At 55.1% G+C, this 42,600-nt stretch carries 30 protein-coding genes (1 of these 30 cut by a window edge); 3 read left to right on the top strand and 27 right to left on the bottom strand.

All coding sequences use genetic code 11. From position 1 onward, the window contains the following. Positions 1-129 precede the first annotated feature (129 nt). From HMPREF1249_RS06935 to HMPREF1249_RS06890, 11 genes are all read right to left on the bottom strand, one after another. Positions 130-1,932, bottom strand: a complete 1,803-nt coding sequence (locus tag HMPREF1249_RS06935; RefSeq protein WP_008521240.1) for a DEAD/DEAH box helicase — start codon at positions 1,930-1,932, stop codon at positions 130-132. A 71-nt stretch (positions 1,933-2,003) separates the two neighbouring features. After that, positions 2,004-3,440 carry a proline--tRNA ligase gene (gene proS, locus HMPREF1249_RS06930; protein ID WP_008521241.1) on the bottom strand — a complete coding sequence of 479 codons (1,437 nt, stop codon included), beginning with the start codon at positions 3,438-3,440 and terminating at the stop codon, positions 2,004-2,006. Positions 3,441-3,533: 93 nt separating this feature from the next. After that, positions 3,534-5,729: a patatin-like phospholipase family protein gene (locus tag HMPREF1249_RS06925; protein ID WP_008521242.1), complete on the bottom strand. Its 2,196-nt coding sequence runs from the start codon at positions 5,727-5,729 to the stop codon at positions 3,534-3,536. Positions 5,730-5,847: 118 nt separating this feature from the next. Beyond that, the gene (locus tag HMPREF1249_RS06920) at positions 5,848-7,221 is read right to left on the bottom strand and encodes a chloride channel protein (protein WP_008521243.1); all 1,374 of its coding nucleotides are present in this window, start codon (positions 7,219-7,221) and stop codon (positions 5,848-5,850) included. A gap of 5 nt (positions 7,222-7,226) precedes the next feature. Continuing rightward, complete coding sequence (locus HMPREF1249_RS07905) at positions 7,227-7,697, bottom strand: endonuclease (protein WP_008521245.1); 471 nt, start codon at positions 7,695-7,697, stop codon at positions 7,227-7,229. Next, positions 7,681-8,622: a lysophospholipid acyltransferase family protein gene (locus HMPREF1249_RS06915; protein ID WP_021776053.1), complete on the bottom strand. Its 942-nt coding sequence runs from the start codon at positions 8,620-8,622 to the stop codon at positions 7,681-7,683. The genes HMPREF1249_RS07905 and HMPREF1249_RS06915 overlap by 17 nt, the downstream gene beginning before the upstream one ends. Beyond that, entirely contained in the window at positions 8,619-9,368 is a 750-nt protein-coding gene (gpmA, locus tag HMPREF1249_RS06910) for a 2,3-diphosphoglycerate-dependent phosphoglycerate mutase (RefSeq protein WP_008521248.1), read from the bottom strand. The genes HMPREF1249_RS06915 and gpmA overlap by 4 nt, the downstream gene beginning before the upstream one ends. Before the next feature lie 24 nt (positions 9,369-9,392). Continuing rightward, entirely contained in the window at positions 9,393-10,208 is an 816-nt protein-coding gene (locus tag HMPREF1249_RS06905; RefSeq protein WP_021776041.1) for a hypothetical protein, read from the bottom strand. Further along, on the bottom strand, positions 10,205-10,954 hold the full coding sequence (gene larB / locus HMPREF1249_RS06900; protein WP_008521251.1) for a nickel pincer cofactor biosynthesis protein LarB: 750 nt from the start codon (positions 10,952-10,954) through the stop codon (positions 10,205-10,207). Before larB ends, HMPREF1249_RS06905 begins: the two co-directional genes overlap by 4 nt. Before the next feature lie 156 nt (positions 10,955-11,110). Continuing rightward, complete coding sequence (gene rpsD, locus HMPREF1249_RS06895) at positions 11,111-11,731, bottom strand: 30S ribosomal protein S4 (protein ID WP_008521253.1); 621 nt, start codon at positions 11,729-11,731, stop codon at positions 11,111-11,113. A 186-nt stretch (positions 11,732-11,917) separates the two neighbouring features. Further along, positions 11,918-12,478, bottom strand: coding sequence for a GNAT family N-acetyltransferase (locus HMPREF1249_RS06890; RefSeq protein WP_021776029.1), 561 nt, complete (start codon positions 12,476-12,478; stop codon positions 11,918-11,920). 135 nt (positions 12,479-12,613) lie between these two features. On the opposite strand from HMPREF1249_RS06890, the gene HMPREF1249_RS08245 reads away from it, so the two are divergent. Next, positions 12,614-12,871, top strand: coding sequence for a relaxase/mobilization nuclease domain-containing protein (locus HMPREF1249_RS08245; RefSeq protein ID WP_155887019.1), 258 nt, complete (start codon positions 12,614-12,616; stop codon positions 12,869-12,871). A 776-nt stretch (positions 12,872-13,647) separates the two neighbouring features. On the opposite strand, the gene HMPREF1249_RS06880 is transcribed toward HMPREF1249_RS08245, so the two are convergent. The 10 genes from HMPREF1249_RS06880 to HMPREF1249_RS06835 all read right to left on the bottom strand — a co-directional run bounded on the left by HMPREF1249_RS06880 (position 13,648) and on the right by HMPREF1249_RS06835 (position 30,243). Beyond that, positions 13,648-14,307: a phospholipase D-like domain-containing protein gene (locus HMPREF1249_RS06880; protein ID WP_021776046.1), complete on the bottom strand. Its 660-nt coding sequence runs from the start codon at positions 14,305-14,307 to the stop codon at positions 13,648-13,650. After that, entirely contained in the window at positions 14,271-16,064 is a 1,794-nt protein-coding gene (gene drmB, locus HMPREF1249_RS06875) for a DUF1998 domain-containing protein (protein ID WP_021776035.1), read from the bottom strand. The genes HMPREF1249_RS06880 and drmB overlap by 37 nt, the downstream gene beginning before the upstream one ends. Before the next feature lies 1 nt (position 16,065). Continuing rightward, positions 16,066-19,398: a DISARM system helicase DrmA gene (drmA, locus tag HMPREF1249_RS06870; protein ID WP_021776025.1), complete on the bottom strand. Its 3,333-nt coding sequence runs from the start codon at positions 19,396-19,398 to the stop codon at positions 16,066-16,068. Next, positions 19,398-22,055, bottom strand: coding sequence for a DEAD/DEAH box helicase (locus tag HMPREF1249_RS06865; RefSeq protein ID WP_021776045.1), 2,658 nt, complete (start codon positions 22,053-22,055; stop codon positions 19,398-19,400). Before HMPREF1249_RS06865 ends, drmA begins: the two co-directional genes overlap by 1 nt. Next, positions 22,056-23,681: a site-specific DNA-methyltransferase gene (locus tag HMPREF1249_RS06860; RefSeq protein WP_021776047.1), complete on the bottom strand. Its 1,626-nt coding sequence runs from the start codon at positions 23,679-23,681 to the stop codon at positions 22,056-22,058. An 11-nt stretch (positions 23,682-23,692) separates the two neighbouring features. Next, complete coding sequence (drmD, locus tag HMPREF1249_RS06855) at positions 23,693-26,329, bottom strand: DISARM system SNF2-like helicase DrmD (RefSeq protein WP_021776032.1); 2,637 nt, start codon at positions 26,327-26,329, stop codon at positions 23,693-23,695. Then, complete coding sequence (locus HMPREF1249_RS06850; RefSeq protein ID WP_021776052.1) at positions 26,316-27,608, bottom strand: DNA cytosine methyltransferase; 1,293 nt, start codon at positions 27,606-27,608, stop codon at positions 26,316-26,318. Before HMPREF1249_RS06850 ends, drmD begins: the two co-directional genes overlap by 14 nt. Positions 27,609-27,981: 373 nt before the next feature. After that, on the bottom strand, positions 27,982-28,545 hold the full coding sequence (locus HMPREF1249_RS06845) for an ATP-binding cassette domain-containing protein (protein ID WP_021776034.1): 564 nt from the start codon (positions 28,543-28,545) through the stop codon (positions 27,982-27,984). After that, complete coding sequence (locus tag HMPREF1249_RS06840) at positions 28,542-29,288, bottom strand: ABC transporter permease (protein ID WP_021776031.1); 747 nt, start codon at positions 29,286-29,288, stop codon at positions 28,542-28,544. The genes HMPREF1249_RS06845 and HMPREF1249_RS06840 overlap by 4 nt, the downstream gene beginning before the upstream one ends. Beyond that, positions 29,278-30,243, bottom strand: a complete 966-nt coding sequence (locus HMPREF1249_RS06835) for an ABC transporter substrate-binding protein (RefSeq protein WP_008522931.1) — start codon at positions 30,241-30,243, stop codon at positions 29,278-29,280. Before HMPREF1249_RS06835 ends, HMPREF1249_RS06840 begins: the two co-directional genes overlap by 11 nt. Before the next feature lie 586 nt (positions 30,244-30,829). On the opposite strand from HMPREF1249_RS06835, the gene HMPREF1249_RS06830 reads away from it, so the two are divergent. Together HMPREF1249_RS06830 and HMPREF1249_RS06825 are read left to right on the top strand one after the other, a co-directional pair. Further along, positions 30,830-32,662 (top strand): NAD(P)-binding protein, encoded by a 1,833-nt coding sequence (locus HMPREF1249_RS06830; RefSeq protein WP_021776043.1) that lies wholly within the window; start codon positions 30,830-30,832, stop codon positions 32,660-32,662. Then, positions 32,656-34,389, top strand: a complete 1,734-nt coding sequence (locus HMPREF1249_RS06825; RefSeq protein ID WP_008521264.1) for a [FeFe] hydrogenase, group A — start codon at positions 32,656-32,658, stop codon at positions 34,387-34,389. The genes HMPREF1249_RS06830 and HMPREF1249_RS06825 overlap by 7 nt, the downstream gene beginning before the upstream one ends. Positions 34,390-34,616: 227 nt before the next feature. On the opposite strand, the gene HMPREF1249_RS06820 is transcribed toward HMPREF1249_RS06825, so the two are convergent. The 6 genes from HMPREF1249_RS06820 to HMPREF1249_RS06795 form a co-directional block, all read right to left on the bottom strand. Beyond that, the gene (locus HMPREF1249_RS06820; RefSeq protein ID WP_008521266.1) at positions 34,617-35,006 is read right to left on the bottom strand and encodes a DUF6672 family protein; all 390 of its coding nucleotides are present in this window, start codon (positions 35,004-35,006) and stop codon (positions 34,617-34,619) included. After that, a complete protein-coding gene (locus HMPREF1249_RS06815) occupies positions 35,003-36,121 on the bottom strand; it encodes an ABC transporter permease (RefSeq protein ID WP_008521267.1) in 1,119 nt (372 codons plus the stop codon). Before HMPREF1249_RS06815 ends, HMPREF1249_RS06820 begins: the two co-directional genes overlap by 4 nt. Continuing rightward, positions 36,118-37,161, bottom strand: a complete 1,044-nt coding sequence (locus HMPREF1249_RS06810; RefSeq protein ID WP_008521268.1) for an ABC transporter permease subunit — start codon at positions 37,159-37,161, stop codon at positions 36,118-36,120. The genes HMPREF1249_RS06815 and HMPREF1249_RS06810 overlap by 4 nt, the downstream gene beginning before the upstream one ends. Positions 37,162-37,165: 4 nt before the next feature. Continuing rightward, entirely contained in the window at positions 37,166-38,761 is a 1,596-nt protein-coding gene (locus HMPREF1249_RS06805; RefSeq protein WP_008521269.1) for a sugar ABC transporter ATP-binding protein, read from the bottom strand. 200 nt (positions 38,762-38,961) lie between these two features. Continuing rightward, positions 38,962-40,173 (bottom strand): DUF3798 domain-containing protein, encoded by a 1,212-nt coding sequence (locus HMPREF1249_RS06800; RefSeq protein WP_021776042.1) that lies wholly within the window; start codon positions 40,171-40,173, stop codon positions 38,962-38,964. 1,325 nt (positions 40,174-41,498) lie between these two features. Beyond that, a protein-coding gene (locus HMPREF1249_RS06795) for a DUF3798 domain-containing protein (RefSeq protein ID WP_021776058.1) crosses the window boundary here: on the bottom strand, positions 41,499-42,600 show its 3' portion. The gene runs 98 nt beyond the window's last position; 1,102 of the gene's 1,200 nt are visible here — the last part of the coding sequence; its start codon lies off the right edge, out of view; it ends in the stop codon at positions 41,499-41,501.

Here is a 42,600-nt window from a genome sequence, read left to right as displayed (position 1 = left end):
TTCCCGAAAGACCTATTGTCTCTCGAGTGCCTGAACAGAATATCATCAGCCGTCTTTTCTGTCAAGCACTTTCTTTTCAGATCTTTTTCTTTTCTTCCAGACTGCTTTCAAACCCTTGCGGCTGCTCGGTTAGCGTCCCCCGGTTGGCTTCTTTTTCCTGTTCTGTCGGCGTTTTGGTCTTCTCTTTTTCGATTTCTTTTCGACTTTTTCTTCTCCCGGAGCGCGGTTGGCCTCCGGCGCTGCTTTTCGCCGGCGGCGGGACGTTTTTTTAGGCCGAACGGTCTTCGTGAGCCTGACGGCGACTTGCGGCAGCTCAGTTTCCGTTTCGTTCATTTCGGCAATTTTGTCTTCAAAGCCGAAGACTGTGGGGTCTATGGAGACGATGGCGTCTTCTACCGCGTCCATGCCGTTGAGCTTGTACTGGTCAGGCAGGGAGTTGTTGAACCGTTTGACCCGTAGAAGGGCCTGCAGCATGTTCCGCTCCTGCGGCAGAAGGACTTCCGCGGCGGCAAGTCCGTTTGGGTGCCGGTAGCCGGAGCTCTGATCGCCGGTTCCTTTGAGGAAGAGTTCCGCCATGGCGAGGTTCTGGACGGCGTCCATTTCGCTGTACCAGATGTCGGCGAGCAGTCCTTTGAAGGCTGCCGGGTTTTCGGGCGATCGTATGAGGGCTTCTTCGTCTATTGTTTGGAGCGTGGCCCGTATGGTCTGCAGGACCGCCTCATACCTCATCTGAGGCAGTGAGCCTTGGGCTACGATTTCGGCTTCGTTGCTCGGGGTGCTCCGCCGTTTGAGTATCGCGCCGTAGTTGGGCTGAAGGATGACCTGCGGGGTTTCGACCGGCAGGTTGCAGAGCGCGCGGAAGATTTCTCCTGTCCGAACGCCGCGCGATTCGGCCGGCGAGTCGTCGAGCCACGTGACGTAGCCCTGTTCAAACAGGCCTTTGCGGCCGGCGCGGCCGGACATTTGAAGGAACGCCGTTTTGGTGAGTGGCCGGCGGTCGTGGTACTTGACGAGTTGGCCGAAGACGACAGTTTCTGCCGGGAGGTTGACGCCGAGCGCGAGGGCGTCGGTGCCAACGACGACGTCGAGGATCCGTTCCCGATACGCTCGTTCGACGAGAAGTTTTTCTTTTGGGAGCAGCGAGCCGTGATACACGCCGACGCCTTTGTACATGCACCGTCTGATGGTGGGAACGTCGAGGATCCACGCGAGGTCGCGCAGCCGGGCTTTTCGGCGCGGGTCGAAGTCAAGCCGAGAGTCGGCGATGAGGTCGGCTATTTGTCCTGTGCCACGCATGGAGAAGACGAAGACAAGGGCGTCGTGTATTTCTCTCGGGCTGACGCCGTAGTCAAGCCACGTGAGCTCGGTGGCCCGCCAGCTGTTGACGTAGAGGGCGAAGGGACGGTCAGCGGTACGCTCTAAGTACGAGACGATCGTCTCCGGCTTGCCGAAGGTGGCCGACATGACGAGGATAGGGACGTCCGGGTGGGTGTGCCGTATGCCGTCGATGTAGGCGCGGCTGCGCTCGCTTTCGTCAAAGATGTAGTGAAACTCGTCGATGATCAGCTTTTGGTCGGGAAGGCCGGCGTACTTGAGGGCGTATATCTCTTGGGTGCAGCATATGACTGTGGCTCCGGCGTTCTTTTTGAAGTCTCCCGTTTCAATGCCGACGTCAAAGCCGAGGTCGGTCAGTTCAAGATACCGTTCGTTGCTGAGGGCTTTGATCGGCGCGGTGAAGACGACGCGCGAGCCGGCCGGCGGCTGGTGGACGCCGCCTGTTCCGTCCATGAGGCCGGCCCACAGGTAGGCGACGCGAGTTTTCCCGGACCCGGTGGGCGACGAGAGGACACCGCTTTTGCCGTCCAAGGCTCGCCACGCGTCAAGCTGCCACGGGTAGAACTCTTTGTTGTTTTCTTTTTCAGTGATTTCCATGTGTCACCTCAAACAAATACGCCGTCCCGCGTTCAATCTGTGTTGAATGCGGGACGGCGTACCTTTTTGTTTTAGTACGACCGGGAGAATATGGCCATCCGCCCGTTTTCCTGTCCGGTGTAGACGCACTTTCCCCGCAGGCCGGCATCGGCCAGCGGATAGCAGCGGATCGTGGCGCCGGTGTCCTCTTTGATGGCCTTTTCGTCGGCGACGGTCCCGGCAAAGAAGGCTTTTGCCCAGCCGCCCGTCGTGACCTGCTGTTTAAGTTCGTCGTAGGTTGAGACGGTTTTCGTATGGGCGTCCCGGAAGGCTGCCGCCCGGTTGTACAGGTTGTGCTGAATTTCTTCGAGCAGCTGAGGGACGACTGTCGTCAGTTCGCCCTGCGCGGCGTCGAGCTTTTCGCCGGTGTCGCGGCGGACGAGCCGGACCGTGCCGGCGGCGTCGTCTTTTTCGCCCAGCTCAATCCGAAGTGGGACGCCTTTTTGGAGGTGGTAGAAGAACCGGTCGCTTGGCCGCATGTAGAACTGTTCGTCCACTTTGACGAACCGGCCGCCGAGGACTTTGTTCAGGCTCTGGGCCAGTTCGGCGGCTTTTCCCGCCAGCTCTTTCGATTTTGCCTCGTCTTTCGAGATGGGGATGACCACGGCTTTGACCGGCGCGACGTGAGGCGGAATGATGAGTCCGTCGGCGTCCGAGTGGGTCATGATGACTGCGCCGATGAGCCGGGTGGATACGCCCCAGCTGGTCGTCCAGGCGTACTGCATGGTTTCGTCTTGCGCTTGGAACTGGATGTTGAAGGCTTTGGAGAAGTTCTGTCCAAGGAAGTGGCTCGTTCCGGCCTGCACGGCTTTTGTGTCGCTGACCATGGTCTCACAAGTGTAGGTTTCGAGAGCGCCGGGGAACCGCTCGCCGGCGGACTTGACTCCTTCGACAACCGGCAGGGCGAGGTCGTCGGTCATGATTCGCCGGTATACTTCGAGCATTCTCTCGGTTTCTTGAACGGCTTCTTCCGATGTGGCGTGAGCGGTGTGGCCTTCCTGCCAGAGAAATTCTGACGTCCTCAAAAACAGGCGCGGGCGCTTTTCCCAGCGCATGACGTTGGCCCACTGGTTGATGAGCAGCGGCAGGTCGCGCCATGACTGTATCCACTTGCTGTACATGTAGCCGATGACCGTTTCAGAGGTGGGACGAACGATGAGCGGCTCTTCGAGCTTTTCGCCGCCGGCCTCGGTGACGACTGCACATTCAGGGGCGAAACCTTCGACGTGTTCGGCCTCTTTGGTGAGGAACGAGGCGGGAATAAGAACCGGGAAGTAGGCGTTCGTGTGGCCGGTTTCCTTGAACGCCGCGTCGAACTTCTGCTGTATCTCTTCCCACAGGGCGTATCCGGTGGGACGAATGACCATGCAGCCGCGAACCGGCGCGTAGTCGGCCAGTTCGGCTACTTTGATGATGTCCAGATACCACTGGGAGTAGTCCTGTTCCCGAGGTGTGATGTTGCGAGCCATAATCAACCTTCCTTTACGTGTAATTTAATACGTGTAATTTAACGGGGCGGGGCTTTGCCGCCGAAACGGCCGGCCCGCCGGCTTGTGTTGACGCTAGAACGGCATGAACGGCTCGGAGTTAAACAGTCCGAAGCTGATGCCGAATTTCCACTGATCTTCGCTGCTGTACAGGGCGTACAGTCTGGCGTTCAGGATTTGACGGGGCGCGGACAGGGCAACGCCAAGTTCCCACGGGCGGGCGATGAGTTTTCCGCCGGTGTCCCTCGCGTCGGCCCACGTGCCGAACAGCTCCAAGTCTAGGTCGCCGAAGAACGTCTCGTGCATCGAGTGCACAAGAGCAGCCCGGCCCCAGAGGAATGACTGCGCGGCGATAGGATGACTGCTGAGGCTGAGCAGCTCGTCCCCCGCGCCCAGGTAGGCCGCGTAGAGCGGTGACTCGTTCATGGCACCGTGGACGTACCCGCCGGTCAGTTCCAGTTTGCTCGACTTTGTCAATTGGACCGTGCCGTGCAGGGCCGCCCGAACGAGCAGGGCGTCGATGCTCAGCGGGGCGTCCAACCCAAGGTCAAACGACAGGCCGAACGTTGGGTCGTCCTTTCGATTCTGCCAGTTCCAGCGAAAATCGAGGAACGGGACGAAATAGGCGTCGTGCACTCCGTTATCTCTGCTGGCATGCCCAAGCTGAAGCCCTTCCCGCTTGAACGAGTCGACTTTGACGCCGGCCTCAAAGCGCACGTTTTCGTCGTCGATGTCAAACCGTCTGAGCACTGCGCCGCCGTAGCGCCACCAGCGCTGGAAGTCGCCCAGATTTTCGGCGTCGGGAATGATCCGGGGCTTAATCGTGTACCGCGAGGCCCAAAGCCTGTATTCCCAAGGGCTTTCGCTCGGATCGGCCACAGAGTAGTCGGCGTACAGGCCGAAGTTGTCGGCTAAGTAGGCCCTCAGTTCCAGTTGGTCGCCAGCCAAGAAAACGTCGGAGTTTTCGGATGTGACCGTGAGCCAGCCGCGCCCGGCAAGAGTGCTGGCGTTGCCGCTCAGCGCGACCCGGTGGGCCGGATAGCGGTTGACGGCCAGATCGACGACAGCATGCCCCCCTTCTTCGTCGACAGAGAAATTATAGTCAACGGACCGAATGTCCCGGCGCTTGAGCAGGGTGTCAACCGTCTCGACCACGGCTTCCTTGTTGAGCGGCTTGCCCTTCCACCGACGGGTGTAGCTGTCCTGAAAGACCTTGGCGACCTGCGGCTCAAGGCCGGTGAGCCGGACTTCGGTCACGATCGGGTTTTGAGCGTACTGCTGAATCTCTCTTTCCGGCGGGGTCCGACGCGGCAGGCGAAGCAGTTCCGGGATAGCCGCTCGGGCGGCTTCCTCGCCGCGGGCGAATATCTCCCTCACGTCGGTCTTGCCAAGGACGGGATATTCTTTGACGTCCGGGTGAATCAGGACATCGGCAAGTTTTGCTTCTGCCTCGACGTTCTGGTGGGTCAGTATGGTAATCGTCTGGGAAATGACGTCAAACACGCTGCCGAGGCTTGAATCAGGTTCCAGTCTGCTCGTCAGGTCAACCGCGACCACAGGATAGCCGGGGAACAGTTCCCGCGCCGTCTCAACCGGCATGTTGGACACGAGTCCGCCGTCGACGAGCCACCGGCCTTCCAGCCGCCACGGGTCGAAGACGCCGGGCAGGGAGCTGGACGCGCGCATGGCCGATGACAGGCTGCCGTGACGCAGGACGACCTTTTCACCGGTTGACAGGTCGGTTGCCACAGCGGCGAACGGGATTGGCAGCTTGTTAAAGTCCGTCTTGGCGACGTGGTCGGTCTTGCGGGCGAGGAACTCGACCAGCTGGCCGCCGGAAAAGATTCCCATCGGGCCGACGACTTTCCAGTTCTTGTCGTAGTGAATTTCCGGCCGGATGACCCCTTGGCCGGAGGCGAGCATGCCGCTGCGGCCGTACGCTTTATCTTTGGTGTTGACGAGAAGCTGGGTCAGGTTGGAAGTTTCGATCAAGTGAGCAAGAAGATCGGCCGAGTAGCCTGACGCGTACAGCCCGCCGATGATGGAGCCCATGCTCGTTCCCACAATGCCGGCAACATGGATGTTGTTCTGCTCAAGTACCTTGAGCACGCCCACATGAGCGTACCCTTTTATCCCCCCGCCGGACAGAGCCAACACAACCGTCACGGGCGGGTCAGTCTGTTCGGCTCCGATTGCCGGAACCGTTCCCGTCAAAGTCAGAGTCAGAAGCGCGCACAGCGTACTGACGAAGTGCCGTAAGCTTTTGCCCATTGCGGGACCTCCATACCTGAGATAGCCTAGTGCAGACAACTTTAGATTCTAACACAAACCGCCGCTCTTTCGGCGAAAAAAGGCGCCCTTTGGCTCAGCCAAAAGGGCGCCTTCTGCGCTAGTTTTTCCCGCCGTTGGAACGGGACTTGAAAAACGAGGCGATTTTCATGATGACGGGCGACCGATCCGCCGCGAAGATACCAATAGGCGAATCGACCCGTTCAGCGTCACCGGACAGCTCAATCAGCGGCGATTTGGACCTGGCAAGGCGCTGACTTGGGTAAATTCCCCGGTGTCCGACGGTCAGGAACGCGGCAACCGACGCGAGAGCAGCCAAGGGGCCCATGGCGGCGCCAAACAGTTCAATGCCGAGGAAGGTCGCAGCTATCGGCGTGTTGGCACAGCCGGCCAGCGTAGCTACAAGCCCCAGCCCGGCAAAAAGCGGCACATCAAGCCCCAGCGTCGAGGCGAACGCCGCGCCGGCGGAGGCGCCGATGAAAAAGATCGGCGTGACGACACCGCCGGAGCCCCCGCAGCCCAACGTGATGGCCGTGAAGACCATTTTCCAGAAGAATGCCGACTTGGGCAGCGCTGCCGTTCCGGCCACAAACGAGTCGAGGGTGACCGTGCCAAGCCCCAAGTACTCGTTCCCAACGATCAGAGCCAGTAGGGCGACCAACAGCGCACCGACAAGGGCTTTCACAATCGGCTCCGCCTGAACCTTCGAGAAAGCCCGCTCGATAGCCCCCATAATCTCGACGTTAAGCAGGGCGACAAGGCCGAAGAACCAGCCAGCCAAAATGACGCAGCCGATGAGTCCGGGCGTGACCGCCTCAACGCTGGTGATGACGTATGAGGGGTGGACAATTCCCAGCCAGCCCGAGACGAGCCAGGACACCATGCCGCTGATGAACGACGGGAACAGAACGTCGTAGAACATCTGCCCGACGAAGAGGACCTCGATACCGAAGACGGCCCCGGCGACAGGCGTGCCGAAGATGGCCGCAAAGCCGGCAGAAACGCCGCAGACGACGAGCCGCTTTCGGTCGTACTCCGAAAACTTGAACTTTTGGGCAAAGACCGACATGATACCGGCGCCAATTTGGGCGGCCGGACCTTCCTTGCCAGCACTTCCGCCGCACGACAGGGTGACAACTGTGGCCGCCAGCTTGACCGGAATGACTTTGACGTCAATGACGGCGTTTTTCTCGTGAATCGCCTCAATGACTTTTTCGGTGCCGTGGCCCTTCGCGTCAGGCGCGTACTTCTGAATCAAGTACGTGCTGACCGAAAAGCCGACGAACAGAAGCAGCAGCCGCGGCGTCTGAGGGATAAGCTCGCTTATCCACTCGCCGCCCCGAAGCATCCAGACAAAACCGCTCGAACCAGCTCCGACAAAAACGCCGGCCAACACAGCCAAGACAACCCACTTGACGAACGCATACGTCATGACGGCCAGCTCGCCGCCCAGCCGCACTCTCCGCTCTGCCATCCTTTTTAGTCTCCTTCGCAAGATGATTGGACGCTCTGTTCAGATCCCGATTGTAGGTACCGGCGCAGTATGCACAGCGCCGCCAAGTCGTCCAGCGGCCTCGGCGGCGTTTGGAGCGATAGCGGGATAAGACGCCGCCAAGACCGCGGCGGGTGAATACCCCAGTACAGGCTTCGAGCCTGCAGGGTGGTGTTTTTCTCGTCCACCAAAACAGGAGAGGCGCCAAGGCCCAGCAGCAGCTCCCGGAACTTGTCCGACCAGGTGCCGTTCCCAAGGAGGACGGCCCGCGGCCGCTCTGCCGGCCAGCTCCCTTCGTTAACAGTGCAATCAGCTGGCCGGGGCCCGCCGGCCAAGAGCGCTTTAAGCCCAGCCGGCGCGGATTTTCCCAACAAAATCCCTGAGCCGATCAGCTCGCCCCGGTCCGTTCCAGCCGCCCAACCGACTTTATCCCGCCCGGGGTCAACGGCTAAGAGCATGACGCCACTGCTCCGGCTCCGGCCGTCCCCACCTCGGATACGGCCACAGCAGCCATTGATCCGGGTGAGCGAGGATCCAGCCTGAAATAATGTCGTTGCACCGCCGGGTCACGGCGGCAATGTCAGCCGTTCCCGGCTCGCCGCCGCTGCCCTTCACCGGCGGGTATATGATCACCCGATGTTTTGTCGATGAGACGCGCACGACCTGAACCGGCAAAATCGGAGAACCAAACCGGTCAGCTAGCCGCACCGCACCGGTGGGCGTGCTGGCTTCAATGCCCAAAAACGGCAGTCTTATTCCCTTCTCCTTGGCGTCCTGATCCAGCAAAGCTCCTAAAAGAACCCCTCTTTTTAAGGCGCTCACGGCACCGCGAAGCCCTCGGCCTTTTGAGATATTCGTCATGCCGGTGCTTTCTCGAAGCTCGGCTATCAGCTCATTGACCCGCGGATCCCGCTGATCTGCCCCAATAGCCCAGAGGGGGAAATGCGGCGCGAGGCCCGCGTTGACGATCTCCCAATTGTCCAAATGGCCCAAAAGAAGAATCGCGCCCTTGCCGTCGGACAGCGTGCGCCGAACGTTGTCGATGCCCCAAAAGTCGGCATAACGGGTTATCCGTTTTACCAACCACGGCAGGCGCAGCATTTCGACGGCCGCCCGTCCCATGTTGGCATAAGAGCGTTTCACGATTCGGCGGGCGATCGTCGGCCCGACGCCCAAAACGGAGACGCACCGCACCTCTGCGTCGTCGACCCGCCTTTTGCAGACAAGCCTAGCCAGCCGCCCGCAAAACGCGCCCAACGCGACGGCGACGCCCTGCGGGAGCCGCGTCACAATCCAACGGACCGTTTGAAGCGCCGCCCACTGAACGTTCAGCTGCCTCTGTCGGCGGCGTTTTTCAGCACTCTCTTTTAGGGTATCGCTCATCGGGCTTTGCCCTGGTTCGCCACAGCGGCCGCGGCGGCTGCTACCTGCTCCGGGTCGCCTAAGTATCTGTGGGAAATCGGGCGCATCGAGCTGTCAAGCTCGTAAACGAGCGGAACGCCCGTCGGAATGTTGAGCGAAATAATGTCCTGATCACTGATCCCGTCAAGGTGTTTAACGAGCGCCCGAAGGCTGTTGCCGTGAGCGACGACCAACAGGCTTTTGCCCGCCCGAACCGCCGGGACGAGAACGTCGTTCCAGTACGGCAGGACGCGGGCCACTGTGTCCTTTAGGCACTCGGTTCTCGGCAGCTCCTCGGGGGACAGCGAGGCGTACCGGCGGTCGCTTCCCGGCAGACGGCTGTCGCCGTCCTCCAGCGCCGGAGGCGGGACGTCGTAACTTCTCCGCCACAACTTGACCTGCGCCTCGCCCACCTGAGCGGCCATTTCAGCCTTGTTGTACCCCTGCAGAGCGCCGTAGTGCCGCTCGTTCAGCCGCCATGTTTTAAAGACCGGCAGCCACATCAGGGTCATGTTTTCCAGCGCCAGCCAGAGGGTTTTGATCGCCCGGCTGAGAAGCGACGTGTGCGCCTCGTCAAAGTTCAGCCCCTCGGCCTTCATCAGGTCGCCGGCCTGGCGAGCTTCCGCCTCGCCCTGCTCCGTCAGTCCCACGTCCGTCCAGCCGGTAAAGCGGTTCTCAAGATTCCAAGCGCTCTGCCCGTGCCGCAGAAAGACGATTTTGTACGTCATCCAACTTCCCGCCCTTCCCAAATATTAGTCAAGCCAGCCGCGGCCGGTCTGGTACCCCTCCAGATCGACGGTTACCCGAGTGTACCCCGCCGCCCGGAGCGTTTTTAGAATGACATCAGGCCGAAAATGTCCCCAGTCGATCGGCGGATACAGCTCCACACAGACGGTGGAACGGTACGCCCTCAGCCGGGCACGTATTCCCTGAGCGGCCAAAGCCCGCTCAGCCTTGCCTGCCCGGCGGCACTCCGCCGAATCAAGCGCCGTTTCCCGGGGAAAACGAGTGGCCAAACAGGCGGTTGCCGGCTCATCGGCCCACGGAATTTCAAGCCGACGGGACAGCTCGCGCACTCGGGCTTTCGTCAGCCCGCCTTCCGCCAGAGGGCTGAACAGGTTCGTGCAGCGAGCTAGGGCTTCGTTGCCCAGCCGCGTTTTATCCTTCAGGTCGTCGGCGTTTGTCCCGTCGACGATCACCGCGCCGAGCTCCTGAGCCTCAGCCTGAAGCCGCTCCAGCCGCAGGGACTTGCAGAGAGCACACCGCCGTGGCACGTTTTGCCTCACTTCGTCGCTCGTCAGCTCCGGCCCGGGCAGTGACAACAGCGGCACGCCGAAATCGGAACACATCTTGACGCACCGCTCCTGCTCGTCGGGGAAGTGAAAAAACGACCTGAAATTAACCGCCCAGAGCGAGCCTTCCGGCATCAGCCCGGCCAGCAAAGCCAGAACGCAGGAGCTGTCTACCCCGCCGGAAAGCGACACGACCGCCCGCTTGAGCGAAGAAAACCGCTCCTTGAACCCAGCGGGGAAAAACTCGTCCACTAGGTCCCAGCTGCCGCGCCTCAACGGGACGCCTGCCTGACCGACAGCGCCGCGCAGACGCCCGCGCCCAGCCCGTTGTCGATATTGACGACCGAAAGGCCGGTGGCGCACGAATTAACCATCGAAAGCAGAGCCGTCAGCCCGCCAAGGTTGGCCCCGTATCCGACGCTCGTCGGCACGCCCCAGACGGGACAGCCCGACAGCCCGGCGACCACGCTGGGCAGCGCGCCTTCCATGCCGGCCACGACAACAATAGCCCGAGACTCGGCAAGCACTGACGCGTGGGACAGAAGCCGGTGAATCCCCGCCACGCCCACGTCGTACAGCCGGGTCACCTGACACTCCAAGTATTCGGCCGTCATCGCCGCTTCCTCGGCAACAGGCACATCGCTTGAGCCGGCGGAAATCACCGTCACGCCGCCGTATCTGGCTTTGGGCCGACGCAGGCCGCCCAACCGGGCCTCCTGACAGTACTCCAGATCGGGACAAACGGCCCGGACGAGAGACGCTTGGCGCTCGCAGAGACGCGAAAAAAGACACGGTTCAGCCCCGTCCTTCACGGCCTGCGCGATCTTCTGCAGCTGCTCGTCGCTCTTGGACTGGCTGTAAATAATCTCGCCGAACCCACGCCGCAGCGACCTGTGAACGTCAAGCCTGACGTCGCCAAGCTCACGCACCGGGGCGGTTTTCATCTGTTCTATAAAGTCGTTCCGGCTCACGGCGCCCGAAAGCAGACCGTCCACCAGCTCGCTTAAAATCCGCTCGTTCACCGACGTCCCCCTTTCGTCAATCCCACGATGCTGCCATTATATGGCAGGACCGCTCGTTCTTTCAATGACCTGTCGCCATGCCGAGCAGGCCGGCTAAAAACGCCCGTCGGTTACAAAAAAGCACCGGCCTCGGAAGGCCGGTGCAAAAAGGACAGGTTACTTGGCGTAGTACTCGACGACGACCTGCTCGTCGGCAAGGCACACGATCTCGCTGCGCTCCGGAAGGCGAAGAACCGTTCCTTCCGTACCGGAGAGGGAAAGCCACGCCGGCTGGGACACCGCCGAAGCGACCTCGAGGTTCTCCTTCAGAACCTTCATGTCCTTGCTGTTCTCCCGAATGGAAATCACGTCGCCGGCAGAAACCCGCGCGCTCGGGATATCGACCTTGCGGCCGTTCACAGCAAAGTGACCGTGGCAGACCAGCTGACGGGCCTGCGGACGGGTGGTGCAGAAGCCAAGCCGATAGACGACGTTGTCAAGCCGGGACTCAAGCAGAATCAGCATGTTGGAGCCGGTAACGCCTTCCATCTTCTTGGCCAGCGTGTAGACCTTGTGAAGCTGACGCTCGCTCACGCCGTAGGAGAAACGAATCTTCTGCTTCTCCTGCAGCTGAAGTCCGTAAATGGACTGTTTGCCGTGACGGCGGGGCTGTCCTCCGGGAGGGGTCGCCTTGCGGCTCAGAAGCTTGTCGTACTTCTGGTTGCCAAAGATATTGGCGCCTAGGCGACGGACGATTTTGCCCTTTGGAGCGGTCTTACGGGTGTTGTTCTTCGACATTCGTGTGAAACTCCTTCAAAAGATATTTGACGGTTGTTTTCCAGCAGCTAAATAAGATTAAGCCACGCCGGGGGCGGTGTCAAGATCTGAACGGAAAAAACTGCTCAACAGATCGTCTCTTGTTCCTTTCCATCGGCAGAACCTGCTCCGACGGACGGCTAGCGTCTCCCCCGTTTTGCCTGCCTCTCAAACTTTCCGGGCCCCTCGGGTGGACAGATAGTTTTCTTTCGTCATCACGCAGGCCGTCTCGTGTTTTATTCCCATCGGCCACGTTTTGACGAACGTGTGATCGACGGTAAAACCGCACTTTTCGGCGACCCGGCGGGACCGGTCGTTCTCGTCAAAATACGAAAGCCAAACGCGCTCCAGCTTCAAGGTGATAAACGCGTACTCGAGTAGCGCGCGGACAACTTCGGGCATGATGCCACGGCCCCAATAGGGTTCGCCCAGCCAGTAGCCCAAAGACGCCTCGTCCGTCGAGCCGGTATCATTCCCCGCGACCGTTACGCTCGCCGCACCGATGACTTGTTCATTCTCCTTTAAGACGACGGCGAACGTCCCGGACCCCAGCAGAACCGTTCTTATGACCTGCAGGCTTTCGGCTTCGCTTTTGTGAGGGAGCCAGCCCGCCGCTGGGCCGACGTTGGGACTTTTTGCCAACTCGTACAGCCGCGGCGCGTCGCTTTCGCGCCACGGACGAAGAAGCGTCCGAGGGGTGGAGAGAGTTAAAACTTTTTCGCCGTTCATTCGCGTTTCCTTCCTTTAGTCGTCTTTCCTTTTCGGTCTTTTGCGTCGCTCAACTTTTGGTACAGGCTCATCAGGCGCGCCACGACGGCGCTCTCGTCCAAATCGGCGCGGAATAACACCGGAGCAGGCGCGTAAATCAGCCTAGAACTTTGCCGAAGAGTCCTTAAAGGCGCGTATGAATTTGTCCTTGTCACGCCCATCGACCGAAATCTTATCCCAATCTTCAACAACGTCAGCATGAAGACGGGAAAGTGCTACGAGCCTAACCGAAGACACCACCATCAGATTCGCTATCAGTCGGATAAGCTCTGCAAAGAAAATGGGCTGATTGTCATTGATAAAGCATATGAGGCCTACAAGAAAAACGTTCATAGAGAAGAGGCCAAGGCCTAGTGAGCAATCCAAGCGTGGCAAGCGCATTGCCTCACGGAAGCAAGAAAGATAATCCCCAGCCAAGTTCACCGGAGGAAAAACGATTGGAAAAGATTATACCGGAGAACGTTTGAAAGAACGCATCGCGGAAGCTTACCAAAGCCAACCTTCGTTTAAGCAAAAGAAGATAGATCGAGCTATCAGTACTGAGACAAATCCGAAGGTCAAGGCCGTCTAGGGTTACGAAATTCGGGCAAGAAAACACAACCTGAACCTCATGGCCGAATGGAACCTTCGCTTACGCGATCAAGGTGGCAGAACAACGCAATGGATCACCTTTCGGAAATGTTGGAGCATTTGCGCGTACCGCGAACCAGTATCGGAAGTATTGCAAGGCTTACAGAGAGAACCCGAAAGACGCTCGCTTCGAGCAAGAATATCGTCGGAAAATCGCCCTCTACAAAGTTGCTTCAACAGCGATTTTGAAGCACTATCCGAAAGCATCGAACAGTGCCGATCTCTTGGGTGAGTTTGAAGAGTTGCAAGAAAAAAGAATACCCACATACGAGAGTATTCTCAATCAAAAGCTGGTATGGACGAGCTGTATCAGATCAGGAAAAACTTTGAGAAGCATATGGGAAGGAACTTGGTGCGATAGAATTTTTAGGACTCATGCTTGTCGTTGTAAAGTGCTTATTGCGCGGTCAGGCGAGTTGGCACTTCTCCAATCGCCGTAGGATGTTCGAACCATCCGATCTATGATTAGGTCTATTCTTCATACATCAGAATAGACCTAATTATATCTCCTTGACAATTTTCTTGAAGATTAAATGAGTAAAGATATCATCAACTTGCTTAGCAATCCGAATCGAGTCAACAAGCGTTCCAAGCTCAATATTGCCTTCTTGACCGTGATATGACAGGTTTGCCGATGTTATCAGCGTCTGTTTCATATCCACAGAGATAGTCTTGGCATGCAACGCAGCCATCTTGTCGTCCTCGTTGCTATAGTCGTACAGTTTGAGAAAACGTCCCTTGTACCTGAGCAGTTTGTCTGCATCCGGCTGCTGCTCTATGTTGTTGATGAAGAACTTGACGAACACACCTCTCTGGCTTTTGTCGATGATAGTGTCCGTCAGTTCCGAAAAATATGAGGAAAGCGAGTAGCCGGTTATGAGGATGTTCCTTTTCGCACTCTCGATCATAGACTGAACAACGGTCATCGTGGGTTTTGCATCGATTCTGAATGACGGAGGTGCTGTCACGACAAGTGATACCTTGTCTGTGGGCTCCATGGTCATGGCGACCTTGATCGTCCCTGCAATTTCCTCACATTCCGACTCAGACAAGCCGGGATACTTTCTCCGCAAAGCATCTGTTGCATTGCCGGTACCGTTGGCAGAATCTGCCTTTATGGTATTCAGCAGTATTTCTCCTTTAAAATCTCCATCTGACACAGATCATTCACCAGCTCTCTGAAATACGAGGTCTCCTCGCGCTTCGCAAGCGGAACCACGAGCCCACGGTCAAGCATACGGTTTCCATTTTCACATGCGGTTTCCGAAATCATACAGCAGGAATGGCATGCTGCTCCGTTTGAATTCTTTCCTGCAGGAAGCTTGTTCATGCATTCAGGATCGTTTGTGCATACAAGTGCCTCTTGGAATGCGTCTCGCATGAGGTTCGTCATCTGGTCTGCGGTGCCGAGTTCCACAAGGCCACCGAGCGATCCTTCCTTGTCCGAGCTTCCCGTGTAAAGCAGAATACCCGCCATCTTGTCTCCGAAGTAAATTTTCTCCCTGATTGCCGAAGAGGAATAGCCCGACGACATGGCCATCTGCTTGATAAGGAGGTGGGAGAAGGTATGCATGAGAACGTAAACGGCGTTGCGCTCCGTCTTGATCGTCCACCCCTTTGACTCGCAGTATTCTCTGTAGGAGGCAGCATACTTTTCAGAAATGTTCTTCACCTGTGGGTTGCTGAGCCATTCCTCAAGTGTCTGATTGTTAAATTCGATGAAGATCCCTTCGCCGTTGACTTCCACGGCAGGAAGCCAGCGTTCCTCACCACCTTTCGTCAGGTAGACGACATTCGGCTGCTCACCCTCATCCGCATCCGGATCAGGCGCTTCAACCCGCGTGAATCCCAGAAGCACACGCACATCACGCAGTCTTGTTATGCGTATAAGCCGATTGAAGTAGCGCTTGAAATACTCCGGCAGAGCGTCCTCCTCGGCCTTGAAGTGCTTTTTGTTGGACTGATAAGTCGGGTCATTGTGATGGGTTATTGCTTGATACTCCATCATCTTTATTTCTGTGAATTCCTTGATGTTGCTCATGCGCCGCTCATAGGCTTCATCGAATTCCTCACGGGCATAAGCAGAAAAGTATTCCTCATAGATCTGCTGGAGACCGTCATCTTCAGTCTTTCCGAATCTGACTGCCATCTTTTTGGCCTGCTCAATGTCGCGAAGATGTTCATCTACCAAGTTATACAGGGGATTGATCCACGGCGGAATAGATATGGCGCTTCTGGTCACGGCAAAATAAACGTTTGATGCGCCGCGCTGTGACGGGATGACCGGCTTCTTGCAAGTTTCGCATCCGCTGTGCGGTCTGAACGGGTGCAAGCCGCTGCAGGAGAGTCCTTCAAAGTTCTGCGCCTGCGTGGCTCCGCTCATGCTCCTTTTGGCACCACAGGAGCACTTCACCCATATATCCGACAGAGTCGACGTGTTTCCTGTCGAATACATCTTCAGGCTGCCATTGCAGTCGTCCTCTCCATGGTGAATCCACCACCGCCACGGAAAATCCGACATGTGTCCATTCTCACAGATTGTAATGAAACGTGCTGGATATGCCTTTCTCCCACATTCAGGGCAGGTCACACCGTGTTTCAGATACTCTTCTAGGTTGAATGATTCCGTTGCATCAAAAAGCAATCCGCACTTGAGGTTTGAGCAGACATGCCAGCGCGGGAATAAAACAACCGGTATATCATGTGCAAAGGTGGTTCTCGGTATATAGAAGGCATCAACATTCAGGTAGGACGCAAGTCTGCCATCTATAATCTTCATCCCTTTATCTTTCCAGTAAGGGATATCGAGAATGGTCACAGAATCCTTGACCGCATCTACAACCGAGCCTGGACCGAAGGTAGTAATAATCTGGTTTGGCCGCAGTTCTCCAAGTTTGTTATTGTTGTATCCGGCCATATTAATCCTCCGTGTAATAGTACATATTTGCAGTGCTCTCCACATCACGCATTGATCGCAAAGTAGGCTTTTCACTCTCAATATGAGGCTGCTCATATCCGTTCATAAGCCTGCTATATTTTTCCGTTCCCACAACGTAATAACGAAGAGACTTGGCCTGCGATGCCTGCAACTTCCACCATCCGATGAACTGGTCAATCTCTTCGCTCGCGTCAGCTTTTGCAGAAGGCTTGACGATTTTTATCCGGTCGAGAATCATTTCTTTCACTTCGTCAATCCGTCCCTGCGGCAGAGAAGCTATTGCCCTAGCGTTTTCATTGTTAGCCATTTTAGGATACAGAAGTCTTATCGCTGAAATCACAAGTGCATGCAGAACTCGATCGCGCGCCCTTGCGGAGAACGGAGTAGCCGTTGTTCCCTCCACGAATCTGTAGAGCTGTGCGTGATAGCCTGTAAAGTTCTCGTAATGAGATAAGTCACGTGGCCGGTACGCGTTGTACAGCGTCACGACGAGGCCGGGATGAGCACGTCCGATACGGCTTGTCGCTTGGATATACTCGGAGTTCTGCTTCGGCTGACCTGTCACGACCATGAGTCCGAGGCGGTCGATATCCATGCCGACCGCAATCATGTTCGTGGCAATAGCTGTATCCAAGCACTTCCCCGATGTATATGGCAGTTCAAGCTGATTGAGCTTTTCAGGTATCTGCCAAGAGGACATTCTTGATGTGATCTCAACATTATTCCCGGAGTTGAGATATCTCATATTTGGATAATTGTACTTTTTCTCAATCACATACATCCGCTTTGGAATATCGTCCTGCAGAAGTCGAACAGTACCGCCGAGTTCTCGGATACTGTTGAAGTATCCGATCAGGCTGTAGTACGGATCAATGACGTCCTTCCATTCATCCTGCCGGGACAGATTGCCGACCGCCTGCAGGATGATGGCATAGGTTCTCAGAAGTGCAGTCTTCACGGACTGGCCTGGAGCACAGATTCCGACATACTTTCTGAACGGATCTTCATCAACCGGAATCTCGCGTATGAAGAAGCTGTCGCCGATTTCAAAGCCGCTCGGCGGGAACTGCTTCGTTGTCTTTCTGGCGTACAGGCACTTCGCCTGATTGTCTGCGTTCTTGATTGTTGCCGTGGAGACCACATACTTCGGCTTGATTCCGTCATGTGTGCACATGTCCTCAATAATGGTCTCATACGCGCCATAGACAGTTCCAAGAGGCCCGGTGATGAGATGGAGCTCATCTTGGATAATCAGCTCCGGCGGCAGGAACGGCCTCACTGGCGTGATATGTGCAGCAGGCAGACTATCTGTCTTCCTGTGCTGCTGATGTTCGGCACCAAAGGCAATGTATCCGTCGCGGCTGCACCGGCGGTCAACTCTACCGAAAAGAGCATTCGTATTCACGTCCCAAGGAAGTCTTGCAAACTTGTCGACCGTCGACAGGATGATGGTCGGACACTTTGCGTAGATTTCCTCGTCCACTAGGTAGACAGGTATCGGGATACGTTTTCCGGACTTCGGACATTTATAAAACCAGCAGTGTTCGTCGGAGCAGTAAATCTCCACGGACTTCTTGTCCGGATCAATACAGAACTCGTCCTTTGTAAGCGGCTTGCCACAGAGCGGACAGGTGAGAAGCTGCTTGTATATAAGATTTCTCTGGTTCCGTGCCTCATTCGGGTTGTCCAGCTTTTCCTTCAGGTCATCAAACCTGTTCGGGGTAACGCCTCCTCCGACCCAGAAACCTATGCTTATGGGCTCTGTGCCGAACTTGGGATATGTCTTCCTCCTGATATATTCGGCAGCGACAACCATCTTCGTGATACGGTCGCGCTGCTGTGTCGTCAGAAGACGAAGCGTGTACCGAAGAATGATGGTCACACCGCCGTCACGGTTGTACTTGTCAGATTCAGAAGCACGAAGTCGTCTGTTGGCGATGGTGAAGGCCATAAGTCCGAGATAAGCTTCCGTTTTGCCACCCCCGGTTGGGAAGTAGAGCAAGTCGACGATTTCACGCTCTTGGTCTTCCGGATGGACGATTCCTTTCAGATTCATCAGGATAAAGGCAATCTGGAACGGTCTCCAAGCGAATTCATTCTCCGGGGTTCCCGGATTGATAAAATCCTTGAAATTGCATTCAATGCCCTTGCCGTGCTTCTTCGCGTAGTTCTTGATGCTGTTCTGCATGAAAATCACGCTGTTCATGAAACTGAACGCCTCGAATGAGATGTCGTCCGTCTCAATGATGTGAATACCTTCCCTGATTCTGCGCAGGGCATCTTGGCAGTGGTCGATTACGGTATTCCCGATCTTCTCAACAAACTCCGGGGCATTCATTCTGGAACTGCCAACCAGCGTGTCGTCAATCCATTTCTCATATGAATCAGCGAGCGTGTTCAGCTTCTGTATAGTTTCTGATTTCTTACCCTTTGCCGCCATCTGCCACGTGGAGAAATATGTGGGAGAGAACCCCTTGAGCGCGGCGCTTACACCGGGATACTCATATTCCGGGATGAACGCAGACGCCACATAATTAGTCCTGCCGTTTTCAGCCTTTCCCCATACAGCAGCGCAGCCTCTGCCGCGTCCCATGATCGGCCGCTGCTCGAAGTAGAACTCGTCAGTTGCAAGAACGTCCCTGCAAATATGCTCCGCAATAAATATGGCAGAACCATCCTCAGCGTGTGCCTTGAGGCCGACTTGGAACATCAGTCCTTCTACGTCACCAGACTGATTGCTTCGCTTGTTCACAACATAGGCAGTGACAAGAGAATATCCATCTTTCAGTGGAATGCGGGACACATGAATATGTATGTTCGAATCCTGCGCAAGCGGATAATCCTCATTGCGTCCAAAGTCGCTGAACTTCACATGTACGGTTTCCTTTTTGGGAGTTCTCTCATAGACCGTGCAGTTGGGTTCCTTTTCGTCCTTGCCGATCACCTTTTCGGTTGATTTCGCATAGTCGCCCCATGTTACATCCAAACAGATGCCGTCAAGACTACTCTCAACATAAAAGCTGATGCCGATGGATGACGGAATCTGGAATTTCGTTGTAGATATCGGTTCGTTGTCGTCATCCTCACCGGCGGTGAAGTCTTCTACCTTCTCATAGTCGATATCTGCTTCAATTACCCGTTCGTTCTCGTCCGGCGCATTTTCGTCGCGCTGCGGCTCGAGCATGCCGACAAGGTAGGCGTAGCGCGGGTTCTCGTCCAGCTCTTCCTCCGAAGAAAGCGGACCGATCAGGTCAGTTCTGATTGCCTCTATAATTTTCTGCCGTACTTCGGCATATTTGAGTCTGTCAGCCATTAGTCCTCCTCCTTGATCAGATGTGCTGTTCCGAGTGTGTATTTACAAGTGTTTCCAAGATGAATGTTGTCATCGGATATCAGCCGGAACTCCCAAGTCTTGTGATCCGAATCAGCTGTCGAGGCAAAGTTACACCAACGGATGCCCTCGCGGGCTTTGGAGACAACCTCCTCATTGTTCACTTCGTTTAGGGCTTTCACCTCAACCATGTATTTTCCAGTTGTCGTCTCAACAAGAAAGTCCGGATTATACTGCTGGCCGGCCTTCCAGAACAGGCCGAGCTGGTTGAGCGGTGGCTTGATCCAGTGGATAACATCCGGATCTTCTTCCAGAATGATGGAGAACAGCCTCTCTGTATCACTGTCAAAGGCGTTCGCCGGATAGTACGACTTTCTGTATCCCGTGAACAGATACTTCTTTATGTTGCTCTTGTCTGTGAACGGCTTGTCGTACCGCACCTGACCGTCTCTCTTCACGTTCTTCACGAACTTGCGGAAGACGATGAGATCTTTCTGGACAATATGAACGTCCTGCGTCTTTCTGTCCATGTGTCCGTAAATCTGTTTTTTAATATCATTCACGATCAGTCCTGCATAGCGACGGACGATTTTCTTCTTTTCCTCCTCATCGCCGGGAATCTGGCAGAGATACTGTTCCACAACATCGATGATAAAGTCAGCATCATCGTAGGAAAGCTCACTGATAGAGTCAAGTAGCATGCATGCCAGAGTATTCTTAGCGTCATCAACTTCGAGCGCTTGGGCGTCCACGACTGTCAGCAGGTGCTGATTGATTGCGTCGAAACGCTCAATTTTTGCTGTAGCAATTTCAAAGTCCTGTATGGTTCGCTTCACTTCGAAGCGATTAAACTTCACTTTCGAAGTTGTCTGTACGAGAATTTTGGGGACGGATATGGCTCTCGCCGAGTATTCCGCGACCGTTTTCGTAAACTCCTCCGGCGTCATCGGGCGTTTCCCGCTCTGTGTCTCAGGTGTCGTCGGAACACTATCAGTTCCGGGATTCTGCGGCGCATAAGTTTCGACTGTCTGCATGGCCTCCGGTGCTATGTCAAAAAGTCTCCGCTGACTCAGATCATCAGACTTCCTGTTCTTCTGCTGTGAAGCCATGAAATTCTTCACGTATGCCTGGTAGATTTCGTGCTGTGTCTGCGGGTTACGCATCTGTTCGAATGACTTGACTCCAGCTGATGTGATTGCCTCGTCAATGTACGAGAGTTGTCCCTCCTCAAAGGTGCTCGAGACGTCCACGGACTCCGAGTCCTCGACCCCGGTCTTGTCCAAATCACGGTAACGGAAGATGTCACTGTTTCTTATCTCGTCTACGAGTTCCCGGTAGTTGTCGTGCGCCACGATATCGAGCGTGTCCAGATCCTCGTTACCGGTCTGTTCGCCGAACGGCAGACGCACCCCGCGCCCGATGGTCTGCATGGCGAGGATGTCACTTTTTGCTGCGTTCAGCGGAATAATGGTGAAGAGGTTGTTCACGTCCCAGCCTTCCTTCAGCTTGTAAACGTGCAGGACTATCTCTATCGGATTTACCGCGCTCTCGATGGAGAGAAGAAGGCTGATGTTCTCCTCGGATTCCTCGCCGGTCTGCTTGGAATGAATCTCGATGACCTTGCCCTTGTATTTCCCCTGCATGAAGGCGTCGCTGTCAATCAGACCGCGTATCTTCTTCGCATGGTCTGTGTCCTTGCAGGCTATCAGTACGATTGGTTTCACATAATCCAGTTCGTCGCTGGCACAGTATTCCCGCAGGACGCTCTTGCGATGCTCGTGCAGGGTGAGTCCATCGCGTATCTTCATCTCCTCAATATCATCTTGGCTGTACCCTGCGATGTTGGATCTGCCCATGACAACCGGTATTTTCAAATATCCTTCTGCAGCTCCTCGCGCCACGTCGTAGGAATAGATGACGTTAGACAAAAACTTCGGAGTAGCCGTGAATTCCAGTCCCAGAATTGGTTTCAGGTAATTGATTGCCTTCATGGAAGCCGGAGCATAATAGCGATGCGCCTCATCCATGCATATGACAAGGTCGTCAAACTGTGCTAGGACATCTGCAAAGGAAGCCCCGAGCGTTTCCTTGAATTTATGGAAGTTGAACTGCGTATCGGTCTTGCTGTTGAAGATCTTTCCTATGTTGAAGATAAACAGCTGAATTTCAGATGTATGGTCCACAAAGAAAGAACCTTGTTCATACTTCACCGGATACTGATCATAATTCTCGCCATCCCAGACCCTCGGCCGTCCCATTTCTGACTCGAGCCCTTTGAAGATGTACTTCGGATGAGAAGGATTAGATTCCTTCCGAAGCTTATCATAGATGGTGTTTCCAGGAGCAAGGATGAAGAAATGCTTGTATCCCTTTGTCTTGTAAAGATAATAGATGGAGGCTCCCATCAGCCGTGTCTTGCCGATACCAGTAGCCATAGCAAAACAGAAGGACGGGAAGTCGAACTTCGTCCGGACCTTTCTGTTGTTCTCGCTGTATTCGGATGCCTCTGCCTCGATAGCTTCCTTGTCGTCGTGCTTATAGTCACAATGGGTGCTGACGGCGTCGAGATAAGAGAGAGCTTCCTCCTGCGGTGTCCTCAGGCTCATTGCGTATTTTATTTTGTTTACAACCCCTGACATCTACCGCACCTCGCTTTCAAAGTCGCACTTGTCAAGGAGATCCTTTGGGATCTTCTTCACCTCGATGTTGTCAGGCAGCATCATGTCCGACTGAATTTTCGTCGCGTACAAAAGGAGAGACTGTCCCTCATCAAGATGCTGTGACAGAGAACGTATATAACCCGCATTCACAAACTCCAAAGTCACGTGAATAAACCGTTTTTCGGAAGAATGTCCGCAGAAGACATCCTGCTGCTTATATTTGAAACCTTCGATTTTGCAGATTGCTTCGCACAGCATCTCGAAGGCGTAGGTCGGATTGATCTGGTAAACAGGCAGCTTGTCATTTTTTACAAGAAGGCTCGGAGCAAGCTCATAGAAGTGGTAACCGCCGCCGCCATGCCAATCAACCGATTTAGAAATACCACCCTGATCTGAGCCGTCAATAACTCTGTCCAGTCGAACCTTGCAATGGGTGTATGCTTGCTTACCCATTTCAATGCCAATCCAACGGCGATTCATCTTTTGCGCGACTGCTGAGGTCGTACCTGAACCTAGGAAGGAATCTAAAACGATATCTCCCTCTTTTGTACATAGGTCAAGGCATCGCTTAATAAGCTTTTCTGGCTTTTTTCCCTTGGGGAAATTTACACCACCTTCTTTTGCTAACCCCTCTACTGATATATCAGTCCATATGTCAGTAATCGTATCGGCCGGGAGCATTACTCCATCAATTTCTTTTAGTCTCTGATAGTACGGTATGACTCTTTCACCGCCAATAAACATATAATCCATGTCATCATTAGGATGCCTAACAATAACATTTTTATTCATTTTTGATTTTTTTATCGTTTCGATTCTTTTTTGCAGCGCTCCACCCGTTACGGATGCTGTTCTAAAAACTCTCTGTGCATTTTCTAGTGCATATCTTGCTACCTCATTTTTAAAAATATCCGGTGCATTGGTTCTTGCTTGACGTGAATTTTTATAGCCCATTCTCTCTGCTACGATTTCATTGATATTTCTCCATGTCCACTTTTGTTCATCTAATTCTGTGTTTTCAAAAACCCATTTATATTGTTCATCATAGTCTCTTTCTATAAACATCTTGTCCATATTTATGCTAAATTTTTCCTTGCTTTTAGCATAAAATAACAGGTGATTCGCCTGCTTAAAAATGGATTCACTTGTGCTCTTAAAGCCAAATGATTTATTTGTGGCAACTATGATTTGATTAAGATAATTGTTTCTTCCAAAAATGTCATCTAATAACACTTTAGCATAAGCCGCTTCTGAATCATCCAGATTCACAAAAAGTGCTCCTTCTTCCTGAAGCAAGTTCCTTAGTAACTTAAACCTCCGAGACATTAGGTCAAGCCAGATAGAATGTTCAAGGTTATCATCATAGTGTTCAAAAGCAGCTCCAGTGTTAAATGGCGGATCAATATAAATGCACTTGATTCTTCCAGCAAAATCCTGTTGCAGCGCTTGGAGCGCGATCAGGTTATCGCCGTGAATCAGCATGTTTTCGCTGTCCGGATCACCGTAAGACTTCTCCTTGTCTTCAACGAGGATACGCGGTTCTATCGGCTTCTCCTCATCATATTTACCAACCCAAGTCAGCTCAAGTTTTCCTTTTTTCTGCATAACTTTATCTCCTAAAACTTCAGTACGACGCTGATCAGAAAAACGGGATTATTGATCTCAAGGTTCTTGTTGAACTCCGTAATTTCCCGTTCCCCCTCAGCTCTAAGCCGGCTGTCCCGTTCGTGGAACGATGCTTGGAACTCGGTAAGCCTCTTTTCCTTCTTCTCAGCTTTTTTCCTAATGTCTATCTTTTCATAGAAATTATTCGAGGCTTTTTCCTGTTCACGGAGTTTCTCGACTTCCGCGTTCATTTCTTGGTACTGCACAACCAGCTGCTCGTTCTGAATACGAATCCAATTCTCAATCTTGTGTCTGTTGTATTCCCGCACTGACTCTGTCTGCCTGTCTACTCTTTCAAGCATTTTGGAAGACAGATCATCATACACTCTCTGAAACAGTGCTTTTTCCTCTTCTGTCGGTGTGAAATACCGCACGGTGGAATCATCGATTTTCTCCAGCTCCGGCACGAGTTCATCCTCACCGAAATCAACGTAATCTCCTTTCTGGTCACACAACAACAATACCGGGAAAATCAAGTCCACGTTATCGCACAGTGCGCCGAGGAAGAGATATCCGTGTGCGCCAAGAATCTGTTCGCCCCAACCATCAACCTTCCAATATTGAACGTCACTAAACACCTCTGGCTCAGCTACACTGTTCCAGTAGTTGACTTCTCGCAGATAACGATCGATTTCCTTCTTCGTTCCCTCAAGCGCCTTCTTTTTTGCATCGCTGCTCTTAGTAATCAGGATGGAGCGCAGTTTGCGCGCATTCTTGTCCTGCTTTGCGTTAAGCTTCCTGTCCAGCTTATTGAACGCCTTCCTGAAGTCAGCGATCGTGTTGCAGGACTGATAGATGTCCAACACTATCTTCTCGAAGCTCGTCCCGGATTCCAGCGCTCCAAGAGCAATGTCGGAAGCGCCGAACACGCCCTCAAACAGCTTGAACTTTTCCGAGAGTATCTCATACACACGTTTGTCTGCCTCGTTCTGCGCATTCAACAAGTTGATAGCGACCACATCGTGCTGCTGCCCATAGCGGTGGCAGCGACCGATCCGTTGCTCGATCTTCATCGGATTCCAAGGCAGGTCGTAGTTAATCACCGCGTTGCAGAACTGGAGGTTCAGGCCTTCCGAACCGGCGTCGGTGCAAATCAGTATCTTCGCATTATCCTTGAAATAATCAACGATAGCGTTTTTGTATTCGACGCTCCTACCATAGTTCGCATTCCCGAAGTTCTTCACTTGCCATGTCCGGTAGATTTCCTTTGTCATGGTGTCGTCGAATTCGCCGTTGAACAGGAGGATATCCTCTTCATTGTATCCGGATCTGCGAAGCTCGGCAGCGATGTATTTCTGCGTTCGTTTTGACTCGGTGAACACAACAACCTTCTGAGCTATGCCGTTATCCCTCTGGTATGAGAAGCCGACCTCAAGCGCCTGTTTTAGTGCGTTTACCTTGGAATTCGTTTTAATGCGCTTTGCAACATCGATGATGGCGTTAACTTCGTCCAGTTCCGTCTGGATGTATGCCTTCATCGTAGCGGTGTCCTCGTCCTCGGTTTCCTCAAAATCGGATTCGTCAATCTCGTCCTCTACGAAACTCCAGAAGAGATCGAATCCTTCCTGCGCGTCAGCCGACCTCGTGCCCTCATACAGGATTTCGAGCCGATTCTTCAGAACCTCGAATGTCTCAATCAGGGCGAAGCTGGATGAAGCCATGAGCTTGCGGATAACGAGGATGACCAGCCCCCGGTTGGATGCCGGTATGGAGTACAGGATGTTCCTTTTAAGGAACTGGTTGACCCGTTCGTAGAGCTCGATCTCATCTAGAGACAATTCGAAATCCACGGTTCTGCAAATCCTCTTCACAAAATGCATGTAGTCTGCGACGTCCTTTCGTAGCGTTCTATAAAGCACTGGCGTGAGTTCCCTTTTCAGGTCGTCGTAACCCTCGTTACTGATATACATCTGACGGAACATCTTTTCTGAGTCGAATATTCTCGGATCGATAAAGGAGATCAGACCGTGCAGATCCATAAGGGAGTTCTGCAGCGGCGTTGCCGTGAGGAGGATCTTCGGAATTCCGCCGGTTAGCTCATACAGTCGCTTTGCGCGCTTCGTACCGTTCAGATTCCTCAGATTGTGCGCTTCATCGATGATGAGGAAGTCCCATTTTACATCTGGGAACCGCTTCATCAGCTTCGACGAGTAGTCATAGGAAGTAAGCACGATTCGTACGCTCTGTCTGTCTACAAGCTTCCTATACCAGTTCTGCGCATCATGCTCGACTGTGAACTTGTCCAGAATTACGGAGTTCAGATTGAATTTATCCTCGAGTTCCAGTTCCCACTGTTTGCGCAATGATGCGGGGAGTACGATCAGCACCTTCTTTGCACCGGATTCCAGCATGTAGCGCAGGACGAGCCCCGCCTCTATTGTCTTTCCAAGTCCTACTTCATCGGCAAGTACCATGCCACCCGTCTTCATCGCGTCGATGGCAGCACAGAACGCATTGATCTGATGAGGGTTTGGATCGATATGGGACTCGGACGCAAGAAGAAAATGAAATGGAGACTTCTCCAGTTCCATTCGCTTGAATCTTCCGTACTGCTTGAGGAGCAGGTTTCCGTTTTCACTGCTGTACATCTGCATCCTCCCTGTGAAGCTTTGCGAATATTCCCTCTGCAATGCCTCTTGCCATCAGAGGAGGTACGGCATTGCCGATCTGCACGAACTGCGACGTGCGCGGTCCCTCGAAGTAATAGCTGTCGGGGAAGGACTGTATGCGTGCGGCTTCTCTTACCGTGATTGACCGATGCTGCCGTATATCAGGATGAATGAAATAGTGGCCATCCTTAGAAAGGTGCGCCAGTATCGTGTGACAGCAATGTTCATCGCCTTCAACGACCTTGAAACGGTCGGTGAAGGAATGTCGGTTCTTATGCGTTTTCAGTTCTTGGGGCAGGTCGTTGTAGTTGAGACGCTTGTGCCCGTCGTTCCATAGTTCAATGGCTCTCTTGTATATATTAATGTCGCGCTCGATATTCGGACGACAGTTCTGCAGGGTCAAAACATCGTCCATTGTCCGAATGCCATTTTCGATCACGTATCTGCTCGGCTTTATTTTCGAGTAGGTGTTGTTGCTTTCGCCCGGACGAAGTTCAGGAAGGTCTGTGAACAGGTCGTTCACCACCGCATTCGTATTTTTCACCTTGAAGTCTGGATAAGCCAGACCAGTGTTCTTGAGCCAGCCAACAATGACCATTCTCCGTCTGTTTTGGAGCACTCCAAATGTCTGCGCGTTCTGTTCTCGGCAATCAATCTCATATCCAACGTGCTTGAGATCCTCCTGCAGGTTCTTCCAGATTGTGCCGCCTTGGGCGGATTTGATACCGGTCACATTCTCGAACACGAACATGCGCGGCTGGTATTTTCTGAGGAATCGCGCATACAGTTTATACAGGTAGTTGCGCGGATCGTCCTTCATCGGAATTTCCATATGGCTGCTCTGCGCTCTGCCGACAAGCGAATATGCCTGACACGGCGGCCCACCAACTATAACGTCTACACTTTGCATGTTCCAGGTCATCATTATTCCATCTATATTTTTGAAGACCCTAGGGAGTGAGTCATTTGACATTGTTTCACAGATAACTGTTTGAGATATATGGTTTGGAATAAATTCCAAAAAAGAATCACGCGTTATCTCCCCACGCAGATAGCGATAATAAACATCCATTTGCTTAGTCTGCTTCAAATAGTAATAAGCACTTCGAGTAACCAGAGTTTGTGCTGCAAATGAATTCATTTCCACATGGGCAATCGGGTTAAAACCAGCTTGAATAAAGCCCTCGGAAAGTCCTCCGGCTCCTGCAAATAAATCTATAAAGTTGTAATTGTACTTGCCGGGAAGCTTACTTGGCATAATGATTCTCCTATCACATTGATTACTTCTCCTGCACAAAGGAAATCTAAATACTTGCAAGTGTTTTATAATTCACATCGAACTCCGCACAGAATGTCATTATCTTCCTCATTGTCGATATGTTCGGTCTTCTTTTCCTTTGGCAGGACCATCGGGCCGTACAGGTCAGACAAGCAGGCGCCCGAACTTCTGCTGAGCATTAAGCAGGCCTAGTGCGTTTCATCATCTTTTTATCTGCCGACGCCCGCGCCGTCAATCGGTTTTTATTATGTTACCGCATTTGCCTGCTCGGTGGAGATTTTGCTGAAAGATTTTCTTTTTTGCGCACTGCATAAATGAAGCCGCCTTCGCAAACCTTGCGAAGGCGGCTTCGTTATTCTTCTTTTGCCGCGTGGACAGCCTGAGGGAAAAGCAGTTTGTCTTCCTCGTTGTGAGTCGTAAAAAAGAGGCCGCGGCCGTTCAGGTTGGCGCAAATGTACAACGCAGTTTTCCTCTTGTTCTCCGCGTCAATCCCGCTGAACGGCTCGTCCATGATGATGTAGTCGCTTTCGCACAGGACGGCCCGAATGATCGCTACCCGCCTTTTCATGCCGCCGCTGAGCTCGCGCACTTTCGTCTTTTCCTCGCCGGGCAGGCCGCACCGGGCCAGCGCGTCGGCTATTTTTTCCGGCGGGGCGAAGAGCTTCAGGTTCTCGATGACGGTAAAGTCTTCAAACAGCCGGTCTTCCTGAAAGACGACCGAGAGACTCTCCGGAACGCCCTGTATCCCCCCGGTGGCAAGGGGAAGAAAGCCGAGCATGGCGTTGATGAGGCTCGTTTTGCCAAACCCCGATTCGCCGACCAGACAGCTGATCTCCCGCTCGTCCATTTGGGCGGAAAAGTTTTTGAGAACCGTTTTCCCCTCGTAGGTCAGGGTGACGTTATTGACCGTTATCATCTGACCGCGACCTTGAAGAGCAGGTTAAAAAACTTGGCGACCGCTTTGTCAAAGAGGGCGCTGAGGGCGAGGACGACGACGGTCCAAGCGAACAGTTCAGCCGTCTCGAGGTAGACTTTCGCAGTCTGGACGGCGCTGCCAATGGCGACGGCCGGCAGCCCGATGATCTCAGCCGCGACGGCGCTTTTCCACGTGACGCCGGACGAGAGGGAAACGGCGGCCAAGAACTGGTCCTTGGCGGCCGGAAGGTGAATGTACCTGAGGCGGGTAAAAAACTTGAGCCGATAAACTTTCGCCATTTGAAGGAGTTTGACGTCCGCCGACTTCATGCCCGACAGCGAGTTGATGTAGATGATCGGGATATTGACGACGCAGGAAATGAGAATTGGCAAGTTGTTCGTCCTGACCCACATGAGGCAGAGGACGGCAAACGACGCGACGGGAATTGACTTGAGCACCGAGATGACCGGGAACAGCAGGGTCTGAATGGCGTCGGAGTAGACCGACAGGACCGACAGGATCGAGCCGAGCAGTACGGCGATGGAAAAGCCGGCGAGAATCCGCCCGAAGGTTATTCCGACGGTGCGGTAGAACTGGCTCGTCCCGGCCATTTCCCCCAATTTAACGACGACCCTGACAGGAGAAGGAAGGATGAGTTCCTCTCCTATCAGGACCGCGAGCAGCTGCCACAAGCCGATCAGGCAGAGAACGGAAACGGTCAGCCCGATTTTTTTATTTTGCATAGTAGAATTCGTCGTCCGGGAGCTTGCCGCCCAAGGACGCCGGATTTTCTTTTAAGAGCACCTCAAAGTAGCAGGAAAGCATTTTTTTCATCTCTTCGCCGTCCGCGTAGTGAATGTTGCACTTCGGGAGGGCTTTTTTCGCGATCGCCGCCTTGACGATCCCGAACTTCTCTATCAGAGCGGACGCCTCGTCCGGGTTGGCGTTGACGTATTCGATGGAGTCTTTGTCTTCCGACAGGAATTCGTCGACTTTGTCTTTGTTCGCATCGAGGAAGTCTTTTCTGACGACGGTGACGCCGGTGACGACCGGACTGCCCTGCAGCTTTTCCCACTCCTGGGACAGGTCAAGGACGACGCGAAGGCCGTTTACCTTGGCCGAGGCGGCGGTGACGAACGGCTGAGGAAGCATGGCGATGCCGCCGTCTTTGGCAAGCAGGCCGACGACTTCGGTCGGTTCGCTCTTGAACTCGATCGTTACGTCCTTGTCCGGGTCAATGTTCGCCGCTTTGAGCAGCGCCCGAAGGGTTATTTCAGGCACCTGTCCCTTGCCGGTAGCCATGATCGTTTTTCCCTTGAGGTCCTCAAGGGATTTGACGCTTTCGTCGGTCGAGACGACGTACAGGACGCCGAGAGTGTTGACGGCGATGACTTTAATTTTTCCCGATGTTTTGTTGTAAAGAACGGCGGCCAAGTTGGACGGAACGGCGGCCAGGTCGACTTCGCCGGCGAGAAGTTTCTGGCTCAGCTCGACGCCGGAGGCGTTCATGACGAAGTCATAGGCGTTCTTCGCCTTGCCGGCTTCGTTGTCCGAAAGCAGCTTGACCATGCCCATGGAGGTCGGTCCTTTCAGCCCTGCCAAGCGCACCGGCGCAGACGGCTCGGCCATTCCGAGGGCACTCAAAGCAAAGGACATCACGACGGCTAAAGCGGCGGACATAAACTTTTTCCTTAACATTTCATTCCCCTCCTGTCTTTTTTTCATGACTTTAATACTCCGAGTAAGCGAGGCCGAACTTAACCAGTCTGAACTTCCCTTTTAAGCCCTGCCAGGGTCTCCCCTCTTGCCCAAATTTTACACCATCAACGGGCAAACGGGAATTATGGTCCGCCGTCGCGCTGTGCCGTCGGGTGGAAGGATATGCCCGCCCTTTGAAAATTTTCCGCGGCCACAGGTTCGCGCGGCTTTGCCGCGATGAGGCGGACGCTGACAGCAAGTCAGATAAAAATAAACTGAACTATTCAGCCGCTTCTTTTCGCCGGAAGAACAGGCGACGGCCTCTTTTGCCCGGAGGATTTTTTAAAGACAAAAGGATTCGGCTACCATATGCCTTTGTGACCGTTACTTTTCCAGTTCACCATTGCGCACTTCAAAAATTTTTCCTGTTGTAACTTTTCCCAGACCGAACTAAAATGCAGATGGAGTTATTAGCTCATTTTTCAGCATTTTTTGTTAGCTTTGCCGTAAATTGAATAAAGGATTCGGCCGCGAGTTGGGGGATGAGCGGTCAGATTCCAATCAAGGCCTAAGCGAGGGGATATCTGTGAGCAGACTGAGTATTGTCACCAAGGATCAGGCTGAGGTTACAGTTGAAGGCCTGTACAAGGACATGGAGCGCCGTATTCAGGCAAGCCCGCCGGGACTCTGCCCGGTGGACTTGGCGGTTTCTTTCCTTCATATCTGTCACTCCCAGTCCTGCGGCAAGTGCACGCCCTGCCGGGTTGGGCTGAACCGCCTTCAGGACCTGATTAACGCGGTTTTAAGCGGGAAGGTCCAGTTGGACGCCCTGCAAACGATCGAGACGATGGCCGAGAGCATTTACCTTTCTTCTGACTGCGCGATCGGCCAAGAGGCGGCCCGCATGGTGCTCATGGGTGTCAGGGGGTTCCGCGAGGACTACGAGGAGCACGTCGTTCACGGCCGGTGTCTGAGGACCCAAAATCAGCCGGTGCCGTGCGTCTGCCTCTGCCCCGCCCACGTGGACATTCCCGGCTATTTGGCGCTGATTCACGCGGGACGGTACAGCGAGGCAGTTCAGCTGATCCGCAAGGACAACCCGCTGCCGGCGGTCTGCGGGATGATCTGCGAGCACCCGTGCGAGACACGCTGCCGCCGCACGATGGTTGACAACCCGATCAACATTCGGGGGCTGAAACGCTACGCGGTCGAGCACGAGGGAGAAATTCGCGTGCCCGAGCGAATGCCTCTCACTGGCAAAAAGGTGGCCGTGGTGGGCGGAGGCCCCGGCGGGCTGAGCGCGGCGTATTACCTCTCCCTCATGGGGCACGACGTGACGATTTACGAACAGCGGAAGAAGCTGGGCGGCATGCTCCGATACGGCATACCGGCCTACCGTCTTCCGCGGGAAGTGCTCGACAAGGAGATCGCCGGCATTCTGTCGACGGGCATTCACGTCAAAACGGAGATCAGCATCGGGAACGACTTTTCGATTAAGGACCTGCATGACCATTACGACGCCCTGTACGTGGCCATCGGCGCCCACATCGACAAGAAACTAGGCATTGAGAGCGAGGAAACCGAGGGCGTCATTTCCGCGGTGGAAATGCTCCGCGCAATCGGTGACGACAACTACCCCGACTTTACCGGAATGAACGTGGTCGTTGTCGGCGGCGGCAACGTGGCGATGGACGTGGCCCGTTCGGCTGTCCGGTGCAACGCCAAGTCGGTGAAGCTGGTGTACCGGCGCCGCAAGGAGGACATGACGGCTCTGCCCGAAGAGGTGGAAGGCGCCATCGCCGACGGCGTGGAGATTGTGGAGCTCCACGCGCCGCTTCATATCATCAAGGACAAGGACAACAAGCTTGTGTCGCTGAGCGCCCAGCCGCAGATCATCGGCGAGTTCAAGGGCGGCCGGCCGTCGCCGGTCAACGCCGATGTGCCTGAGGTGTTCTTCCCCTGCGACCGCCTGCTGGTAGCCATCGGCCAAGGGATCGAGTCCCGCAAGTTCGGTGAGTACGGCATGCCGATCAAGCGGGGCGCTATTGAGTGTCTCGACACGAGCGGCGTGAAGGATACGCAGGGAATTTTTGCCGGCGGCGACTGCGTCACAGGGCCGGCGACCGTCATTCGGGCGATCGCGGCCGGAAAAGTCGCGGCGGCCAACATCGACGAGTATTTGGGCTTTAACCACGTGATCGAGAGCACCATCGAAGTGCCTCAGGTGCGGTTTGACGACCACACGACCTGCGGCCGAGTCAACATGGCCGAGCGCCCGGCGGCTGAGCGCGTTCACGATTTCAAGCTGATGGAACTGCCCATGACCGACGAGGAAGCCTTTCAGGAGTCGGGACGCTGCCTGCGCTGTGACCACTTCGGTTACGGCGTGTTCAAGGGGGGGCGAATCAGACAATGGTAAACATCGTCATCGACGGCAAGTCCATTCAGGTACCAGAAAAGACGACCATTCTCGAAGCGGCCAAGTCCGTCGGGATAAAAATTCCTACCCTCTGTTACTTCAAGGGGCTGAACGAGATCGGTGCCTGCCGAATTTGCGTCGTGGAAGTCGAAGGATACGACCGGCTTTTCACGGCCTGCAACAGCCCGGTCGAAGAGGGCATGGTGATACAGACCAACAGCCGAAAGGCCCGGGAGACGCGAAAGGCGAACCTGCAGTTTATCCTCTCGGAGCACCAGGACCGGTGCCCGATGTGCGTTCGCAACGGCAACTGCGAGCTTCAAAAAACCGCCGGAGACCTGAACGTTCACTCCACGCCCTTTAAAAAACACATCGACGACCGAACCAGCAACCCAGATTTCCCGCTGATCCGAGATTACTCGAAGTGCATTAAGTGCATGCGCTGCGTGCAGGTGTGCGATAAGATTCAGCACTCCAACGTTTGGGACGTGGTGAACAGCGGTGGCACCATCACCGTCGACGTGGGGAAAGCCTACAGGCTTGAAGACGCGCCCTGCGTCCTGTGCGGTCAGTGCATTACCCACTGCCCGGTAGGCGCGCTTCACGAGCGCGACGACACGCAGAAGCTTATGGACGCGATCGACGACCCGGACAAGATTGTGCTCGTTCAGATTGCCCCGGCGATCCGAACCGCGTGGTGCGAGGAGTTCGGCATGAAGCCCGAGGAAGCGACGGTCAACCGGCTCGCCTCGGCCCTGAGAATCATCGGGTTTGACTACGTTTTCGACACCAACTTCTCCGCCGACCTGACGATTATGGAAGAAAGCAGCGAGTTCGTCGAGCGGCTCACTCATGCCGACCAATTCAAGTTCCCCATGTTCACGTCCTGCTGTCCCGCTTGGGTTCGATTCGTGAAGGCAAACTGGCCAAAGTACATTCCTCAGCTCTCCACGGCCAAGTCGCCGCAGCAGATGTTCGGCGCGATCGCAAAATCGTGGTATCCCCAGCTGCTGGGCGTTGACCCCAAGCGGATTTTCTCCGTGTCCGTCATGCCGTGTCTGGCCAAAAAGGCCGAGTGCGCGCTGCCGACGATGAACAGCGCGGGCGCTGGACAGGACGTCGACTTGGCGATCACCAACCGGGAGATCACCCGGCTGATTCGGGCCCACCAGATTGACCCGACGGACTTAGAAGATGAACAGCTCGATATGCCGCTTGGCATCGGTAGCGGCGCCGGCGCTATTTTCGGCGTCACAGGCGGCGTGATGGAAGCGGCGCTTCGAAGCGCCCATTACTTCGTCACCGGCAAAAACGCCTCGCCTGAGACGTTCAAAGCCGTCCGAGGCCAACAGGGCTGGAAGGAAGCGGAGTTTGAAATTGGCGGGACGAAGCTGAAAGTCGCCGTCGTCAACGGGCTGTCGAACGCCAACCAGCTGATCACAGAGCTGGAAAAAGGCCGAGTTCACTATGACTTCGTCGAAGTCATGGCCTGTCCTGGCGGCTGCGTGGGCGGCGGCGGACAGCCGATTCACGCCCAAAAGGAAATGGCGCCCGACCGTGCCCCGGTGCTTTACAACATCGATAAAAAACTGCCGTGGCGGTATTCGCACGCCAACCCGTCAATCATCGAGTGCTATAAGAGCTACTTGGGCAAACCTCTTTCTGAGCGAGCTCACCACCTGCTCCACACCGACGCCAACGGCTGGAAGATGCCCGGCGAAAAATAACTGGGCCGTTTCCGGACAAACCGGCCGATCGCAAGCACGGGCCCTTCCTGCGACGACGCGGAGTTCTCCCACGCGCGAGGGGCGCTTTCCACTTGGGAAGCGCCCCTCGCGCTATTTTTCGCGTTATGCCCCCTTTTCTTTCTCCCCCAGCCGCTACAGGCGTCACAAAAAGCCGCCGCCCACGAAGCTCGCGGGCGGCGGCTCTATTAAAAGCTTGGTGCAGGAATTTACTTGTTCTCTTTGACCTCCAGGGAGCCGGTGTTCCAGCCCAGCGGAACTCGGATTTCCCGTTTCGGGCCGAGCTGAGAGATGGTGAAGGGAACTTTTTTCTCCTCCACGACCTTGTCGTGATCGTCCAGCGTCTGAATGGTCAAGACGTGCTTGCGGCCGACAGCCGTGCCGACCATTTGGTCGTCCTCAGCGAGGAAAATCGGGTTCTCGCTGGCGTCGTCGATGTACACCTGAACGGCTTCCATCGGCGCGTACTCCTTGCCGTCAACCGTCACTTTGGTGTTAGAAAGCACGAGGTCGTACGCCTTGCCGATGTCATAGCAGTACGCGCCAAGAGCCGCAAAGACGATGATGATCAGGAGATTGACGAGGATTCTCCGCTTCATTTCGCCGCCCCCTCTGAGCCGCCTCTGAACGCTGCCCGGGCGCGCTCCCGGTCAGCATGCCGACGCCAGCCGTGAAGCACGAGCGCCAGAGAAATGATGCCGTAGGAGACAAACACGCGGAAGAACTCGCCCAGCTGGGCATCGCCAACCAAGTATTTGCCGGCCATCGGCGAAACGACGAACATCAGGTGGAACAGGAGCACGCCGGCGAAGACGTTCAGTATGGACGCCCGAGTGACCGACGCGCCGCCTACCAGCAGCGACGCGATAGCGAACGTTCCCGCCTGCTCGTGGCTGTTGTAAGTGTTCAGCGTTCCCACGTTCTGAAGGAAGATGATCTGGCCGTAGCACGCCAGAACGGTGGAGATGACGATAGAAATGACGCGGGTTCTCATCACCGGAATACCGGCAGAAGCCGCGACGGCGATATCCTGACCGGTTGCCCGCATGTCCTGCCCCAGCTTGGTCTTGCGGAACCAGACGATGAAGACGCAGAAGGCGGCGATGACGATGAACGTGGCTAAGGGAATGTTAATCCCGTGAATGTTCATCGGGATCAGCTGGTCCAGCGACCGCCGAATGCCCTCCAAGTTGGTGACGTTGCGGATCCCGTACCCTCTCGACAGAACCAGCTTAGCGCTCTGAATTGGCACGACGCTGCCGAAGCCGTACAACACCACCAGCTGATAGACCCCGTTCATGAAGAACCCGAGGATATAGCTAGTGACCATTTCACGGCCCCGCGCCTTGTTCAGGATCGTGCCGCACATCCAGCCAAAAAGGATTGCCAGCGGCGTGGAGATGATGGCGGCGAGCACCATGCCGGGAATGCCGACGATGTTCCAGTCGCAGATGAAGATCAGGCCGATCTGCCCGGCCATGGCTCCCAGAACCATCCCGAAGTTGAGCCCCATACCAGCCATGATCGGCACGAGCAGGGACAGGACAAGGAACGAGTTGCGGGAAAGCCGGATCAACATCTCGTTGATCAGGTACTCGGCCGAGAACCGAGAAATCGGAATGGCGATCGCGCTGATGACGATGAACATGATCGGAACGGCGTTGGTGATGAGGAAGTACTTGAGCTTTTCGCTGCTGGAAGTCTGAGTCGTCATGATCTCACCTTCGTCGCACGGGTCAGAGCATAGAGGATCATGCCGTTTGACACGATAATGCGGATGACCTCAGACATATCCGTCTGAATCATGCTGTTAATAACCGACGGCGTCATGGTCAGGATACCTTGGAACAGCAAGGTGCCCACGATCACGTTGGTGATCGTCGCCTTCTTGACCGACGCGCCGCCGATCAGGATCGCTGCCACGGCGGGGAACGCCATGTAGAAGGGGCCCATGTAGAGCTGGATAAAGCCGAAGCTCTGCTCGTACACTATAATGCCCATCGCGCCCAGAACCGTCGACAGGATAACTGACAGGGTTCTCATCCGATCGATGTTCACGCCGCTGGCTCTGGCGTACTCCATGTTCGAACCGACCGTCGTCATGGCCGTGCCGGTGCGGGTGCGCAGGAAAATGTACATCACCGCGCAGAGCAGGAAGAAGAACAGGAACATGCCAGTGTACAGCGTGAAGAATTGGTTGATCTGAATCTTGCCGATGCTGCCAATGGCGTGCTGCCAGAACCGCTCGACCGAAATGGTGGTACGCAGCCCCTTGCCGGCGTATCCCCAAACCATATCGGGGCTGTGGTACGGCAGGACAAGCCACATGATGCACATCAAAGCGACTGACGAGAATCCGACGTAGGTGGCGATCATCATCTCGCTGCCCTTGACCTTGTTCAGCAGCAGCCCGTACAGCCAGCCGAACACCACGGCCAGAGGAATCGCAACTCCCATGGCGGTGAGCACGCCGGCGAGGCCGGTCATGTTCCACTCCACGCTGGTAATAGCGCCCAGCAACCCGGCGATGACGCCAAGCGGCAGGCCAAAGTTCAAGCCGCAGCCGGCCTGAATCATCGGAACCATGGCCAAGACCATGACGCCGTTCATGCCGAACCGCACCAACATGTCGTTAATCGACGCGTCAAACCTGACCCCGACGAACGGAGCCAAGACGAACAGGGCGACCAAGAAGAGAGCAATGAGCAGACGAGGCCAGCCGAAGTCGTCGATAAAGTCTCGAATTCGTTTCATCGGACTATTCCTCCCCTTCTTCGGCGTTGAGCATGAGCATTCCGAAGACCTCGGACGGCTCGCTCGCCGGGCGGATCCCTACGATTCTGCCCTTATCGACGATGGCGATACGGTCGCAGATCGAGCGAAGTTCTTCCAGCTCTGACGAGATCATGACGATGGTCATGCCCAATTCGCGGTTGTATTTTTTCAGCGTGTCCAAAACCGTCTTCTTGGCTCCCACGTCGATTCCGCGGGTGGGCTCGGCCACGAAGAGCAGTTTGGGGTGAGTTTCAAACGCCTTGGCAAGGCAGATCTTCTGCTGGTTGCCGCCGGAGAGCTCCTGCGCTAGCTGGTGCGGGCCGGTGCACTTGATTTCAAGCGCGTCGATGTACTTCTGGGCGCAGTCGTCCATCGCCTGACCGTCTCGAATCTTGAGCAGGCCGCCCAAAATGGGCTTGAGGAACCGCTGCTGGTTCTGCAAGGTGGTAAAGACGATGTTCCAAGCGATCGTCTCTTCGAGAAGCAGGCCAACGCCGCGCCGGTCCTCCGACACGGCGGAAATTCCCGCGCTGAGCGGCGAATTGGGGTTGTTCAGCTCCAGCTCTTTGTCCTCGAAGGTGACCTTGCCGCCGGCAGCGTACAAGCCCATGATGCCGTTGGCAATGCCCAGTTTCCCCTGTCCGGCCAGCCCGCCGATGCCGAGGATCTCGCCTTCCTTGATGTCCAACGTCGCGTCGCGCACCGTCTCGCCGGGCATGTCGACCCACAGGTGCTCGATTTTCATGGCCGTCTTGGCGTCTTCGTGGCTCCTGTGATCCTCTGCCGGCCGGCTTGAGTCGATCCGGCGGCCCACCATGGCGTTGGCAATTTCCCGAATGCTCGTGTCCTTCGGCTTGGTCACCAGTTCGACCCGGCCGTCGCGGAGAACGACCACGTCGTCGCAAACCTCCATAACCTCCTGAAGCCGGTGGGTGATGAAGATGATCGCGATGCCCAGCTTGGCCAAGTGGCGCATGGACTCAAGTAGGATTGCCGCTTCGGACTCGGTCAGAACGGCCGTCGGCTCGTCAAGGACGAGAATCCGCGTCTTGCTCTTCTCTATTTCCCGGGCAATTTCGGTGAACTGTTTGTGCCCTACGGGCAAGTCGGAAATCAGCGTCTCGCTGTCCAACGAGAAATTCAGTTTTTCGATGGCCTTTTCGGCCCGTTTCTTCATTTCCGGCCGGTCGAGGGTCTTCAGCCTGTCGCCGAAAGCCTCCACCAGCGGATTGTACTTGAGCGACTCTCTGTTTAAAACGATGTTTTCGGTCACGTTGAAGCCAGGAATGAGAGAGAACTCCTGATGTACCATGCCGACGCCGGCTTCAAGAGCGTCTTGCGGCCCCTTGAAATGGACTTCCTGTCCGTCGATGAAAATCTTTCCCTCATAGCCGCCAGTCTCCTGGATGACCTTCATGCCAAAGAGAATGTTCATCAGCGTGGATTTTCCGGCGCCGTTTTCGCCCGCCAGCCCGAGAATGTGCCCCTTTTCGAGGGTCAGGCTCACGTCGTGCAGAACTCGGTTGGAAAAGTAGGCTTTGCCGATGTTTTCCAGCCGGAGCAACGGTTCCCCTGCCATAAAATTTACCTCCTCGGAAGCGCCCGCGCGTCCTGTCTCTGCAGCCGCCGCGCGCTCAGATTACCCGCACCAAAGCCACAGCGGAGTTCCCGCAGCGGCCAGAGTCACGTCACCTTCAGCGTCTCTCACTTAAAAGCGAGCGGGGACGGATCCCCGCTCGCTTTTCAGCGGAATTTTCGCCGTTGTTTGTGCGAAATCAGTTACTTGATGGTGAAGTACTTCGCCGGGACTTCTTCCTTCGTCATTTCCATGTAGCCCTTGCCGAACACGTAGGTGTCCTGGTACACAAGGACGTGGTTCTTCTTCTCGACGCCGGTCTGGATGTCTTTGTAGTAGCTTCCGTTCCAAGCAGCGCCCGGGGTCTCCTTGCCGTAGGCCTCGAACAGGTCGGTCGCCTTGAAGTGGCGGCGAATCTTGGTGGCGTCGACGCCCTCTTCGATGTACTTCTTGGCCAGTTCGCCAAGAGCCAGCGTGTTGGTGAAGCCGTAGGAGTAAGCCCAAGTGCCCATGCGGCCAGCGCCGCCAGCCTTCACAACAGCCTCTTCGACCTTCTTCAGGATCGCGGGGAAGTTGCCGGCCACGTCAGACAGCTCGATGCCCAAGGCGCCGGGGTAACCCATCAGCGGCGACGGCAGGTCGGCCTCGATGAAGTAGCCGCCTTCCTGAGCGATGCGCTTGAGCAGGGGCTCAGTGTGAGCGTCGTTGGTGCAGAAGAAAGCGGTCTTGGGTCCGTACTTGGCAAGCCATGCCGGAACCTTCTCAAGGATAAACTGCTGAGCGCCGGCGACGCCAACGTCGCTGGTCGGGTCCGGAGCGGTCTCGAAGTGGAACTTGATTCCCAAGTCCTGGCAGGCCACTTCCATGATGTTGCGGCGGCGGCTCAGGAGCTCATAGCTCATGTGGCGCGGGAAGGAAATGTGGACGAAATCGGTGCAGCCAAGTTTCTGAGCGCAGCGCGGGATCAGATAGCCGCGGGCGATGTTGTCAGCGTTGACGACGATATCAGCAGCCGTCTCGATGACGCCCGGGTCCTCGTGAGCTTCGCCGACCAACAGAAGGATGTCGGGGCGTTTCTCACGAATACGGCGATACGCTTCGGTCGTTCCGGGAATGCCCTGGTTCGTCACGACCGCCTTCATCAGCGGGTCGTCAGCAAACGCGGCAATCTGGGAAATGGTGGTTTCCTGCTCGGTCATGAAGTTGTCCGGGTAGGTGATGTGCTTGATCATCCCGCCGTTGGCGACATCGCCGTACCGGGCGATCAGAGCTTCAGCACCGCGAAGGTCGTCCTCGGACTGGGAGACCGTGCCGGTGCAGACGCCGATGTGGAACTTGGCCGGTTCAGCCGCGAACCCAGCCGCCGCAACGCACAGAGCGCTGAGACAAATCAAACTTGCCGTGAGCTTCTTCAAAATGTTCCCTCCTTGATTTCCTGCAGTCGTTCCTCATGGTAATTCCCTATATGCGCGCCTTGCTGAACTGAATTTATGATACCGCACAGGACTTTCAATGTCAAAATAATTTTCAGTCGTTACGCTGTTCACAATGTGGTCTACCCCGGCAGATTTTCTTCTTTTTTTAGTTATTTTGTCGGTAGCCAGCGGCTGAAATAATTGTGCCATTTTATCTGAAAAAGAAGTTTATTTTTCCTTTTCAGCTCGATCGCCCACCAGTCAAGGCTTGATGACAGGCTGTTTTGTGTCCATACCACATAAGCCGGCAAATTAATTATTTAACGCTCTTGCCATTTACCATGACATAATTGTATATCTTTTTTCACGTCAAAATGAACCATACGCCTTTCCTGCAGGTCTCCTCCGTGAGACCAGGTGAACGCCCTCCTCTTTTAAAGCCCAAGCAGGACAAAATCAGCGGGGACATCATGCTCGAAAGACAGCTGCGTCTCCCCGGTCCCGCGGTCAAATCTCATTCGACGGCTGGTAGTCACCCGACGTCCGCGCCATCTCGTCAGGGGGCGACGGGTAAACAGCCGCCATGAGCAAGCCCGCTTTTTAATTCCTCTCCATGAACATCAAGCGTCACGCCGCCGTGAACGGGACGCTTAGCGCCGGTGTTCTTAGCCTAAGGCGGTAGAAACGCTAGCTCCTGACGGTTGCAGGACGTCGGACATTCTCAGCCTCTGCGCTGTCCCTGATTGGCAACGTGAAGAACAGTTGCTGTCAAGGTTAGTGACATTGGCGCAGGCAGGGGCATCTCCGCTCGCGCGGAGAACAGTTGCGGAGCAAGCAGGTCAACCGAACGCGCTAAGGGACATCTCCACTCGCGTGAAGTTCAGGTTACACTCTGTTTCTAGCGAGTTGACATTCTTTTTGCCCTTTGTTACATTACTATCAATAATCGGTTTTTCCCTTGGCGTGGGCTCTACGGGCAATTGGAGCCCCACGGAAGCCCACGCCTTAAAGGGAGAAACCGATTTGTTCATATATACGATACTATTCCCTTGTAAGGCTTTTTAATGTAGGGTACATCTCCACTCCCGTGGGCTTCACTCCGCGGCCGCCTCAACAGACCGGCAAATCTGAAGGACATCTCCACACTTCCAGAGCAAAGGTCGGCCGTTGGATAGGCAGCTGACAAGACGCACTTAGGTGATTTTCGCGACAATGGCGGCCCGTCAGCGCCGGCAAAATTCACCGCGATGACCGCGTTTCGTCTCCCAATATAAGATTTACTCACGCGAAAAAGGCGCGGCGCTTTGAGCGCCGCGCCTTAAACGTTATTTGTCCTCGAAGTACTTGGCCGGTACCGGCTTGTCGGTCATGCCCAAGAAGCCCACGCCGAACGTGTAGATGTCCTGATAAATCAACATGAAGTTGTTCAGCTTGATGCCCGTGTTGGCGTCGCGGTAGAAGTCGCCGAGCCACCGGGAGCCGGGCGTTTCGGCGCTGAACGCGTCAAATACCTCTTTGGCCTCGAAGCGACGGCGGAAGTTCTGGGGCGTTACGCCCGCGTCGACCAGTTTCTTCGCCAGCTCGCCCAACGCGACGCTGTGGACGAAGTTGTAGCTCCACGCGTCGGCGCAGAGGCGGCCGGACGCGCCCTTGGCGACGACGTCTTTTTCGATCTTGCTCCGCATGGCCGCAAAGTCGCCGGCCTGCTCTTTCAGGTCAATGCCGAGGCCGCTGGCGTAGGCCATCAGGTCGGCGCCAATCGTGTAGCCGCCGACTTCGGCGACCCGAAGAATCATCGGCGCCCGCTGACCGTCACTGGTGCTGAAGAACGCCGTCTTCGGGCCGTACTGGGCCAGCCACGCGGGGACCTTTTCCAGAATGAACTGCTGAGAGCCGGCCACGCCGACGTCGCTGGTCGGGTCAGGCGAGCTTTCCATGTGGAACTTCATTCCCATGTCGGCGCAGGCTTTCTTCATGATTTCCAGCCGCCGAAGCAAGAGCTCCATACTCATGTGGCGGGGGAAGGAAACGTGAACGAAGTCGGTCGCGCCCAGCTTGTGCAGCCCGGCGATGAACACGTAACCGAGCGAGAGGAAGTCCTCGCTGACGGTCAGGTCAGCGGCCGAGCTGATGACGGACGGGTCCTCGTGCGCTTCGCCGGCAAGCAGAAGGATGTCGGGCCGCTTCTCGCGAATGCGCCGATACGCCTCGGTCGTCCCGGGGATCGCGTTGTTGACGATGACGGCCTTCATCTTGGGGTCGTCGGCGAACGCGGCGATCTGAGAAATGGTCGTCTCCTGCTCGGACATAAAGTTGTCCGGATAGGTGATGTGCTTGATCATGCCGCCGGACGCCGCATCGCCATAGCGTTTGATCAGCTCTTCCGCGCCGCGGAGAGAGTCCTCGGACTGAGAAACCGTGCCCGTG

Source organism: Jonquetella sp. BV3C21 (genome assembly GCF_000468895.1).
Classification (GTDB): Bacteria; Synergistota; Synergistia; order Synergistales; family Dethiosulfovibrionaceae; genus Jonquetella; species Jonquetella anthropi.
Note: the sequence above shows the minus strand (reverse complement) of the source record. Positions and strands in the feature narration are given on the sequence as shown.

Bases quoted from the DNA above. Each gene is read 5' to 3' on its own strand.
- HMPREF1249_RS06835 (WP_008522931.1), bottom strand. From the start codon at position 30,243: ATGTTAAGGAAAAAGTTTATGTCCGCCGCTTTAGCCGTCGTGATGTCC.
- HMPREF1249_RS06865 (WP_021776045.1), bottom strand. From the start codon at position 22,055: ATGTCAGGGGTTGTAAACAAAATAAAATACGCAATGAGCCTGAGGACA.
- drmB (WP_021776035.1), bottom strand. From the start codon at position 16,064: ATGGCCGGATACAACAATAACAAACTTGGAGAACTGCGGCCAAACCAG.
- HMPREF1249_RS06820 (WP_008521266.1), bottom strand. From the start codon at position 35,006: ATGAAGCGGAGAATCCTCGTCAATCTCCTGATCATCATCGTCTTTGCG.
- proS (WP_008521241.1), bottom strand. From the start codon at position 3,440: ATGGCTCGCAACATCACACCTCGGGAACAGGACTACTCCCAGTGGTAT.
- HMPREF1249_RS06925 (WP_008521242.1), bottom strand. From the start codon at position 5,729: ATGGGCAAAAGCTTACGGCACTTCGTCAGTACGCTGTGCGCGCTTCTG.
- HMPREF1249_RS06805 (WP_008521269.1), bottom strand. From the start codon at position 38,761: ATGGCAGGGGAACCGTTGCTCCGGCTGGAAAACATCGGCAAAGCCTAC.
- HMPREF1249_RS06920 (WP_008521243.1), bottom strand. From the start codon at position 7,221: ATGGCAGAGCGGAGAGTGCGGCTGGGCGGCGAGCTGGCCGTCATGACG.
- HMPREF1249_RS06860 (WP_021776047.1), bottom strand. From the start codon at position 23,681: ATGCAGAAAAAAGGAAAACTTGAGCTGACTTGGGTTGGTAAATATGAT.
- HMPREF1249_RS06890 (WP_021776029.1), bottom strand. From the start codon at position 12,478: ATGAACGGCGAAAAAGTTTTAACTCTCTCCACCCCTCGGACGCTTCTT.
- HMPREF1249_RS06935 (WP_008521240.1), bottom strand. From the start codon at position 1,932: ATGGAAATCACTGAAAAAGAAAACAACAAAGAGTTCTACCCGTGGCAG.
- HMPREF1249_RS06845 (WP_021776034.1), bottom strand. From the start codon at position 28,545: ATGATAACGGTCAATAACGTCACCCTGACCTACGAGGGGAAAACGGTT.
- drmA (WP_021776025.1), bottom strand. From the start codon at position 19,398: ATGGCTGACAGACTCAAATATGCCGAAGTACGGCAGAAAATTATAGAG.
- HMPREF1249_RS07905 (WP_008521245.1), bottom strand. From the start codon at position 7,697: ATGCTCTTAGCCGTTGACCCCGGGCGGGATAAAGTCGGTTGGGCGGCT.
- HMPREF1249_RS06850 (WP_021776052.1), bottom strand. From the start codon at position 27,608: ATGCCAAGTAAGCTTCCCGGCAAGTACAATTACAACTTTATAGATTTA.
- HMPREF1249_RS06810 (WP_008521268.1), bottom strand. From the start codon at position 37,161: ATGAAACGAATTCGAGACTTTATCGACGACTTCGGCTGGCCTCGTCTG.
- rpsD (WP_008521253.1), bottom strand. From the start codon at position 11,731: ATGTCGAAGAACAACACCCGTAAGACCGCTCCAAAGGGCAAAATCGTC.
- drmD (WP_021776032.1), bottom strand. From the start codon at position 26,329: ATGTACAGCAGTGAAAACGGAAACCTGCTCCTCAAGCAGTACGGAAGA.
- HMPREF1249_RS06840 (WP_021776031.1), bottom strand. From the start codon at position 29,288: ATGCAAAATAAAAAAATCGGGCTGACCGTTTCCGTTCTCTGCCTGATC.
- HMPREF1249_RS06815 (WP_008521267.1), bottom strand. From the start codon at position 36,121: ATGACGACTCAGACTTCCAGCAGCGAAAAGCTCAAGTACTTCCTCATC.
- gpmA (WP_008521248.1), bottom strand. From the start codon at position 9,368: ATGACGTACAAAATCGTCTTTCTGCGGCACGGGCAGAGCGCTTGGAAT.
- HMPREF1249_RS06915 (WP_021776053.1), bottom strand. From the start codon at position 8,622: ATGAGCGATACCCTAAAAGAGAGTGCTGAAAAACGCCGCCGACAGAGG.
- HMPREF1249_RS06825 (WP_008521264.1), top strand. From the start codon at position 32,656: ATGGTAAACATCGTCATCGACGGCAAGTCCATTCAGGTACCAGAAAAG.